This is a genomic window from Clostridium drakei (genome assembly GCF_000633595.2).
GTDB lineage: Bacteria > Bacillota > Clostridia > Clostridiales > Clostridiaceae > Clostridium_AM > Clostridium_AM drakei.
Window position 1 is genome coordinate 57,672 of the sequence record NZ_JIBU02000004.1, and the last position, 57,671, is coordinate 115,342.

Below are 57,671 nucleotides of genomic sequence, written 5' to 3' on the forward strand. Positions count from 1 at the left end.
ATTCTTCACCTTCACAATTATTTATGTTAACTTTATCTCCAACTTGAAGCCTTAAAACTTTATATATATGTTTTACATCATCACCACTGATAACAGCAGAATCACCATTTATGTCGTTTTTATTAACAAAGAACTTATGCATAATACACCACCTTTTAAAATTGCAACAAAAAATCTACTAAAGTTTTGCAGCTATACATACCCATTCCCCATCAACGTTTACTTCTTCTATATTAAATCCTGAACTTTCTAATTTATTTACAACATCATCTTTTCTATCTAGTATTATACCAGAACATATAAATCTTCCACCTGGAACTATAAAGTCCTTTACTCCATCTGTTAAAAATATTATTACGTCAGCAATAATGTTAGCTACAACTATATCTGCTTTTCCCTGAACTACTTCCATAAGATTTCCATGAAGTATTTTTATATTATCAACATCATTATATTTAACATTTTCTGATGCAGATTTTACTGCTACAGGGTCTAAGTCTACACCTATAACCTCTTTTGCTTTAAGTTTTGCAGCAGTTATAGCAAGTATACCTGAACCTGTTCCTATATCAAATATTTCAGATTCAGGTTTTACATATTTCTCTAGCGCCTTTATACACATTCTTGTAGTTTCATGTGTACCTGTTCCAAAAGCCATTCCTGGATCAAGTTCTACAACTAATTCATCATCCTTTTTCGAATAATCTTCCCATATAGGTTTTACTACTACTCTTTCACCTACTTTAGTTGGCTTATAATACTTCTTCCAATTATTTTCCCAATCTTCTTCATTTACTTTGCATACTGTAATCAAACCTTTACCCTTATCTATACCAAACTTCTCTAGATTATTAATGCTCTCTTTTATATATCTTAAATATCCATCAAGTTTTTCATTTTGTTTATAATAACCTTTAATTATTGCTCCTTCTTTAACATTTAATAATGATTCATCAAAGTAATCCCAATCCCCTGGATGTTTTTTCTTAAATTCTATATCTTCAGGGTCCTCTATTGAAACTCCTTTAACTTCAGTATTATATAATATACCTGTTACAGCCTCCACCGCTTCACTACTAGTAACTATTGATACTTCTATCCATTCCTTATCCATAAACAACCTCCACAGAATTAATTAATCTTTTTATCACATTTACTTTATAATTATAGACTTAATATGTCAATAAAAAACTTTGTTTCCCAAAATTTTGAGAAACAAAGTTTTTTTATTTTAAATTATCTTTTAGCTTGTCAATAAAAGATTTTTTATTGTGTTTTCCTTCTGCCATTTCGCCACTTGCTTCAGCATACATATAAAGAGCTTCTTTCTGTTTCTGGTTTAAATTTTTAGGAATATCTACTACTACATTAACATATTGATCTCCTCTACCATGTGAGTTAACTCTAGGTACTCCTTTACCTTTTAATCTAAACACAGTTCCAGGCTGAGTTCCTGCTGGAACATCATATTTAACATCTCCATCTATAGTTGGTACTGTTAATTCTACTCCCAAAACAGCTTTCACAAAACTTATATGAGTATCTATATAAATATCAAAGCCTTTTCTCTTAAATTTATCGCTAGGCATTACTCTTATATTTACATACAAATCTCCTGCTGGGCCACCATTATTTCCGTGCTCGCCCTGACCCCTTATAGGCATTACATTACCAGTATCTACACCTGCTGGTACATTTATTTTTATTTTTCTTTGTTTTCTTACTTTTCCTTTTCCCTTACATTCTGGACAAGGATCTGTTATTATCTTTCCTTTACCACCACATTTATCACAAGTACTCATACTTACAAAGCTTCCTAATGGAGTATTCCTTTGAACTCTCATTTGACCAGTTCCACCACATTTATCACAAGTATGTGCACTTGTTCCTGCCTTAGCTCCTGTTCCATTACATTTTTCACAATTTTCGCTTCTTGTTATGTTTACCTGCTTTTCAGCTCCAAAAACAGCTTCTTCAAAAGTCAAATTCAAGTTATATTCAAGATCAGCTCCCTTTTCAGGACCATTTCTCCTTTTCCCGTTTCCACCAAATCCTCCGCCAAAGAAGGAATCAAATATATCTCCAAAGCCTCCCATATCTGAGAAATCAAATCCTCCAAAACCGCCCTCAAATCCACCAGCTCCATTAAAATCAGTAGTTCCATACTGATCATATTGAGCTTTTTTCTGTGGATCTGAAAGTACCTGATAAGCTTCATTTAACTCTTTAAACTTTTCTTCTGCTTCCTTATCACCAGGATTTCTATCTGGATGGTATTTTAATGCTGATTTTCTAAACGACTTTTTTATTTCATCTTCACTTGCACCTTTTTCAAGTCCAAGTACTTCATAATAATCCTTTTTCGCCATCCCTGTTTTCACCACCTAATATAAATATTAAAATTCTATAATTATTTTTCTTACTCAAATTAAGGGAAGAGTATAACCCCTCCCTTAATTATCACAATTATATATTATACACTATATATGTCTAATTAGTGAATATTTTTATTTGTCATTTTCAACTTTATAATCTGCATCTACTACATTATCATCATTCTTTGGTCCTGCATTATTTTGTCCTGCACCAGCTGCTCCACCCATGTTGTTTGGATCAAATCCTGCACCTTGTGCTCCTGCTGCTCCTTCTGGATTTGCTGCTTGATATATTTTTGATGATACTGCATAGAAAGCTTGAGTTAAGTCTTCAGTAGCTTTCTTTATAGCTTCTAAGTCATCTCCATCTTTTACTGCATTAACAGCTTTAACTTTTTCTTCTATATTAGCTTTATCTTCTGCTGATACTTTATCTCCAAGATCTTTTAATGTTTTTTCTGTCTGGTAAACAGCCTGATCAGCATTATTCTTTACTTCTATAGATTCTTTTCTCTTTTTATCTTCTTCAGCAAATTTTTCTGCATCTTTAACAGCTTTATCTATTTCATCATCATTTAAGTTAGTAGAAGCAGTAATTGTAATATTAGCTTCTTTTCCTGTTCCTTTATCCTTAGCAGAAACATTAACTATACCATTAGCATCTATATCAAAAGTAACTTCTATTTGAGGAATTCCCCTTTGTGCTGGAGCTATTCCCGAAAGTGTAAATCTTCCAAGAGTTTTGTTATCAGCAGCCATTTGTCTTTCACCTTGAACTACATGTATTTCGACAGAAGTCTGTCCGTCTGCAGCTGTTGAGAATACCTGACTCTTTTTAGTTGGTATTGTAGTATTTCTCTCAATTAATGGAGTAGCAACTCCTCCTAAAGTTTCTATACCAAGTGTCAATGGAGTAACATCAAGAAGTAATACATCTTTAACATCTCCTGTTAAAACTCCTGCTTGAATAGAGGCTCCTACAGCAACACATTCATCTGGATTAACTCCCTTTGAAGGTTCTTTCCCAGTAAATTGTTTAACTGCTTCTTGAACTGCTGGTATTCTTGTAGATCCACCAACAAGTATAACTTTATTTACATCATTAATTGTAAGTCCAGCATCTTGAAGTGCTTTCTTCATTGGCTCTATTGTTCTTTGAACTAAATCATGAGTTAATTCATTAAATTTAGCTCTAGTTAAAGTCATATCTATGTGCTTTGGACCAGTTGCATCTGCTGTTATAAATGGAAGATTTATGTTAGTTTGCATTGATGATGATAATTCAATTTTAGCTTTTTCAGCAGCTTCTTTTAATCTTTGTACAGCCATTTTATCATTTCTTAAATCTATTCCATTTTCAGCTTTAAATGTGTCTGCTATATAATTCATTACTTTTTCATCAAAGTCATCTCCACCAAGTTTTGTATCACCATTTGTTGATTTAACTTCAAATACGCCATCGCCAAGTTCTAGTATAGATACATCAAAAGTACCGCCACCTAAGTCATATACAAATATTTTTTGATTTGTATCCATTTTATCCATACCATACGCAAGTGATGCTGCTGTTGGTTCATTTATTATTCTTAATACTTCAAGTCCTGCTATTTTTCCAGCATCTTTTGTTGCTTGTCTTTGACTATCATTAAAGTAAGCTGGAACTGTTATAACAGCTTGAGTAACTGTTTCACCAAGGTAAGCTTCAGCATCAGCCTTTATTTTTTGAAGTACCATTGCTGATATTTCCTGTGGAGTATAATCTTTTCCATCTATATTTGTTTTATGGTTTGTTCCCATATGTCTCTTTATTGATATTATTGTTTTATCAGGATTTGTTATTGCCTGTCTTTTTGCTACCTGTCCTACTAATCTTTCACCATTTGCTTGGAATGAAACTACTGATGGAGTTGTTCTTGCTCCTTCTGAGTTTGTTATAACTACTGGTTCTCCACCCTCCATAACTGCTACACATGAATTTGTTGTTCCTAAATCAATTCCTATAACTTTTGACATATTAATTTACCTCCTAAAATATCAAATGAATTAACATTTTTCTATATCCTTATTATTTATAATAAAATTTAATTTGCAACTTTAACCATACTATGTCTTAAAACTTTATCGCCTCTTTTATATCCCTTTTGGAATACTTCTACTACTTGATTTTTTCCATACTGTTCATCATCAACATGCATTACTGCATTATGAACATTAGGATCAAATTCTTCATCTGCTCCAATTTCTTCTACTTCTAATTTTTCTAAAGCATCACTAAATTGCTTTATAGTCATTTCTATTCCCTTTTTTAAATCTTCTACACTGCCATCTACAGTTATAGCTCTTTCAAGATTATCTAGTACTGGTAAAAACTCCTTTAGGATATCTTCGCAAGCATTTGTATATATGCCTTCTTTTTCCTTTGCAGTTCTTTTTCTAAAGTTATCATATTCTGCCACTGTTCTTGCCAATCTATCCTTAAAAGTTTGATTTTCATTATCTAACCTAGTATTTTCTTTAGCTAATTTTTCATTTTCATTTTTTATTTCATCAACTAAAGATTCTTGTGATTTTGAATCATCCTCTTGTGAATTTTCATCTTTCTCTTCTTCATTTACATCTTGGTCTTTATCAACCTTTTCTTCTACATTTTCCTCAATTAATTCACTCTGCTCTTCCACCTTAACTTGTTCTTCCTTCGACATTTAAATAACTCCTCCAATCTAGCATTTTCTAAATTGCTATCATATATTTTAAAGCCTATTTTGTTATCCATCTTGAGGATACATATGAGTTAGGATATAATTTAACTCTTTAACTACATTAGCCATTAAAGATATTATCTTTGAATAAGGCATTCTAGTTGGTCCAATTACTCCTATTTCTCCTACAGGCTTATCATTTATACTATATATTGCTGAAATTACACTGCATTGTTCTGCACCTTCTATAAAATTTTCAGTTCCTATTTTTACAGACATATTAGCACCGCTGTTTAAAAGCCCACTTATTTTATCCTTGTTATCTAACAATGACAAAAACTCACGTGCTCTTTCTATGTCCTTATATTCTGGATAATTAAATATATTAGTTGAACCTTCAGTATAAATTTCAGATTTATCAACTGTATTTAAACTTTCATATAATACAGGAATTATAGCATTGAATATATCATCATATCCTTTTAAATCACTTCTTAAGTTATTTATAACTTCTAAATTTATTTGATCACAATTTAAATTTTTCAATCTAGTATTTAACACATTGCTTAATTTTGTAAGCACATCTGAAGCAACAGCTTTCCCTACTCTAATCACATTATTCTTTATCAATCCACTATCTGTAATTATTAACAATAATATATTATTACAATCAATATCTAAAAGCTGAACATGCTTTATGGAGCTTTTCCCTACAGATGGAGCTTTTACAATACAGGCCATTCTAGTTAATTCAGATAAAATAGAAGTAGCTTGTTTTAATATCCTATCAACCTCAAACAACGCTGTATTTAAAATATGTGTTTTTATCATATATTCTTCTTCAGGTGTTAAATTAGGTAAATGCATAAGCTTATCTACATAAAGTCTATATCCCTTATCAGAAGGCTTTCTCCCAGAAGAAGTATGAAGTTGTTCAAGATATCCCATTTCTTCAAGGTCTGCCATTTCATTTCTTATAGTAGCAGAACTTATACCCAAATTATACTTTTTTGCTATGGTCCTGGATCCTACAGGTTCAGCAGTATTTATAAAATCATTTATTATTGCCTGAAGTATTTTTATTTTCCTTTCATCCATTTCCATAATCTCACCTCTTTATTAGCACTCGTTGTTGTTGAGTGCTAATTGCTATGATTAAAAAATAGCACTCATAATTTTATTTGTCAATACTACTTAATTAACTTTATTTGTACAGATAAACTTATATACAAGTTTAAAATAGCTAAATATTAAAATTTCTCTGTTTTTCTAACGAAATCTATCAAAGTCTTTAAATTAAGTTAATATAAAGTCACACATGACACTATTAGACACTTCTATACCTCTTTTACTTAAAAATAATTTATCATCTTCACATATAATCATGCCATTATCTACATATTTTTTTATAACATTGGGATATATATTATAAATATCTACACCAAATCTCCTATTAAATTCTGTTATAGATATGCCAGATATTTTTCTAAGTCCCATAAAAACGAATTCTTCTATATTATCTTCTTTGGAGTTTTCATGCTTATCAAGTTCTAAATCCTTATTTTCTCTTATATTCTTGATGTACTCTTGTATGTTTTCATTTTTTCTATATCTTAAATTATCTATATAAGAATGAGCTCCTGACCCACATCCCACATATTCTTGTAAATTCCAGTATACTAAATTATGCTTACACTCTTTACCTGGTTTTGAAAAATTAGATATTTCATATTGTCTATAACCTTTGCTTTTTAAAAATTTTATGCCATATCTATACATTTTTCTTTCTATTTCTTCTTCTGGCAAAATTAACTTTCCTTTTTGATCCATGGAATAAAAAGGAGTACCTTCTTCAATTATAAGACTATAGCAAGATATATGCTCCGGATTTAACTCTACTACTTTATCTAGAGTTTCTTCCCATTGCTCAATGTTTTGATCTGGTAATCCAAACATTAAATCTACATTTATATTTTCAAACCCTATATTTCTTGCCATTTCGTAACTTTTAATAAAATCCTTAACATCATGAATTCTTCCTAACTTTTTCAATATTTTGTTTTGCCAGCATTGAAGTCCTATACTAAGCCTATTAACTCCCATTTCTTTTAAAAGTTTTAATTTTTCTTTTGTAAAAGTTCCTGGATTTCCTTCTACAGTAAATTCTAAGTCTTCACTTTTTTTTAATCTATCTATAGCCTTTTTAATATTATCCCATGCTTCTAAAGTCAAATAGGTGGGAGTTCCCCCACCTATGAATATAGTCTTTATACTTCTTCTAGAACAGATTTCTATGTCACTTGCTAAAGCCTTTGAATAATCTAACATAAGGTTTTCCTTATTGGCAAAAGAAGGGAAATCGCAGTATAAACACTTTTGTCTGCAAAATGGAATATGAATATACAAAGCTACTTCTTTATTGTCATGGATAGTTTCACTTTCTAACATAAAATCATCACACCTTTTATATTGAGAATCTATTTATTCTCCTGTCTTAAGTACTGCCATAAATGCTTCCTGTGGAACTTCTACACTTCCCACCTGTCTCATTCTCTTCTTTCCTTCTTTTTGCTTCTCAAGTAACTTTTTCTTTCTAGATATATCTCCACCATAACACTTTGCTAAAACATCTTTTCTCATGGCTTTAATTGTTTCTCTAGCTATAACTTTGCTGCCTACTGCAGCTTGAATTGGTATTTCAAACATCTGTCTTGGTATTATCTCTTTTAATTTTTCTGCTATAGCTCTACCTCTAGCATACGCTCTTTCTTCTGGAACTATCATGGATAATGCATCTACTACTTCTGCATTTAAAAGAATATCTAATTTAACTAATTTAGCATCCTTATATCCCATTAGTTCATAATCTAAAGATGCATACCCTTTAGTTCTTGATTTTAAAGCATCAAAAAAGTCATATATTATTTCATTTAAGGGTATTTCATAATTTAAAGATACTCTTGTAGTTTCTATATACTGCATATCCTTAAATGTTCCACGCCTGTTTTGAGCAAGTTCCATAACAGCTCCAACAAAATCTGATGGTGTTATTATAGATGCTTTTACTATAGGTTCTTCCATATACTTTATTTCCGAAATATCTGGAAGATTTGTAGGATTAGTAAGCTCTATAACTTCTCCATCGGTTTTTCCTATTTTATATATAACAGATGGTGCTGTAGTTATAATATCTAAATTAAATTCTCTTTCTATTCTCTCCTGTATTACGTCCATATGAAGAAGTCCTAAAAATCCACATCTAAATCCAAATCCCAAGGCAATAGAAGTTTCTGGTTCAAAAGATAGTGCAGCATCATTTACTTGCAATTTTTCAAGTGCATCCTTTAACTCACCATATTTCGCTCCATCTACAGGATAAATACCACTATATACCATAGGTATTGCTGGTCTATATCCTGGCAATGCTTCTTTAGCTGGTCTATCAGCCTCTGTTACTGTATCTCCTACACGAGCATCCCTAACATTTTTAATAGATGCTGTGAAATATCCAACATCTCCTGCTTTTAATTCACTAACAGGCATATATCTAGGTGCAAATACTCCTGTTTCAACCACTTCATATACTTTCCCTGTAACCATTAGTTTTATTTTTATACCGGGTTTTATAATTCCTTCTTTTACTCTTAAGTGGCATACTACTCCTCTATAACTGTCATAAGATGAATCAAATATAAGTGCTCTTAAAGAAGCATCTTCATCACCTTGTGGTGCTGGTACCTTTTTTACTATAGCTTCCAATACGTCTTCTATATTGAGGCCTGTTTTTGCTGATACTAAAGGTGCATCTGATGACTCAATTCCTATTACATCTTCTATTTCCTGTTTAACTTCATCTGCTCTAGAACTAGGCAAATCTATTTTATTTATTACAGGAACAATTTCTAAATCATGATCTAGTGCTAAATAGCAGTTTGCCAAAGTTTGTGCTTGTATACCCTGTGTAGCATCAACTACAAGTATAGCACCTTCACAAGCAGCCAAACTTCTAGATACCTCGTAGTTAAAATCTACATGACCAGGAGTATCTATAAGATTTAAAATATATTCATGTCCATCATCTCTTTTATAAACAAGTCTTACTGCTTGTGATTTTATTGTTATTCCTCTTTCTTTTTCAAGTTCCATGTTGTCAAGAACCTGTTCATCCATTTCTCTTTCCGTAAGGGTTCCCGTCTTTTCTATTAATCTATCAGCAAGTGTAGACTTTCCATGATCTATATGAGCAACTATAGAAAAATTTCTTATATATTTTTGCCTTTCGCTCTGCATATCCTTTACCCTCCATTACTAATTGCAATTTAAAAGATTTGCATATTATTGCAAATCTTATACTATACTTTTAATATAAATAATCATAGTAAATTATAACACAACAGCAATACAGTTAAAAGTAGATTATGTGTACCTTTATTTAACTTTATGCTGTACAGTATTATTTATTTTTTCTTCAACATACTTAAACACATCAGAAGTTTTATTCAACATATAGGATGTATTATCCTGAACTTTTCTACTAATACTATTGATAACTTTACCAGAACTGTTTTTTATATTTGTAACAGCCTTTGAATTTATGTATAAAGAATACTCACCAACTTCAAATCTAAAATCAAAAGGCTTCCTTGAATAATCTATTCTAAAATCTGTTTTATCCTTTATAAATTTAGGCAAATTATTACTGATAATAGCAATTCCATATAAAGATATGAAAAAACATATTATTATTATAACTGTAATATGCTTACTATTCTTTTTCATATTAAGAAAAAACACCCCCAAATAATAATTAATAGTTAAAAAATGAACTTATCCAAGCTTCAACTATCCTATTATTTAAGGATGTACTCTTTTTTTATTTTTATTCAATGTTAATATATACTTATTCTAATTTTTATCTAATAACTTTACCTTAATATTTTCATCAAGAAACCTATTTATTAAGACATTCTGCTATTATTCTAGCAAGATATTTAGCTGATGCTTTCGACTCATCAGTAGTATTTATATCTGCACCTACTTCTATTAATATTGCATTATTGCTTTTATCTTGATTAAAATATCTTGTTCCATAGTTATAGTAACATACACCTTTACAAAAACCTGGAAACAATTTATCTGAAGTTTGTATTATTTTATTTGCTAATTCCATATTTTTATCAAAGTGTGGATTTTTTCTGGCCATAACAATCATAAATTTAGCCACATTTTCCCCATTTAATTTAGTAGTAACTGCTTTTTTATCATCTACAGAGTCTCTATGCAAATCTATTACTAATTTAAAGTCTTTATACTGTTTTAAATATTTGTCTACCGTTACAGCTGATCTCTCATAACTTTGAGTATAGGCTTCTGCATCATGCACTGTTTTATCATTTATTCCAGAAATTCCGTAATTTTTTTGCAATTTATCTATTAATACATCACCTACTGCACAAACATTTTGAGATGTATCAAAACTTATGGCATTACCTGGTTTATAGCTTTCTGTAGTATGAGTGTGATATATAAATACTTCTGGTTTACTAGTGTTTAAATTTTTTTTCAATTTTGGATCATAAAGATTTACCGTTTTATTTTCCAAATTTAAATTTCCATTAGAACCATCATTGGATTTTGAATTGTCCTTTGAAACTTGTTTTTCATCTAACTTAAACTGATTAAAATTCACATTCGCATCATTTTTTGAACTATTATTATTTAAATTCATGTAAGATATTTCTCTTGATAAAACTGACATAGGATTGTTCATTTTCAATCCTAATACCTTTAATACCGATTCACTTAATGAAAATCTACTTTCTGCCATGTCATCTTCATTAAAAGAAGTTGCCTTTACTGCTGGCATGGTAAAATTCAAAACCTGTACATAGAATAGATTTCTTTTTACATTACTACTATAGGAATTAGCTTTAGCTACAAAAGGCACTATGATGATAATAAATAAACTCATCATTATAATGTATAATCTCAATGCAAAGTTATTTTTTGTATTATTTCTTCTGTATCCCACCAATTACACCACTATGAAAATATTCAAAGCAGCTTTCCCCCCTCTCAGATAAACTATCAAGTTTTTCTAATGTTTAAATAAATTCTATATTAAATTTATATTATAAATCTTTAAATTTATAACTAATTTAAGAACTTATTTATATCTTCTAGATCTAAAGCTGGCTGAAGAGCTATATTTATTCCATTAGCTATTACTTTAGAAATTGAATCTATAACCAAATCTACTTCTTTAGGAGTTACCATTAAGTTTCCTACATAAGGATCTAAAAGTTGTTCAATCATATTCTGCTTTTCATCTTTATCTAAGGATTTTAACATATTATAAAATTTACTATCCTTTTTAGATTGTTTTATCATTTCATCTAATACCATATCAATAGTATCATTAGCCATTGTAGCTGCATCTACAACAGTTGGCACACCTATGGCTATTACGGGTATTCCTAAAACATTTTCGCTTATTTCCATTCTCCTATTTCCAACTCCTGAACCCGGAGATATTCCAGTATTACCTATTTGAATTGTTGAATTTACTCTATCCATTTTTCTTGAAGCCAATGCATCTATACATACTATTAAATTAGGTTTTATTTTTTCTACTACTCCTTTTACAATTTCTCCTGTCTCTATTCCTGTAAGGCCTAAAACTCCTGGTGCTATAGCACATACAGGACGTATACCCTCATCTATTTTATCTGGAACTAATTGTTTTAAATGTCTTGTAATCATTAATTTAGATACTACCTTAGGTCCTAAAGCATCAGGAGTTACATTCCAATTTCCCAACCCTACTACTAGAGCTGTCATACTGTCATCTATGTTTACCATTTCAGATAAAGTTTTTCCAAGAACTTCACTGACCTGCTCCATAGTATCACCATCATAGTAAGTAAATTTTGGCATATCTATGGTTATATATGTTCCTTTAGGCTTACCCATCATTTTTTCTCCTACATCAGTCACTACTCTAACTGTAGTTGTCTTTATATCATCCACGCAATTTTCCTCTACCTCCACACCAGGTATATCCCCATTATTTTCTTTCTTATAAATCTCTGTAGCTTCAACAGCTAAATCAGTTCTTATACCAAACATAACTTCACTCCCTTAAATAAATTTTCTATTATGTTTTCCTTAAATCAACATGCATATTCAAATTTTAAACATAATATAGCACAAGTAAATGTAAGAGAAGTTAAAATTCAAACTTCTACTGCACCCTTGAATTACATTATTTTTTAATACCAATCCAAAATATTACATATTTAAGCCTGCATAGCAAAAAAATACTTGAAGTGCTTAAAATTTAATGATATAATATCATTTGTTGAATAAACGAAACTCACTAGCAAATTTCCCCAGAGCTGTTGAGACCCTATAAAAATATGAGGGGGTGAAAATATGGCAAATATAAAATCTGCAAAGAAAAGAATAAAAGTTATAGAAACTAAAACTCTTAGAAACAGAATGATTAAATCTGCATTAAAAACTGCTATAAAGAAGTTTGAAGTTGCTATAACTAGCGGAAATACTGAAGAAGCAAAAACTACTTTTGTTGGCGCTGTTAAAGCATTAGATATGGCTGCTTCAAAGGGAGTAGTACATAAGAACAAAGCAGCAAGAAGCAAATCAAGATTATCAGCAAAGTTAAAAAATTTAACTGCTTAATCGAGTAGGCGCTGAATATTTTTTGTTTAGCAATCTCTCACACTACGTTGTGTACCATTTGGTACACAACGGTTTAATGGGAGTTATTAATATGTAAATTATAGTTATTTTTCAATTCTTTTATATACTCTTTTCATTTAAAATTATCTAACGCATACTTTTTCAATGTTTTACTTCTTGCTTTATTTACAGTTCTTGTAATTACTTCACTGATATTATTCTAATCATAGAAATTTTAGTACTCAACCTTGTTCTTAAAATACTGAAATGTACTGATTTCCTAGTATATACTGTTACATCACTTTATTATATAATATAAGCTCATTTTAATCTTCTTTCATTCAAAATCTACCCTTCTATAATATATATCATAATCTTTCCCAAACAAAAATTTTCGTAAATTAACAACTTTCCTTTCAAAAAATAAAAACTTATAAAAAACCCTTCTTATAATATTCAATATGAAAATCTCAGTAGCTATTAAAAATTAATAATTTCTGTATATATAATCATTGGCTAATTTATTCTTAACTTACACGATTCATTTATATTGATCATATATTATTAATGTAGAATACAAAAATGTTATCAAGTAATTCTTAGATTCAGGTGGAACTTACCTTTAAGTAATACCTTTCTACATCTGAGTTTTAGAAGAGCTTATTCAGGCGCGTAGCAGTGCTTATCCCTCAGTTAAATAGAAAGCCAAAATCTATGATTTCTTATTTTATGCGACTTAACCAAATATTACAGTAAACAATTTAATTTTTTAAGATCAAAGGGGGGTATTCATTTGAGCAATATAGGAATTCAAGTACAAAAAACAACAGATGGCAGTTTATCACCCAATAGCCCAGTTATATTTGATAATATTTTAATCAATCTTAGCAGTAATATAACTTATAATACGTCCACAGGTGAATTTACAATCTTGCAACCTGGTAAGTATTATTTTACTTGGTGGGTTGCCACTCAAAGTGTAGTAGGGGCAAATCAGGCTAATTTCGTCATCAAGCCTTCAAACGGAGCTGCCATAATTGGTAATTCGCCTTTGAAGACAGGAGAAATATATGGAGATGCACTAATAGAAGTAGTAACTGCTCCTGTAATAGTAACATTAAATAATTCTAATTTAGGAGTAGTATCTTATGCTTCTGCTGCATCTATAAAAGCAAACCTAACTGTTCTAGATGTAAGCGGCATTCCTGGTCCCACAGGTCCTACAGGTCCAGCAGGAGGTCCAACTGGTCCAACTGGAGCAACAGGACCAGCGGGAGGTCCGGCAGGTCCTACAGGTCCCATAGGTCCTACAGGTTCAGTAGGCGCTATAGGCCCTACAGGTCCTGCAGGTGCTAAAGGTTCGCAGGGGGCCCAAGGATTGCAAGGTATTCAAGGGACAACAGGTCCAACAGGACCTCAAGGGCCTCAAGGCATAGCTGGAAGTCAAGGTATACAAGGACCTCAAGGTACTCAAGGAGTTACTGGTCCGCAAGGAATTCCAGGAGTTACTGGTCCTATTGGTCCAGCAGGTGGTCCTACTGGACCAACAGGTGCTACTGGAACTTCTGGTAGTCAAGGTGTAACCGGTGCTACTGGTGCTACTGGAACTTCTGGTAGTCAAGGTATCACCGGTCCTACTGGCGCTACTGGAACCTCTGGTAATCAAGGTGTAACAGGTCCTACTGGCGCTACTGGAACCTCTGGTAGTCAAGGTATCACCGGTCCTACTGGCGCTACTGGAACTTCTGGTAGTCAAGGTGTAACTGGCCCTACTGGTGCTACTGGAACCTCTGGTAGTCAAGGTGTAACAGGTCCTACTGGTGCTACTGGAACCTCTGGTAGTCAAGGTGTAACAGGTCCTACTGGTGCTACTGGAACTTCTGGTAGTCAAGGTGTAACTGGCCCTACTGGTGCTACTGGAACCTCTGGTAGTCAAGGTGTAACAGGTCCTACTGGTGCTACTGGAACTTCTGGCAGTCAAGGCGTTACTGGCCCTACTGGTGCTACTGGAACTTCTGGTAGTCAAGGCGTAACTGGCCCTACTGGTGCTACTGGAACCTCTGGTAGTCAAGGTGTTACCGGACCTACTGGCGCTACTGGTATTCAAGGCGTTACCGGTCCTACTGGTCCTTCAGATGGTCCTACTGGTCCTCAAGGTGTAACTGGCCCTACTGGTGCCTCTGGTATTCAAGGCGTTACCGGACCTACTGGCGCTACTGGTATTCAAGGCGTTACCGGTCCTACTGGTCCTTCAGATGGTCCTACTGGTGCTACTGGTCCTCAAGGTGTGACTGGCCCTACTGGTGCCACTGGAGTTACTGGTATTCAAGGTGTAACCGGTCCTACTGGTGCCACTGGAATCTCTGGTATTCAAGGTGTAACCGGTCCTACTGGTGCCACTGGAATCTCTGGTATTCAAGGTGTAACTGGCCCTACTGGCGATACTGGTATTCAAGGTGTTACCGGTCCTACTGGTGCTACTGGAACCTCTGGTATTCAAGGTGTAACTGGTCCTACTGGTTATGGAACTTCCTTACCTTCACCAGCACAACAGACTTCTTCGAATCCAATAAATCCAAATCCTTTTTTTACCCCTGAAGTTGTACTTCAGATTTCAGTGAATACTACTGTTGGTGCAAGAGTGAAATTAGATTCCATGATAGAAACTCAAATAGTCACAACAACTGATACCTCTTACCAATATACAATCCTTTATGAGCTAATTAAAGATATTAGTACTGATAATCAAACTACACTTGTTTCAACAACAATTGAAAGACAAGAAGATAATGTCAGTATACCAACAACAGCACGAACATTAAGCGAAATCTCTAGCTTGACTTGGATTGATACTACTACTTCTACTAGTCATACCTATAGCATTAGAGTTACAGTTATTGGTAGCAATATCGCAAATACAGGTGTTACCTACCTTGCTAGAGCATTAAATGCAATTATCTTCCCATAAACCATTACTATAAATGTGGCTGGCTATCTTCTGATAGGCAGCCCTTCGTTTAAATAAATAAAACTTGTATATCTCTACACAAATAAGTATGGAGATTTAAATTTTAATTTTAATGTCATTTCTTTAAGTTTTACATATATTAAATTGAGGCTAGCCCAAAATTTAATATACGTTTTACAATTAATTAAGGAAGTGAGATACAATGCCCAATAATATAGTATTTAATAATGTAGCTGAAAATCTTAAAACTCAAATATATGGCACAACCTCTAGTGGTACTGTAACAGCACTACTAGTTGATAATAATGGAAATGTACAAATTGGTGGTAGTATTACCTCTACTGTTACGGGTACTGTTAATGTATCTGGCGGAAGCATCACCTCTACTGTTACAGGTACTGTCAGTATCTCCGATGGTAGCATTACAGCTACTGTCACAGGTACCGTTAATGTTTCTGGCGGAAGTATAACCTCTACCGTTACAGGTACTGTTAATGTATCTGGCGGAAGCATCACCTCTACCGTTACAGGTACTGTTAATGTTTCAGGCGGAAGCATCACCTCTACCGTTACAGGTACTGTTAATGTATCTGGCGGAAGCATCACCTCTACTGTTACAGGTACTGTCAGTATCTCCGATGGTAGCATTACAGCTACTGTCACAGGTACCGTTAATGTTTCTGGCGGAAGCATCACCTCTACTGTTACGGGTACTGTTAATGTCTCTGGCGGAAGTATTACCTCTACTGTTACTGGTACTGTTAGTATCTCCGATGGTAGCATCACAGCTACTGTCACAGGTACCGTTAATGTTTCTGGCGGAAGTATTACCTCTACTGTTACTGGTACTGTTAATGTTTCTGGCGGAAGCATAACCTCTACTGTTACTGGTACTGTCAGTATCTCCGATGGTAGTATTACAGCTACTGTTACAGGTACCGTTAATGTTTCTGGCGGAAGCATTACTTCTACTGTTACGGGTACTGTTAATGTTTCTGGCGGAAGCATCACTTCTACCGTTACGGGTACTGTTAATGTTTCTGGTGGTAGTATTACGGCCACTGTTACAGGTACTGTTAATATTTCCAGTGGTAGTGTTTCTGCTACTATTGCAGGTCATGGGTTTACTTCAAGTTTTGCGACACTCACAGCTAATGCTTCTGCAGTTACAAATACTTCATTTAGTTTTGACTCTTCACAGTTCGGATACAATAACTATTCCTTCTATGTAAAAAATACTGGAACAGCTACAGTATCTGCTAGATTACAAGTTAGTCCAACAACTGCAGAAAGTTACTACGTCAATGATACTACTGCTGAAATAACTTTAACCCCGAATCAAGCAGTTGTACTTGCTCCTGGATTATTCTTAAACTACACGAGATTACGTGTACTTGGAACTTCAGATGCTACTGTAACTGTTGAAGGATACTTTAACGGTCAAAATTAATAGTTAAAATGGTAGGAGTATTTTTCTCCTACCTGCTATCTACCTTAATCAATAAAACAGGGGTGATTAATTTGAATTCTACTCTCAGCGTGTGTATGATAGTAAAAAATGAAGCTAAAAATATTGGAAGATGTCTTAGGAGTATATCTCATGTAGCAGACGAAATTATAGTTGTAGATACAGGTTCTATTGATAACACTAAAGAAATCGCAAAACAATATGGCGCTAAAATATATGATTTCAAATGGATAGATGATTTTAGCAAAGCCAGAAATTATTCCCTATCTAAGGCTACATGTAATTGGATTCTAGTCCTAGATGGTGACGATGAATTTGAAAAAGAAGATACAAATAAACTGTTAAATATAATAAATAATTCAACCGAAGGAGATATATTTGTTTTCAATACTATATGTTATGTAGGAGATACACCTGGTATTGAAAAGATAATGAATGTTAATGTTAGACTATTTAAAAATAGCCCAGATATCAAATATCAAGGCAGAATACATGAAGGAGTTATTCCTGGAAATAAAAATATTATAACAAAGTTTGTTGATATACGAGTATATCATTATGGATATCTAAATTCATGTGTCAAAGAACAAAATAAACGTGAAAGAAATATGAGAATATTAAAAAAAGAATTAAAAGATAATCCCAATAATCCATATTGGTTGTTTTGTATTGGAAATGAATACTTCGCTCTAAATCAACTAGAAAAATCACTTGAATGCTTTCTTTCATCTTATGAAAAAGGTAATATAAAAGATATATATATGCCTAAAGTTTTAATAAGGATTATAATGATCTATGATATTTTTGATCAATTAGATAAAGCCTTAAAGTATATAGATAAAGCCTTAGATCATTACCCTAAATACACTGATGTTGAATTCATAAGAGCTGGTATATATAAAAAATTAGGGTATGTTACAAAAGCAATAAGAAGTTTTGAACAATGCTCAAAATTAGGTGAACCTCCTTCTACACTTAGTTTTATCATAGGAGTAGGAAGCTATAAAGCATATTATGAATTGGGAAATATTTTCTATGAACTAAATGATTATGAAGAAGCCCTAAAGTTTTATAATCAAAGCCTTTTAGTAAAAAGTGATTTTCATCCTGCTATTATTAAAATAGGAGCAGTTTTCACTAAAATTTATACTGATCCTGAAGATATTAAAAATAATATAGAAAATTTCTTTAATCTAAATGATCCTTTAAACTATTCTAATTTAGAAGAGATATTATTTTCCGCACAACAATACCAACTTTCCTTATATTATGCTAATTGCGCAATAGCTAACAACGTTAGAGTTCCATATATGACTTTCAAGAAAGCTATGTGTATGTATAATCTAAAAATGTACGAAGATGCAATAAAAGAATTTGGAAAAATAAATTCCAATAATCCAAATTATTTAGATAGTCAAGTAACACTTTTTATGTGCTATTTATCTTTAAATAAATTTCAGGATACAGAAAAAGTTTTATCCATTATAGAAAAAATTGACGACCATAAAAATATTTATAAAACATTTCTATGTTTAAATAATATTTTCCAATCAAAAGATAAAGAAATTCTAAGCGAGGATGAGCAAAAATCTAACGAATATTTACCTATTATTATTAATGTACTTGATGCTTTTCTTAATACTAAGGAATTTGACAAATTTGAAAAATCTCTAGAATTATTAAATTGTATAGAAAGTAGTAGTGCTTTACTTGAACTAGCAAAGTTATATTCAAAACATGGATTAGTACAAATTGCTGTGAATGAAATAAAAAGATCTATTAATACTTTTAACAAATTAGACAAAGAATGTGCACGTATTCTCTATAAAAGTTTTCATTAAAAGAATCAAAGTTTCACTTAATTTACACAAGAAAAGCTAAATAAAGGATGTGAGGAAATGCCAAATGCAATTTTTTATTCAAATTATAGTGTAACATTAGATGAAGCAAATCCTTCTATAGTATGGGGTGGGAGTCCCTATTTAATTTCAGGCTTATATGCTAATACTACCCCACCTAATTTATATAGAAGTCTGCTTCATTTTGATATAAGCTCTCTTTCATCAGATATTCAAATACAAAGCTGTATTTTAAATATATATGTTACCACTGTAGCATCTTCTACCGTACAAGATTTATTTACTCCATACCTTGTAAGTTCTCCTTGGAGTCAGGCTACTACTTGGGCAACACAACCTTTAATAAATTATTCAATAAAAGGTACTTCTACACCAATAAGCAATGTAGGTCCTATAAATTTTGATGTAACACCTATAGTTAAATACTGGATTAACTCTGCATCAAATAATGGATTGATAATAAATTCCACAGAATCTATACCACTTAGTACAAAAACTTTCTTTAGTAGTAATTATACAAGTAATTTATCGCAGAGACCATTTTTAAATATACAATATATAGATTCATATCCAGTAACAGTATTTAGAAGAAGATTCGAAACTACTAGCAATAATTTGGCAACTTCTACTACACCACAAGCAAGTTCTCCAATAGATGTATCTCAAATCTTTGATTATACAATCTTCATTCAAAATACTGGTACAAATTTAATAAATTTAACTTTACAAATAAGTCCTGATGGAATTAATTTTGCTACAGAAGCTCAGAATTCTATATCTACAGGTGAATTAATACCAATAGTTTCTAGGTACCTTACCAATTATATAAGATTTGTTTATAATTCCGTTGGAGGTGTTGGCAGTTTCAAATATTGGATAATAAAACAATCATAAGAAATGGTACTGTTATATTAGCAATTTTTTAAATGGATATTAACAGTACCTTATTTAAGTTAAATAATCACTTTCTATACTTATCCTGTAATAGTATTTATCACTAATAATTCTATTTCCGTTTTTCCATTTACAGTTGAACTTTTTATTTTCTGCTCACAGTCTAAACATAGTTGTAGTGCATGTTCTAATTGTTTTAAGGTGAATTTTTTACTTTGTCCTATAATTATATCACATGCATAATCAGACCTTATATTAAGTTCTTTCATAACATCCTGTTTACTTTTTTTATTTTCTAGTAACATCTTTACCCTAAATAAACGATTAAATTGTCTTTCTATCATGTTCAATATATATGGTATCTTTTCTCCCCTATATATAAGCTCATTTAACACTTCTATAGCTTCTTTTACTTTTTTTTGGGATATAGGGTTTACTAAATCAAAAATATCATCATCATTACTCTTTAAAAACAACTCTTTTATATCTTCTTTTGTTATAGACTTTTCATAGGTATAACAACATAATTTTTCAACTTCATTCTCAATAATATTTAAATTGTTTTCATCCATAAGACTAGAAAAAACTTTAAGTTCAATTCTTCCAATTTGTTTGCCTCTTGCTTCAAAAAAACTTTTTATTTTTCCTTCAAGCTGCTGACCTTTAATTTTGTCAGCCTTTACCACACACGCTCTCTTATCTAATTTATATATTTTTTTCTCAGGCTTATCTCTTTTACTTTTGAAAACATCATAAAATATAAGTATACAATAACCAGGTAAATTAGATATATATTCATAAATCCTATTAAAAATACTATCATTTTTATCTTCTTGAAAAAAAGAGGCTCTATATACTAATACAACTTTTTTATCACTCATGAAAGGTAGTGTTTCACAAGCATTGATAACAGATTCAAAACTTTCTAATGTGCTGCCATCAAATTTAATATAATTTAAATCCATAAGATTTTTATCTAAAACTTTATTTACTATAGAATTTATTCCATCCTTCATAAGCTGTTCATCTATTCCACAAAATAAATAACAATTATTTAAAATACCCTTTTTAATATTCTCATTAAAGGTAAATACATCAATCAAAAAATTCCCCTCCATACCTTATTTTTAATTAAAAATTAATAGTGCAAAAAAATCCACATTAACTATTAATTTAATTTATATATTTCGTTAAATATTATAGCATATAAAATACACTTTTCCTCATTGCTATAATTGGAATATGTTTTATTATCCTTTTTCAAATATACAGGTAAAACTTCCACTTTGTTATAATTGTTAAAAATACTTCTATCTTTCTTTTCAAAATTGCTACTTAAAATAGCAAATTTATGATTTCCATTATAAATGCATACATTTATAGAATCATTTTTATAATAATGGATATTCTTCACATATAGGTTGTTATTTAATTTCACTATTCTGCTTTTTTCAGTATTATTAATAACTTTATTTACGTTCATTTCTTCTTTTAACTTTATAATATTTTTAGTAGAACTTTCATCATAATTACATATCATTGTACTATCTCTTTTATATTTTATAACAACTGCTTGTGAATTTTGAAAGTTAATGCAATACACTTTTGGAATAAAATCATAGTTTTCAAAAAACATAGGTATAAGCAGCAAAAAGGGAATATATTTATACTTACTGTATCCATGTTTATATAGTAAACAACTTATAAATATTAAAGTTAAAATTGTACCATCTAAATATGTTAAATTGCTCACTTCAGGACATATTTTTAAAATTAGATAATTTGCTCCATCTAAAGCAATCATTACAAAATTTAAAACCTTACATATAAATTCAAATAATATTTTAGATCCACATAAGAGAAGCGCCAAATTTCCTAAAATAACTATAATAGAATATATGGGTAGTAAAAACAAATTTCCAATTATAAATCCAGAACTAAAATTTTTTATTGTAAAAGCTATATAAGGAACTGAGAATATTTGAGAGCTCAATGTTACACTTAAAGTTTCATTTAACTTTTGTGGTATTTTATATAAGATTCTGCAAATCTTTTTATAATATATAAGTATACCTAAAGTAGATAAAAAAGATAACATAAACCCTATATCTGTTATATAACATGGTTTTACTAAAAGTATAACTAAAGCTGCCAAACTCAAAGATGATATGTTGTCGTAGTTTTTAAATAACACTTTTGACAATTTAAATACCAATATCATAATAAATGATCTTATAGTGGCTGGTTGCATTCCTGTAAATAGAACATATATAAGAGAAAATACTATTGCTAGCCTCAATCCTATAAACTTTTCAAGTACTTTATATATTATTGCAATATGAAATCCAGATACACTAATTGCATGAATAACACCTAATTTTTGAAATTGACTTTTAGAATCTTTAGAAAGATATTGAGTATCTCCATAACAAAGAGACATTATTACAGCGGCCTTATCTTCGCCTAAATTCTGTTTTAATTGTACATAAATATTCCTTTTTACTTGATACAAATAAAAAATAAAATCTTTTTTGCAATATTCACAACTATTTAGTGTATATACTCCTACTACTCCTCTTTCAAAATCTACTTCTTTTTTGAACTTACCATGAGCATTAATTTTTTCCCCTTCTTTAATCTTAGCAATGTTCCCTTTTAGTATTAGCTTTCTTCCTTTATAGTTCGCCATGTAATAATAATTCTTTTTTTCGGCTACTCTTATACTGACATTTTGAGGTATTTCAATATAAAAATATATCATAAAACTAAAAACGCCAACAAAAAAGAAAGAAACATTTATAAAGAGAAATTTTTTATCTAAGGTAAAAAAACATATAGCAAAAAAGGATGCAGCAATAACTGCACCCACTATACTACTCTTAAATAACATCAAAGTAGAGAGGCATCCCATAAACAATGAAATAGTGTAATATACTAATGGCTTTTTCATTATTTATCCCCTCCTGCCATTGATTCTATCCAAATAGCAGAATACTAATCATATATTTCTTCTTTATCAAATTTTTTAAATAGACATATTATAAACCAAATACCTATAATTATACCTATAATTCTTAAATACTCCATATTAAATATAGTATTTTTTCCTGAAATAAGATATAAAATGCCACATTGTATAATAAAGTTTATAAATACAATAAAATTTGAAAGTTTATTTTTGAAAAATAGTTTATTAGAAAAACTATAAGTAAATATAACTGCATTTAGGTTTAATATACCAAATGATAAAGCTTGAGCAAATATTATTCCTTTACTATATCCAAACTGAAAGGCTAAAAATGCTGCTGCCCCCATTAAAACACCATTAAATATTATAAAAGACATATTATCCTTTATAATTGTTTTGTCTATTATGTATCCATCACATTCATTCTTTTCGTTTTTATATTGATATGCAATAGCTATGCAAGATAAAGTCATTGCTATAAAGCTAAATATCAATCCCTCTCCTAAAATAAATGGAACTTCTTTTTTATACAAATGAATAATAGAGGTAAACGTAATCATAGCTGTACTATTAGTAATCACATATAAGATTATCTTCTTCATTAAACTTATTATCTTTCTGCTATCTTCAATGGAATTTAAAATTTGTAAAAAGTTGATATCATTAACAAATATATCTGCTAATTTTTTTACTATATTACTACTTGAGGTGGTAATTCCTACATCTGAAACTCTTAAAGCAGGTAAATCTGTTAGCTTTGACCCTGTAATAGCTGTAATATATCCATACTCTTTTAAATCTCTTATTATTTTAACTTTATGCTTTGAATCTATTCTGGAAAAAATATTTATTTTATCTCCAATTCTTTTAAATTCTTCATCAGGCATATTATCTATTTCAACACCAGATAATATTTGCTGTATATTAGATATAGTACCCAATTTTTTTCCTAAAGCAAGAGCTGTAAGTTTATTATCTTCAGTAATTATAATAGGTTTGATATTTAAAAAATCACTTTTTTCAATTGCTTCTATAGAATCTTCTCTTATAGTATTTTCAAAGCCAAACAATCCTGAAAAAACCAAATGACTTTCTATATTTTCATTTAAACTAGGCTCATAAATGAAGTTTCTATATGCTGTAGCAATAACTGATAAACATTCATTAGACATTTCTATATCTGCCTGTTTTATCTTTTCTATATCCTCATCTGTTATTTCTACTTCTAAACCATCTTTCATAATATAAGTACATCTAGCTAATATGGAATCTACTGCTCCCTTAACATTAGCTCTGCAATTCTCATCTACAATGTTTAAGGTTGTCATCATTCTTCTTTCAGTATCAAAGGATATTTGCTTAATCCTTTTATGTCTTCTTTCTAAATCTCTTTTATCTATTCCATTTTCCCTTGCAAACTTTACTAAAGCAATTTCCATTAAATCATCCTTAGGATTTTCTAATTTACCTGCAATACTCTTTGTATCATTACATAATAAACCTATATTAGTCATTCTATATATATTTACATCTTTGTCTTCAGATATTCCCTGTCTCAACTCTTCACCTAATGCATCAATCAAAACCTCATCAGAATATATTTTTGCTACTTTCATCTTATTAGTAGAAAAAGCACCTATTTTGTCTGTACATATAACCGAAACTTGAGATAACTTTTCTATAACAGATAAGTTTTTAAAAACTATAGATTGTTTTTTTGCTATTTTAAGTAAAATTGCAGATACAATGGACACAATTACTATCATTGTTTGTGGTATAGAATTTAATATCATAGTTGAAGAAAATTTAAGTAAGTATTTTATATTTTCTTTTTGCATAAAATCGATACACAGAATTACCGCTAAAGGTATTAATATAAATAAGGCAAATAAATTTAATATACCATTAAGTCGTTCATTAAAGGATTTACCATTTTCCTTTTCTCCTAAAAATAATTTTATTATATTAGATATTTGAGTATTCATCCCAGTAGCTATTACTATTCCTGTACCACTTCCATCTACCACATAAGATGATTTAAATAGTATATTTTTCATATCTGATAGTTTTAATTCTTTATCTATTATTTTTGTTTCATATTTTTCTGCTATAAAACTTTTTCCTGTAACAGCACTCTCATTTATCTTTAATTCATCACTTTCAATAACTCTCAAATCTGCTTGTACAACTTCACCTTTACCTACTATTACAATATCACCAACTACTAAATTCTCTGCAGGTACTTTTAAAGTTCTTCCTTCTCTAACTACTCTAGCATTTCCAATATTTAATCTTTGTAGTGTTTTTAAATTTTTTCCTTGATTATATTCACTTAATACAACAAATAAAAAATTAATTATAATTACAAAAAAAACTATAGAAGAAGAAATATATTGATGTAAATAAATAAACACTATAGAAATTAAAACTAATATTATCATCCAGAAGTTTTTAATTTGATTTTTAATTAACTTTCCTAGTCTAGGCGGTCTAGGAACTTTTATTTTATTATTACCATATTTATCTCTATGAGGCTTTACTTGTTCCTCATCTAATCCTGAATATATGTTGCTTCCAAAATTTTTAACAACTTCACTCCAAGGCTTGTCATACCATTCAATCATAAGTTTTCACCTTTCTATAAATTAAGTAAGTTTTATCCATATTATATCCTTATTTTAATAGTCGTTTCATAGATAAAAGACTTTAATACATAGTAACTATAAAAGCAATAGTACAACTAAACAACCATTGACATTAATTAATACTATCTTATCAAACACTATCAATTTTAAGAATTTCTAAAGCTTCTCTATCTATTACACCAAACAGTTTTATAGAATTTATTATCTCCTTTTTAGCCATATCTATATATCCATGTTTATTATACAACTTTCCAAGCTGCAATAATACTGACTTATCACTTATTAAGTTTAATAAATCCAATGATTTTTCAAATTTATCTAATTCCTTGTTTGTAAGAATAATTTCACAAATTTCAAATATAGTTGAGGTATAGCTTGTTTCATTTTCATCTTCAGATAAAGTAGATGTTGGTTTATCTGTAACAATATTAAAAAACTGCCTATATACTTGAAATGCCTTTTTATTATGATATAATAATTTATTTTCATTAAATCCACTTATTACCTTTAATGCTAGCTCATATTTATTCATAATAACATAACAAATAATCTTATACATCATAGCTTGAAAATAATATAGATTATCCTGAAATATATTTTTTGTATATTCAATGCATTCATCAAATTTTGATGATCTTATTAAGCATTTTATTTTAAAGAACTTAAGTTCCTCTGGAATACCTGTTTCTATTTCATATTTATTTATATATTCTAATGCTGTTTCATAATATCCTTCCATGTAAAATAAATCTGCAGCTATAAAATATTCCCTTGGAAAATCAGTGAAAAATTTTTCTATGCTTTTCTTAAATTCATCCATCGGTATTTGCTTTTCTTTTAATATATGAGCAATATTGTATAGTGGTACTAAATAATCAGGTTTCAGTCTTATTGTTTGAATACAATAATCATATGCTGTATCATAATCTTTAAGTTTCATATATATTTGTGCTAACTCATAAGTTGCTTTAAATCCATCTGTTCCATAAATAAATTTAAATATTAAAGGTGTTGCTCTCATTTCTATGCATTTTTCAAAAGCCTTTATTGCTAAAGTAGGTTTATCTTGTATACTTAGTATTAAACCTTTAAAATAATACAAGTCTGTACACTGTGAATAGTATTTAAGTCCAGTCTCTATAAATCCAAGAGCTTTATTATAATATTCCAAGTTATAGTTACTCATAACTATTCTTTCAATTAATCTTGGACCGAAACTTGTAGTTTCATCAAATTCCTCATATGCCTTATAATAACTTTCCAATGCCTTTTTTTCATTATTTATGGAAGAATATTCGTTACCCAAATTAAAATAATTAAATTTACTTTGAGGATTCTTTTTTATTTCTTCCTCTAAAATAGTAATATTTCTTTTACTTTTATTCTTACTTATTAAACCATCACCCAAGCATTCATAATGATATATTTTTATGAATTCTCCTTTTTCTTTAATAGAATGGTCATTATTTATTAATTGACTGTATATAACCCCTTCATAACTATATCCATAATTATTTTTAAAAAGTCTTGGATTTAAATTTATAGTTAAATTGTTACTTGATTGAATTCCAAAATAACACATTATCTCAAACAAATAAACTGTAGTCTCATCAAGATTGGTAATTAGCATTTTAAATTTTTCTTTATCTTCCTTACAAAATTCATCATCTGCATTCATAATTAAAATCCAATCTTTTGTTGCATATTTAAGTGACTCATTCATTGCAACACTGAAATTATTGCACCATTGAAGACAATAAGCCTTTGCCCCGTAACTTTTTGCTATTTCTACTGTGTTATCAGTAGAACCTATATCAACTATTATCATTTCATCTACTATATCTTTAACACTTTCAAGACACCTTGAAAGATTTTGCTTTTCATCTTTTACAATCATGCATAAACTAATTTCACATGCCATTTCATTCATCACCTCATTTTATTTTTCATTTAGTATTAATGATTGGATTTAGCTGCAGTACATTATTGACACATTATTAATTCAATGTATATTATGAATTAGAATTAAAAAGTGTGTACTAAAAAATATCCACTAATTTTTTGTATTAACTAATATATAAAAAATAACACAGTAAAAAATAATTTTTCACTGTGTTGTTCACTGAACATTTATCTATTAATTAAATTTTTAGATGCTTGTCTTATGTCATCCTTTCCAAGTATAGCTGATATCACAGAAATCCCATTAGTTCCTGTGGATAAAACTTCTTTAAAATTTGTCTCATTTATTCCTCCAATAGCTACCGAAGGTATTTTTACACTATTACATACTTCTTTAAGTCCTTTAATTCCAATAGGTGTTTCTATGTCTTTTTTTGTTCCTGTATAAAATACTGCTCCTATTCCTAAATAATCTGCTCCATCCCTTTCAGCATCTACAGCTTCTTTTACATTTCCAGCAGAAATACCTATAATCTTTTCTTCACCTAATATTTTTCTTGCAATTTTTATATGCATATCACTTTGTCCTAAATGTACTCCATCTGCATCTATAGCTTGAGCTATATCTATTCTATCATTTATTATTATAGGAACTTTATAATACTTTGTAACTTCTTTTACTTCTAAAGCTACATTATAAAATTCCCTAGTGGAAATATTTTTTTCTCTTACTTGTATTAAAGTAACTCCTCCTAAAATTGCCTCTTCAACAACATTTTTTAAACTTCTACCTTTTAAAAAGCTTCTATCTGTTATAAGATATAAACCATAATCTATTTCCATATGATTCTTCCTTCTTCCTTCAATTTTTCTTCTGATAAGCAGAAAATATGATCCATAAGTTTAACTTTAAAAGATCCAGGGAATTTAGCTTCTTCATAAGCTCCTTCTCCTGCTATATTCATTGAAAGTACAGCTGTCACAGCAGCTATAAATTTATCTTCATAACTTCCCACAGTGCCACCACAAAGTGCTCCCAGCATGCATCCTGATCCAGTCACTTTGGTAAACATCTCTGTACCATTTTGAATAATCGCACTTCTTTTTCCATCTGTGATAAAATCTTCTTTTCCTGTAGCTGCAATTACACAATTATATTTGCTTGCAAGACTAATGCATGCTTCTAATGCTCCTTCAGAGCCTTCCAAAGAATCTACACCCCTTACCTTTGATGCTTCACCAGCTAAGAATTTTATTTCTCCAATATTGCCTTTTATAATATCCACACGTCCTACTTCAAATATTCTATTTATTACAGAAAGTTTTCTTGGTATAGCTCCACAAGCCACAGGATCTAATACTACAGGTATATTATTTTGTTTTGCAGATATACTTGCAAGTACTGCAGCTTCTTCTTGTTCTTTGGTTAAAGTTCCAACATTTATATATAGTGCTGAGGATAACTTTACAAAATCAAAAACTTCATCATAAGCTTCACACATAGCTGGTGAAGCACCAAAAGATAAAAGTATATTTGCACAATCATTTATTGTTACATAATTTGTTATACAGTGCACCAATGGAACTGTTTTTCTAAGTTTTGCTAAATTTTCGACCACTTTATCCATCTTATTTAAATCATTCATTTTCAATTCCCCCCAATATTACTTAAAATCTATATCTGACTTCTTATAAAGTTCAATAAAATGTCCTACTGGCCCCACTCCATGTCCTATAGAAAAAGAATTTTCTATAGCTTTAGTTATATATTCTTTAGAAAGTGTTACCGCTTGTTTTATGCTATATCCTTTAGCTAAATAAGAAGCTATTGCTGAGGATAGTGTACATCCTGTTCCATGTGTATTTTTAGTGTTGATTCTATGTCCTTCTAAATTTACAAATCCATCATTGCACAGCAGTATATCATTGGCATCATTACATCTGTGACCACCTTTGATTAAAACATTCTTAACGCCCAACTCTTTTATTTTCACTGCTGCATTTTTCATATCATTTTCATTTTCTATTTTCATATTTGTTAATACTTCTGCTTCTGGAATATTAGGAGTTACTAAATCAGATATTGCCACAAGCTCCTTTATGGCTTCTTGTGCTTCTGGTTTTAGAAGAAAATATCCACTCTTAGAAACCATAACTGGATCTAATACTATATTTTTTGCTTTAAATTTCAACAATAATTTTTTTATTACTTCTATGGTTTTGTTATTGGAAACCATTCCAATTTTTACACTATCTACATCTATATCAGTAAATATAGATGTTATTTGTGCTTCTATCATTTCATCTGTAACATCCATTACATCTTGTACACCTACAGTATTTTGTGCTGTTATAGCTGCAATAACACTCATACCATAAACACCTAATGCACTCATTGTCTTTAAATCTGCTTGAATTCCGGCCCCTCCACAGCTATCTGATCCTGCAATAGTTAGGACTTTTTTCACTTTAATCACTCCTTACATGTCTGTGTGGATGATAAGTATGTTCTAATTTAAGTAAAACAAAAAGTGTATCGCAGAAAAGCAATACACTTAAAATATACTATTTTATATCATAAAATATCTGCTTCCCTACGCCAGTTTTACCTAGATCAGGTTCAAAGGGTTAGAGAACAATCTCTTCTCAGCCTTACAGCACCCCCACAACGAATTTATTAAATTTTTACTTAATTACAATTATATTGTACATATATTTATAAATATTTGCAAGCTTAAAAATTAATTTTTCTTCTCCTCATATAAACATTTAAAACTAATCCTAATGATATAAAATTAGTTAAAATAGAACTTCCCCCATAACTCATAAAAGGCAGTGTAATTCCAGCTATTGGCATAATCCCTATTGTCATTCCTATATTTTGAAATATAGAAAATATAAATGATGCTGTTGTTCCTACACATATAAGTCTTCCAAAGATATCTTTAGATTCCCTAGCTGCATTAATCATTCTATACAACAATATACCAAAAAAAATCAACAAAATAACAGCTCCAACCAATCCCCATTCTTCTCCTACTACTGCAAATATAAAATCAGTATGAACCTCAGGTATATAGCCTCCAGAAACTTGTACACCCTTTAAATATCCTCTACCAAACAGTCCTCCAGATCCTATACCTATAATTGATTGCATTAATTGAAATGCTGTATCCTGCTGATATAATTCTGGATTTAAAAATGAGATTATTCTGTCCTTCTGATAACTTTTCATCAAACCACTAAACCATATAATTAAGCTTAATGGTATCATTGATATAAATCCATATATTATAACTTTTAAATTTAAATTACTTATAAAAAATATGGCTAATGTTATAAAAAAACATATTAAGGTCATACCTAAATTAGGTTGTACTATAATTAAAATCATTGGTATAGCAGCATATGCACAAAGGATTAAAAAATTTTTTATATTATTAATATTGCCTTCCATATCATCTAATTTTTTAGCAAGCATTAATATTAAACCTATCTTCACAAATTCACCAGGTTCTATGGCTCTATTCCCTATTCTTATCCAAGAAGCAGCACCTTTAACAGCTCTACTTGTTACATCATTAAACAACAATAGGGCTATTCCACTCCAGTATATAATTCCGCAATATGAACCTATTGTTTTATAGTCAAAATTTAGTAGTATATATACAACTATAATTCCAAGAATTAACCACATGAATTGCAAATCAAAATAACTAAATCCATACTTATTGTGTGTTGCACTAAAAATATTAGCTATGCCAAAGCATACAATAATTATAGCTGCAAATAACATTATATAATCCAAATCCTTAAAAAACTTCTTGCTTAATAAAATTTTTCTCATCCTTTAATTTCCTCCAATACAAATTAAAAACTAATTTCCACATTCATTCATTATTATGTAATAATTTTGATCCTATATCAATGAATAATTTTCAATAAATTACATATATTGTGGCAAAAAATAAAAACATATTGAAAATAAAGGATTAACTTTTTCTGAACAGTTAATTAATAAAAATCGCATACATATATAGTCTTATTTTTCTATAATCAAATCTGCCATAATAACACCATTAATTTTCCCTAACTTATTTTTGAATGGTACTGCTATAGCAATACAATAATTAAAAGATACATTTGATATATACGGTTCAGTATAATATTCATTTCCTTTCATTGCCTCTTTAAAATAAGGTCTAAATGAATAGTTATTATTTTCAGATGATATAGGCTTACTAGCAGATTTCATAATACCTTTCTCATCCATCACACCTATATATTCAAATTCTTTATATAAATTTTCTTTTTCCTTCAATAACTGTGAACCTTTATCTATTGCCAGAGATTTAGAATCTATTTCCTCGGTTATATTTTTCAGTTTTAAAAATCCAGATTTAATAGATTTTTTTTCATTTTCTCCTATTTCTATATTATTTATAAAATCTTTAAGTCTTAAGTCTACACTATCTGCTGAATCATTCATATTTTTTATTAATTCAGAAAGATTTTCCATCGATGCTGACTGTTCTTGCGCTGATGCAGAAACTTCCTGTGTAAATGCCACTGATTCTTCATTAGCTGAAATAATGCCATTTATTAATTTATTTACCTCATCAGACATTAATGATGTTTTACTAGCTAACTTATGTATTTCATTAATAGCATCATAAGTTGAATTAGTTGACTCTTTGATTTTTGAAAATGAATTCTTAGATTCATCTGCAAAGCTTATATCTTTATTTGTACTTTCTACTTGCTCATTAGCTTCTTTAGTTATTTCTGCTATTTTTAAAGTTATATTATCTATAATTTTTCTTATTTCTTCTGCAGAACTTGAAGATTGTTCCGCTAATTTTTTAACCTCATCTGCTACCACGGCAAACCCTTTTCCATGCTCACCTGCCCTTGCTGCTTCAATAGCTGCATTTAAGGCTAAAAGGTTAGTTTGTTCACTTATCTCTGTTACTACTGTAGCAATATTTTTTATTTCATCAGCCTCATTTTGAAGTCTTTCAACATTATTAGCAAGCTTCACACTCACATCTCCAGTGTTTCTAATTTTCACAATTATTTCATCAAAAACTTTAACACTTTCCTTAATTACACTCATCATTTCCCTTGCAATATTTTCAGTATTTTCAGCATGTTCAGCTATAAGTTCAGCATTACTTACCATTTGCTTTGCACTTTCTCCTGTGCTTTCTGCATTTCCTGATTGTAATGAAGCTGATTCACTAATAGCAATTATGGATTTAGTTATTTCATTTGATGATGATACAGTTTGTTTGGTATTCTTATTTAAATTGCTAGACAAATCTCTAGTTTTTTGAGACATTTCCGCTATCTCACATAAAATTTTTCTAGTATTTCCTACCATAATATTCATACTATCTGCTAGAGTAGACATATATCCCTTTGACTTTAATTTTATGGCTAAGTCTCCTTGTGATATCTTGTTTAAATCATATTTTAATTTGTCAATCTTTATAAACATACTATTTAAAAACATTACAATTATAAATGACAATATCAATGTACATATTAACATAGAAACAAAAACCATAAATGTACCTTTAGAACTAAATTGAGATATTATAGAACTTACTTCTTCACTATTACTTAATTTAGATAAAAGTATATTTCTAAGCATATTTTGTGAAACATAAGATATTATAAAACCAGTTATTAATAATATAGCTAGGAATAACGTTATAGACAATGATATTATTCTATTTTTCATTACTATTTTCCCTCCTAATTTTATTAACTTAAATTTAAATTAAAGTTCCAATATCTTATCATTAAAAAATAAATATAAATATTTATTTTTTATACTTTTTCCTGTCAATCTTTCAAGCGCATTTTTATAGCACTCAATTTGAATCAAATATCTTTCTTTGATTTTATCCAAATCATCTACATAATCTGTTTTATAATCTAAAAGTACTAATTCATCATCTTCTTCAAAATAGCAATCTATTATTCCCTGCAAAAGTACTTTTTCCTCTTCATATACATCCTTCGGCAAATCTTTGTAAATCTCAGTGCTATCCAAACTTACAATAAAAGGAACTTCTCTTGAAACTTTTTTTGCTTTTATCATTCTTTTTCCTAAATTAGAACTAAAAAAACTTAATATTTTATTTATGTCAATTGAATTGGATTCTTCTCTAGTTATAAATTCCTTATTTACTAAGTCATTCACCTGTTCACATATCTTTTCATAGTTAGAAACTCTTTTCAAATCTATATGTTGCATAACAGTATGCAACAGTGTTCCCTTCTCTGCTGCTGATAACTTTGTTGTTTTTTGAAGAAATACAGGTTTATTTAAATTACTAGAATCAACTAAAAATGAACTTCCTTCATCTGCTGATAGAAAATCAAATCTTCTCTTTATCTCTGATACAGAAAATTTTGATGGTATATTGCATGACTCTTTATATTTATACTGCCAATTTAGCCTTCTATTAACTTCATCATAATATACACTATTTTTATCATTCAAAGCTTCATTTTTCACTATTTTAATTATATCTTCTTTCTCGTCTTCATTACGTAAGTCATTTTTTAAATCTTGCTTTTTCCAAAATTTAATATGCCATTTATGCTTATCATCTAATGAAGTTTTGAAATCATGTACACCTCCTATATCTCTTATAACCTTTCCAGATGAATGTTTAGCTACAGCTGGTACTATCCAATCCAAATAGTTTTTAGCATTTATCACCACATATTCAGGTATTTTTCCTTCTTCATATTTTATAGCTTCACACCATTTTTCTGAAGTTTTTTCTAAATTCTTAGCAGTACCTGTTATTATAAGTTTTTCTTTTGCTCTTGTAAGTGCTACATATAATATTCTCATCTCTTCAGATAAGGTTTCAACTTTTATTTTCTTTTTAAGGACCTGCTTAGCGATAGTTGGATAACTAATCCTTCTATCTATATTTACATATTCTGGTCCTAACCCTAATTCACTATGAAAGAGTACACTTCTGTTCATATCCATAAAATTAAAATTTTTACCTGTTCCCGAAAGTATAACTACAGGAAATTCTAACCCCTTACTTTTATGCACACTCATAATCCTTACAACATCTTCATTTTCTCCAATAATTTTAGCGCTTCCCATATCTCCACTGCTATTTCTTAGCTTATTTATGAAATTTATAAAGTTAAATAATCCTTTATAACTTGTGCTTTCATATTGTTTAGCTCTTTGGAATAAAATCCTTAAGTTAGCCTGCCTTTGTTTTCCTCCAGACATAGCCCCAACAAAACCATAGTATCCTGTATCAGTGTAAATATACCATATAAATTCATCAATAGGCATATATAAAGATTTTTTTCTCCATTTTCTAAGCTTGTTGAGAAAATTGCTTACCTTATCCTTAAGTTCCTCACTTATATGTTTAATCCTTTCATCTGTATCATCATTTTCTACTATTATTTTTAATATACTAAAGAAGCCTATGTTTCTGTCTACCATTCTTATATCTATAATTTCTTCTGATGAAAATCCCTCTATTGGTGACCTAAGTATGGATAGTAATGGTATATCTTGAATAGGATTATCAATTATCTGAAAGAGAGAAATCATAGTTCTTATTTCTATATTATCAAAATATCCAGTATTGGTATCCGCAAATACTGGTATAGCAAAATTCTTAAGTTCTTCTACAAAAGTAGGTGCCCAATTTGATGTAGTCCTCAATAAAATTACTATATCTTTATAAGTAACATTTCTATACTTTTTCTCGTCCTTATCATACACCTTAAATTTCTCATTATTTATTAAATCTATTATTCTTTTTCCTACTAATCTTGCTTCTATCTGTATATTATCTGGAGTTTCCTCATTAATATTTTCAACTGCAGTACCTTCTGGATCTTGGCTATTTTCTTCATATACATTATTATCTTTTTTATCTAATAAATGAAGTTCTATTTTACTTTCAGCATCCACTATATTTCCTTCTAATTCTGGGAAATCAGCTCCACTTTTTAGCATTTCTCCTTCATCATATTCAAGTTCACCTATATTCACTGACATTATCTGATTAAATACATAATTAACTGCAAAAATTATTTCAGGTCTGCTCCTAAAATTTTTAAAAAGCTTTATTTTTCTCTCATTTCCCTCTCTATTATCTGAATATCTATTATATTTATCTAAAAACAATTCTGGCTTAGCTTGCCTAAACCTGTATATGCTTTGTTTTACATCTCCAACCATAAATATGTTTGGTACTTCATTTTTTTTAGAAATAGCATTCATAATTACTTCTTGTACTTCATTACTATCTTGATACTCATCTATAAGTATTTCATCAAATTTTTGTTTATACTCCAATGCTATTTTTGAAGGTGTCGTATCTCCATTCTCCTTCGTATCTATAAGTATATTAAGACAAAAATGTTCAATGTCATTAAAATCAACTAATCCTCTTTCTCTTTTTTTGGCTCCATAACTTTCATTAAACTCCATTACTATTTTTCCTAAAGACTTCATTTTAGGATACATTTCTTTTAAGTCCTTACTCATACTACCCATTTTCAAAAAAATATCTTCTGATATTTCAGTAATTTTTTTCTTTACTTCATCCCTTATTTTCTTTGACTTTTCTTTTGCTTCTTTATCAGCATCCTTATTTCTTTTCACAGGGAGTTTTTCAAACTGTAAATTATCAAATTGACATTTTAACTCTTCTAAATTCCTACATTGCATTATATTATTTATATTCTCTAGATCCTTTTTCATAGGCTCTAAATAATAATCTATACCTTGAGCATTTTCTACTATTTCTATTGCTTTTTCTATTTTACTTTTGCATCCTTGTAGTTCGACTATCATATAGTCTAAAATTACAGGAAACCAAGGAGATTTTTCAAAATTAAAACTCTCTCCAACATTAAATTGTTCTACCATTGTTGAAATCCATTTTTCAGGCCATGGATTGCTTTTAGCAAATTCATATAAATCCAATATCATATTTTCAACTTTAAAGTCATTTTTTCCTCCATAGCATTTTACAAGCTGTATAAACCCTTCATCACTTTGCTCATATTTATCATCAAAAATTTCATCAATAGTTTCCTGTTTCAAAAGTATGGATTCAGTTTCATCACAAACTCTAAAATTAGGATCTAAATCTATGACATGAAAATTATTTTTAATGACTTGAAGACAAAAAGAATGTATGGTCATTATATTTGCTTTATTCAACAACATCAGCTGCTTTTGAAGATTTTTTGACTCAGGTGCAACCTCTAATTTTTTTGAGATGGCATCTCCAATTCTTTCCCTCATTTCAGAAGCAGCTGCATTAGTAAAAGTAACAACTAAAAGTTTATCTATATCAATATCATCTTCATCATCCGTTATTTTTTGTATTATTCTTTCTACAAGTACTGCTGTTTTTCCTGCTCCAGCTCCTGCAGCTACTAGAAGATTACAATTTTTTGTAAAAATTGCTTCTCTTTGTTCTTGTGTCCACTTTGTGTCCATACTTATCACCCAATCTTGATTTATTATGTAAGTAAAAACTTATTTTCTTATATTAACTATTCAATATAAAAAGTTATTCTCCTCTATTATTTCCTATAAAGATTACTTTAACCTTATTTATAATTAAATAGTATTTTACCAATAAAAAAATACTGTTTACAAAATTGAAACAGTATTTTTCATTAAAAAACCACTCTATTTTTCCCTAGCTCTTTAGCCTTATATAAATTTTGATCTGCTTTCTCTATAATTTTCTCTAAAGATGTATCTGTTTTGCTACTTATACCTATTCCCATAGAAACAGTAACATTAGACTGTATATTTTTATAACTTATTACAGTTTCCTCTATGACACTTCTTATATAATTCATTCTACGGTATATATCATTTACATTCTTCATGTCAAACATATACACTATTATTTCTTCTCCTCCATATCTAGCTATGATATCATCTTTTCTGAGGTTTTCTTTTATAATCTTAGAAATTTCTTTTAAAACATAATCTCCATATTGATGTCCAAATGTATCATTACATTTTTTAAAATCATCTATATCTATCATAATTACTGTAATTTTTTCTTTATAATCTCTTAGTTTATTTTCCACAATGGAAAAAAAGTAACTTCTATTATATAATCCAGTTAATCCATCTATTTGTGAATTTTGTTTTATTTTATTATAAAGACTATTATTTTCTAAACATATAGCTAAATGATTACTCAATGCAGTTAGAAGTTTTATATGCTCTTGTGTCAAATAATTATACCTATTGTGTTCTACTACAATAGCACCTAAAATATTGTTTTTCAAATAAATTGGCATAAATATAGAAGAATGTATTTCAACGCTTTTATCTTCAGATATATTTTCAATATCATTAAAAATGCTAATTTCTAATTTTAAAATTTTTTCATTAAATTCTTTAACTGGATAGTGATGATTAGTATCTTTTAAATTAGAAACTTTTAATCTTAATTTTCTATTTTGTACTAAATAAACACTAGAATATGTAACTCCTAAAATACCTATCATTATGTCATTTATCATAGAAACAATCTCACTGCTGCCTAATCCCTTATTTATATACTCACTGATTTCTACTATAAGAGACATCATATCTAATTTTTTATCTAGCTCCATTATTTTAGCATTTTGTTTTTGAATTATACCTTCCGCCATCTTTTGATAGCTTTCATAATCATTCTTTAATTGATTATAATTATCTTGTAATGATAACATATAAATCTCCTTTATTTAATTTATAGTATACTCTAATAAACAAGAGATTCTATAATTGTATTATATGTTTCTAATAGATCAATTTCATAGTTATCTATTTTTTCTTTTGTAATATCCACATTCTTCAAATAGAATAAAAATTAAAACTATATTAACATTTTAATTCATAAATAGTAAATATTCAACTTGATGAATAAATTATTTTTCAATTAAAATTTTTCTATTATTTACACTTATTAAAAATGCTATTAAAGAAACATATGATAAATTAAATAACACATATATAGGTATAATCTTACTAGCAAACGCACCTCTTATTATAGTGTTTTCATATTTATAAGATATATAAAAAATTATAGGGTAAACAATAATAATAAAATCTTTTCTTTGTATCTTTTTAATTATTTGATTTAATCCAAATGTAAAGGAATAATAGTAATTTGCTATTATCTTAATCATTATTAAAGTCCACATTACTATAAATATATATCTAAAACTATTTATAATTGGTAGTGTTAAGGCTTCTGTCGTAGTAACTACAGGCCATATAAACTTAGGTACAACATCAATACCCAAATAATATATAGCAATAAAAGTAAACCAAGTATATACTGTTCCAGTAATCAATAAGCTCTTTAAACCACACTTCTTTATACTTTTATTTTCTTCTAAAAACGGATAAATCAAAAATAAAATTTCCATGCCAGAATAAGCAAGAGCAGTTTCTTTTGTAGACTTTATCATATTAACTGGACCAGAACCAAATACAGGCATTATATTTATTATCATCCCATCCTTTAAGGCAACTATAGGAATAAAAAATGAGACAAGAGTCAAATAAAAAATAGTTTCATTAGCCTTTCCAAGAGGCTTAATTCCTTTATATGCAAGAAAACCTGCTGGCAAAAATATTGTCATTAAAATTTTATATTTATCTAAAAAAAATATCATATATATTTTAAGTATATTTGCTATTCCTGAAGCCGCTTCTGTTAATATTAATAAAAAAAATAATACAAATATAAAATTTAATATGGTTCCTATAATTTTACCAAAACACTTTTTACTTAAAACTAATATATTTTCTTTAGGAGCCTTTTTATGCAAATAGTTTGCAATAAAGAGCATATATATAGGATATATTAAACCAAATATACAAGATATCCATCCATCCTGCTGAGCATCTTTTACAACATCGACAGGTAATGTTAATACTGAACTTCCAATCATGCTTCCAACTAATATATAAGTCAATTGATTTTCAGTTAAAAAAATACCTTTATTATTCATTCACTTCTCTCCTAAACTTATACCCAAAATTTGCTTTTGTTTTATACAACGGAAAGTAATAATAGTTTTTTAATATTCTCCTCTACCTTCAGCATTTACTTTAACTTTTACATTTACGAATATGTCAGATTCGCTTACTACCTTATTCCAATCCACACCAGTATGCCTACCATACTTAGCAGCTGCATATTTACCTAAACTTAAAAAATCCACTTTATATTGAGATTTATAAGTATTTATAAAATCCTGACATGTTTTTTCAATTGAATTTTCCATATCTTTAATAAATTCTTTCTGAACCTTTGGGTCTTTATTAAAATTTGAATATGATTCATTTGATGCTATAATACCATCCATCTTCAAATCAATTATAAATTTATATTTTTCACCCTGCTTATAACATTTCACTTTTCGTTTAACTTTTGTTTCATAATCTATATATCTTTTAGATCCTTTTTTCATAGTGAAAATTCCACCTCCACTATCTTTTCTTAGCAAATTTAAAATTTTAGCTTGCTGCAGATCTATTTTGCCTACCATTATATCCCCTTTAAATATAGCAACACCTGTAATTTGAGGTAAATCTTCTTTTAATTCTATATAAGGAAGTACTAAATTTCTTCCTTCCGAACTAACTCTTGTTACTGAATTTATAAAATCATATTCACCAGTGAAAAAATTATAGTATTTAGAATTTACAATTAGTGATTCCATATATTCTGCAGCATTTGAATACCCTTCAATTTTATGCTTTAAAATATCTTCAGCTTTTCCTTTGCATACTACCATAATCGCATTATCATTTACTTGAGGACTATTTAACAATATATCTATAATATTATTAATACCATATTGAGCATAACTTTCACTTATTATAAGCATTTTTTCTAAGCCTAATAAAAATTTCTTTTCAGACTTTAATTGTCTCTTCTCCCTAGTATCACCTATATTTCTAGCCTTTCCAGTAATAACCTCACTTTTTATCTGTCCTGAAGTATCATTTATGTATGTTGCAATAGGAATGCTATAATATACTTCTCCTTTATTTCTTTTTTCCAAGTCATATCCTATACCTATAGGAATAGCTAAATCCTCTATTGCCTGACCTTCAGTACCTATAAAACTCCATAAAAAAATCAGTACAATAGATATTTTAATCATTATATTCTTAACACCTTTTTTCACATGTTTAACCATTTTTTCACCTTTTAACAATCATTAAAAATTTAATATTCTCCCCTACCTTCAGTATCAACTTTTACTTTTACATTTACTTCTATATCTGATTCACAAATAGCCTTGTTCCAATCTACTCCTGTTTCTCTTCCATATTTAGCTGCTGCTACTCTTCCTAAGTCTAAAAAATCTACTTTGTACTCACATTTAGCCACACTTAGAAAATTTTCACATTGTTTTTTTATTGAACTTTCCATTTCATTTGTAAACTCTTTTAATACCTTAGGATCTTTATTAAAATTTTTGTATAGTTCATTTGATGCTATAGTACCTTTTAAATTCAAATCTATTATAAACTTAAATTTTTCACCTTCTTTATAGCATTTAACTTTTCTTTTAGATTCTGCATAATAATTTATATATTCTTTTGGACTTTTCTGTATAGTTAACATACCTTGTACTTTGTTTTCTCTAAGCAAATTTAGTATTTTAGCTTCATTCATATCTAACTTTGCCACCATTTTTTCGTCATTAAATAAAGCAATTCCTGTAATTTTAAGACCATTTTCTTTTATTTCCAAATAGGGAAGTACAATATTTCTCCCCTCTGCATCTATTCTCACTACTAAATCCATCATAGTATATTGTGGTGCAAAAAAATTGAAGTAATTAGAGTTTTTGATCATTCCTTCTATAAACTCTGTTGAATTGGCATATCCTTCTACTTTATATTTTAAGATATCTTCAGATTTCCCCTTACATATTGTCATAAAGGCCTTATCATTTATTTGAGGATTATGAACTAATATATCTATTAATTCGCGAACTCCATCTCTAGCATACTCTTCACTTATTACATATACTTTTTCCAACCCTAATAAATACCTTTTATTATTTTTTACTTGTCTGTTTTCCCTAGTACCTCCAAGAGTATTGGCTTCTCCAACAATAACAGTACTTGTTGTGGTATTACCAGAAGGATCAGAAACATATAATGCAATGGGAAGCCTGTATAATTCATCTTGTTTTGTATTTTTTACTATATCTATTCCTATCCCTATAGGTACAGATAAATTTTCTACTAATTCACCCTTTGACCCTATAAAACTCCATAAGAAAATTGCACTTAATATCATGGAAATAATAAACTTAGCGTGTAACTTTTTTTTCATATTGATCTCCTTTTTTTATAGTCAATAAAAGAGCTACAGCAGAAACATATACTAAATTAAAAAGCACATATAAAGGAACTGTCTTGCTTAGGAAATTTCTTCTTATAGTTGGATTCCCATATTTTATAGATAAATAAAAAATTATTGGGTACATCAAAAAAACAAATTGTTTTCTACTTATATGTTTAGTAAATTGGCTTAATCCACAAACCATTGCAAAATAAAAATTAGACATAGTTCTAAACATTATAAGAGACCATAACATCATAAATATATATCTAAAGCTATTTATCACAGGTATTATTACTGATTCAGATAAGGTTACAACAGACCATAAAAATTTTGGAATAACTTCAATTCCCAAATAAAATATAGTTACAAAGGTTATCCAAGTATAAACAATTGAAGTAAGCACTGCAGCTCCTATGCTGTATTGTTTAATTTTTTTTCTATTTTCCAAAAAAGGATATATCAAAAAAATTACTTCTATTCCGGAATAAGCAAATGCAGTTTCTTTAGATGATTTTATTATATTTATTATTCCAGAACCAAATACAGGCATAACATTTAAAAAACTACCTTGTTTTAAAGCTGCTATAGGAATAAAAATTATAGGAAAAGTACAGCAAAAAATAACTTCTCCTAACCTACCTAGAGTACTGATACCTTTATATGCAATAAATGCTGGCACCAAAAATATAATTGCTATTATCTTTTTTCTGTTTAAAAAGTTAACTACATATATTAAAAAAACATTACATGTTCCTGCTGCTACCTCTGTCAATAAAAATAGAAAAAACATTACAAATATAAAATTAAAAATTCCACCTAAAATCTTTCCAAAACACCTTTTGCTTAATGTTAGTATATTATCTTTGGGAAACTTATTAGACATATACAGTGCTATACTAATCATATATAAAGGATATATTATACCTAGTATGCATGAAATCCATCCATCCTGCTTTGCAACCTTCACTACATCATTAGGTAAAGTCAATATTCCAATTCCAATCATACTGCCCAAGGATATAACTGCAAATTGGGTAATAGTTATGGTATTTACTTTCTCACTACCCATTTTTGCCCCTCCTAAATTTCCATCTAAAATTCTTTTGCCTTATAGGATTGTTGTTAGGTACAGCTTCAGGTCTTTTGTTCATCTTCCATATAGGTGCTCTTATGAAAATATCTTTTAAATCACTCTTATGAAAAGATAAATAAGGAACTCCATAGCTATCCAAGGCACAAAGATAAGCTATTAAAAAAAACCACCCTATAGCTATTCCTAATGCTCCTAACCAGTTAGCTAGTATTATCATAGGATAATTTATCATCCTTATAGAAAGAGACATTTCATAGCTAGGTATTAAAAAAGATGCAGTAGTTGTAACACCAACTATAAGTAAAGTAAGTGAGCTTACAATTTTAGCTTTAAGTGCTGCATCTCCTATAATAATTCCACCTACCACACTTACAGTCTGACCTATTTTACTTGGTAATCTAAGTCCTCCTTCTCTTAAAAATTCTATAACTAAATTCATAGACAATATAGACATAAATGGTGTTAAAGCTATACCTTTTCTTGATTCAATAATAGATTGTATAAAAGTTAATGGTATTAGTTCCGAATTAAATTTTATTAAGGTTATATACACACTTGAAAGTGTGATTACTATGAAAACTGCTATAGATTTTATTATTCTAGTAAAAGATGCTACTATTGTTCTATGGTAATAATCTTCTACTGTTTGAAAAAAATCTACAAATAAACTTGGTAAAGTCACAACAAAAGGAGCTCCTTCTACAACTAAAGCTATCCTTCCTTCTAATAAATTCGCTTCAACTATATCTGGTCTTTCTGTAGCAAAGGATTGTGGAAAAATACTATAAGGATGTTCTTCTATTAGTTGTTCAATGGTAGAGCTTGCTAAAACACTATCCACATCTATAGCCTGTATTCTATCTTTCACTCTTTTTAATAAATTTTTATCTACTATATCATCTATATATGTAATTACTACATCTGTTTGTGATCTCACCCCCAAAGTTAATGTCTCCATTTTTAAATTTCTATCTTTCAATCTTCTTCTTATAATACTTAAATTAGTTTCCAAATTTTCTATAAAGGAATCTCTTGGACCTCTTACTGAAGTTTCATTCATAGGATCAGATATAGCTCTAAAGTTTCCACCTGTTGTGTCTATTATAATAAAACTGCTGCTTTCTTGGATCAACATCAAAGTTTTTCCTCTCTTTACAGCATCTACAGCTTTATTTATATCTTTTTCTAATTGCGTATTGCTAATAGTTATATATCTTTTACATACATAATCTTCAATTTGTGGTATACCACTTAAATTTTCCTCTATGTGAAGCATTAATGGATTCAAAATATCCCTATCAATCATATCTTTATTTATCAGACCATTTACATAAATAATACATGCTTCAATAGGTTCTTTACTTCCCATAACAAAATTCTTAGTTACTAGTTGTATTCCATTTCCCATTAAATTCTTAATTTCATCCAAATTCTGTTGTAAGATAAGCTTTTTATTATCCATGCATATCACCTCACTTTACAAAACAGTATAGTCTTTGTTTTTAGTATGGATTTAATTTTAAAAAATATTAGACAGATTATGCCTTTAGTGTAGGTATTCTATTGTCATAAGTGGATATTTGTTACAAAATCCTAATTTAGATATCAAAAAAAGGAATAACAAAAACACTAAACTTTACATAAGTAAAATTTAGTGTTTTTATTATAAATTTAACCTTCATAATTTAAAAATATTGCAACATAACTTTTTCAAGAGGACAATTGACACAGGACAGAGGACAGTGAAGGTGAGTTTTTCTCCTTACGTCGAAAAACTCACCTTCACTGTCCTCTGTCAATTGTCCTATGTCCCCTCAAAAAAGTTGTGGCACATTGTGCTTATTTTAAGTCAAATTTTTTACATTATCCACTTATTTTATTATTACTAAAATCCTCTTGAATAATCATTGAAGCAATCTAAACAAACCTTTTTATCATCCATAAGTCTTATCTTATGTTCTGCAGTACTTTCTCCACAGTTTTCACAGATAATGCTATTAAAAAGCCTAGCCTTTTCAGGCACTTTAAATTTTGGTGTCTTAAATAAAAATAAGTCTTCGATATCAGCATTCAATATATGCTCCATACGCTTTTCTCTATCTTCAGACTTGTCTAATGGTTTTAAAACTATTCTCAAGGCTTCATTATTCTTTCTATTGAAAAATGTAAATGCCATTTTACCAGAATCCTTATAAACTAAATTACCTTTGCCTATAGAACAACCTGTTAATACTTGTACTGCATCTACACAGCAAGCATCATTTTCTGTTACGCAAACGATTTCTTCATCTTTAGAATAGTTTAATCCCATCTTTTTTTTAGCAGCTTCACTAACTTTATAACCTATAGCTAAGCCTGGACATGAATGTCCATGAAATTCTACACATTTTTCCCACAATTCTTTATTCATATAACACTCTCTCCTCCATAGTATATTTAATATAAGTATACTATACTATCAATTTTAATGTAAATTTAAATGACTGCAGCTTATAATACATTTGTATAAGCCACAGCCTTTAAAGTTTGTGTTTTAGTACTTCTTCTATGATGCTTTATCTTGTAAATCTTTTTCTTTTTTAACTGAAGCAATTACTTTAAATATAATTAATAAAATTGCCACTCCCGCTATGGCTGAAACAATATAACCTAGTTTTTCAGGCATTCCTCCTGGAGCATAATCTGGTGCTATTGCGTTAAAATTAAATCCATTTTCAAAAGCCTTAGGTACGTATCCAACTAATGATTTCATTTCTTCTGCATCCCATTCTCCCCAAGCAGTTCCACTAGCTAAAAGTCCTAATGGACATAATACTATTAAAGCACCAAGTAATCCATATAAAGATTTTTTGTTTGTTTTCTTTCCTTCATATATAATACCAGGTGACATCTTTTTTACATAAGCATAAACTCCTGCTGTTATAGCTCCTTCTAATATTCCTACAAGTAAATGAGGTAAAATCATAGCTGGCACTGAAACACTTAATGTATAAGGACAGTAAATTGCTGCACCTGCTGCATCTTTAAATAATAGTGGTTGTATTCCAAATTCAATTGATGCACAAAAAGCAGCTGTTAATATTCCAATATAGCCACCAATAAATGCTGCTATGTATTCCCCTTTTTCACTATTTACTCTGTTTTTTATAAATCTATAAATAGAATATCCAACAAATGGCATTACAAAAGCCATATTAAACGTATTTGCTCCATAAGCAAGTATTCCACCATCTCCAAAAAATAGTGCTTGAATTAATAATGATATACTGACAGATATAGTTGCCGCATACGGCCCTACTAATATTGCTATCAAAGTTGCTCCTACTGCATGAGCTGTAGTACCTCCTGGAACCGGCACATTAAACATCATTACAAGAAATGATACAGCTGCACATACACCAAGTATAGGCATTTTTCTCTTGCTTACTTCTTCTTTCACTTTTTTCACCGATTTTGTCCACACTGGCAGCATAATAACCCCCATTACTGCACAAGTTGATGGACTTAAATAATTGTCTGGAATATGCATAATTTTACCCCCCCAAAACTTATAATAAAAAACATTTATTTTTTATTTAAATAGATTATCTTTACCATAAAATAAAAGCAATTTTTATGCCATATGTTTTAAAGGGTAAAAACAGCAAAAAATTCTCAAAACGATACTTTTTAGTACCATTTTGAGAATTTTTTCATTATGATAATTTCTTGTTATTGAATAAACAATTAAGAACTAAATACCTGTTCTGCATAATAAGAACTTCTAACTAAAGGGGCAGAAAAAACATGTTTAAATCCCATTTCTAAAGCTATTTTCTCATATTTTTTAAATATGCTTGGATGCACATACTCTACTACTGGATGATGCTTTGAAGAAGGTGCCAAATATTGACCTATAGTTACAATTTCACAATTAATGTTTTTCAAATCCTTAAGTATTCCTATTACATCTTCTTCACTTTCTCCAAGTCCCAACATAAAGCCAGACTTAGTCATTATTGAATCATCCATTTCTTTCACTCGCTGTAAAAGTTCCAACGATCTATCATACACTGCCATAGGCCTTACTTCACTATAAAGTCTTGGTGTTGTTTCCACATTATGATTTATTATATCAGGTTTAGCACTTACTACCTTTTGCAAAGCCTCTTCATTTCCTTTAAAATCAGGTATTAATACCTCTATAGTGATATTTTTATTTAATTCTTTTATTTCATCTATTACTTTTACAAAATGTGATGCCCCACCATCTTCAATATCATCTCTTGTTACAGAAGTTATGACAGTATGCTTAAGATTCAACTTATCAACTGCTTGTGCTACATTATGTGGCTCCTCATAATCAACCACTTCTGGTTTTTCTTTTGTTACATTACAAAAAGTACAATTACGAGTACAATTCTTTCCAAGTATCATAAATGTGGCTGTCCTCTTGTTAAAGCATTCCATTCTATTGGGACAATTTGCTTCTCTGCAAACTGTATTTAACGAATATTTCTTTAGTATTTCTTGAACATTACCAGAAATCTCTCCCCCTCTTATTTTTACTCTTAGCCATTCTGGTTTTCTTTGATGCATGATTTTATCCCCCTTTGAAAAAATCTATATATTAATTAAACATCACTTGTATTAAATTATCTTCATTAATATTACTCATATATTTTTCAATTGATATATTCTTTAAAAGAGCTCTTACATTCTTTTCATCATATCTTATTCCAGTCAAAACGCTTTCCAATTCAATAATGTCGCTTTCACTAAAAAAATCCCCATATAATTTAATGCTACTTATTAATCCTTTTTCCACATTTATATTAGCTTGTACTATTCCTCCTAAAAACTTTTTTTCATTAAAATAATTGAACTTAGGAGATTTTCCGTAATTCCATTGCCATGTAGAATATTTTTCATCAGAAATCTTTTTTACATTAATCCAATCCTCTTCTGTTAATTCATAAATTTTTACTTCTTTATGTTCACTCATAATAGAATCAGCTAAAAATTCCTTAAATTTCTCTAAACTCATTAGAGTTTTTAGATGTTCATTTATATTAGTAACCCTGCTTTCTACAGATTTAACCGATTTATCTTGAAACTTTATATTCTTTACTTTTAATGCTGATGTTAGATCTCTTATACCAGCTGAGAATAAAATACTACCGTGGTGAAGAATTTTATTTTTATAATTGTATTGAGCATTCCCTGAAAACTTCTTTCCATCTATAGTTAAATCATTTCTTCCTGATAAATCAGCATTTATACCAATTTTCTTTAAGGCATTTATAATAGGATATGTAAATTTAGAAAAATCTGCAAAACGATTTTCACTATTATTAGCTATAAAAGTAAAATGTAAATTTCCAAGATCATTAAAAATTGCTCCTCCACCTGACATCCTTCGTACAACAGGTAAATTGTGCTCTTTTACATAATTCATATTTATTTCCGAAAGAGTATTCTGATTTTTTCCTATTAATATACAACGTTCGTTCCTCCATAACATAAAACAATCTTCTTCAAAATTTTTTAGCATATATTCTTCAATAGCATGATTAATATATGGATTAGTATTATCATTCTTAACAAAAATCATAAAAAACCTCCAACTAAATATTTGAATTATTTAGTTTTATAAGTAAATATAATATCCTCTCCTGCTAATACATTTACTCCAACATTTTTATCAATATTTTTAACTCTATCACCATTAACAATTAAAACTGGAGTAATTAAAGAAAATCCTTTTTCTTTTATAACTTCCCTATCAATTTTTATTATAGGATCTCCAGCTTTAACTCTGCTTCCCTCTTGAGCTATTCTTTGAAATCCTTCCCCATCTACTTGTATTGTATCTATTCCTATATGAACTAAAATTTCTATTCCATTATCAAGGGTAATAGCAAAAGCATGATTTGTTCTAAATATTATAGTTAATACACCATCTGCTGGTGAAACTATTGTATCTCCTGAGCAATCAATAGCAACGCCATCTCCAGCAAGTTTATTAGCAAAAACTTCATCTGGTACCTCTGATAACTCCAATACTTTACCAGATGTAGGCGATATTACAGAATAATCTTTTTTTAATAAATCAAACATATTATACCCTCCTAAAGCTTATATTTATTTTTGTACATAATTTTCAATTTCTATTCCAGCCATTTTCATTAAATAAAGAGCATTTCTAGTTTTTGATATACCTCTTTGAAGCTTATAATCGAAATAAATTTTATTATCTTTATAATATTCTCTAAAATGATAATTTCTTATTTTATTATTACTTTCTTTTTCCAAATCGCCCAATTCTAAATCATGAGTAGATACTAAGCCTAATGTTTTTTCTTTACTTAAACTATTTATTAAGACTTTAGCTCCTGTATGTCTATCTAAAGAATTAGTTCCTTTAAAAATTTCATCTAATAAGAAAAATATTTTTCTTTTTTCTTTAGAAGCTTTAACAATATTCTTTATTTTTAAAAGTTCTGCATAAAAAGAAGATATATTTTTTTCTAGATTGTCACTAACCCTCATACAAGTGTATATTTCCATTATAGAACAACAAAAACTATCAGCAAATACTGCAGCCCCCGAATAGGCTAATACTAAATTAATTCCTGAAGTTCTAAGCAGTGTGCTTTTACCAGACATATTAGAACCTGTTATAAGTGCTACATTATATGGCTTCTTTATTATTAAATTATTACATATACCTTTCTCGCCTAATAGTGGATGTCCCATATTCCTAGCTTCAAATACTAAATCATTTTCAACAATTCTAGGAATATACCATTTAGGATGATCATAATTTATAATTGATAAACTGCTCAATTCCTCAAACTGTCCAATAGTATTAATCCAGTTTTGTAAACTTCCTCCACATTTTTCCTTCCATTTTTCTAATGCAAACATATATTGATAATCCAATAACAATAATGTATTTATGATTATATACATAGAATTTCTACGATCAGAAATTACATCACATAGCTTTACTAATTTCTTTATTTGTTCAGATGCTTTATATTTATCATTTATAAGCTTACTTTTTAGCTCTATTAAATATGCAGAATGAAATTTTTCTTTCTCAATTAATTTTATCATTTTATCATAGATCTTTATACTATTTTTAAATTCATAAACTACTCCCAAACTCTTAAATCTTTGACTCGCCTTTGGAATAAGCAAAAAAAACTGAAAAACTATTAATAATAGTGGTATAGATCTAGATACACTATTAGTAACAAAATATAATATAATCATACTAATTGTAATAGCTGGCAACACCTTAAATATTAGAACCAAATATTTATTAGTATAGATAGAATTTCTATTCTTTGCTAATTTAATCATAGGTGATGGATCATTTATTTCTTCATTTATAATTTTTCCTTCTGCTTCAAACCTTTGTCTCCACTTAAGTTTTTTTGATAACTCTTTTATAGCCTCTTGTCTTTTTTCAATTTCTTCTACATTTTTTAAGCATGAAGAAAGCGAATCTCTTAACTTTCTTCTACCTACATAAGTATTAGCAGTATTAATCCATTGAAAAAGAGAACCCCTACCAAAAATATCTAAATCAAAGGAATAATTGTGATCTATATCTATAAATTCCTCCCCATCATCAATGAAATTCTTCCATTTACTATTAAAGCGTTTTATACAATTATCATTTATTTTGCTAAGCACTAAAGAATAATTTCTGTTTCTTTTAATTTTTCCATGTATAACAACTACAAAAACAAATAATATTAAAAAACATAAAAATGAACTTATACTTAAATAAATATATTTTTTTGTATATAAAAATCCTGTTAATATAATTCCAACAAAAAAAATAATAAGCCTTACAGTACTCATAATACTTATAGCTCTATTTTGTCTTTTTACTAAATTTAAATAATTATTTTTTCTCTTCTCATAAAATTTTTCTCCAATTACCACTAAACATTTTCCTCCTCCTATGGAAGCCAATATATTTTTGTTTTTTAATCATATAAGGCTATCACACCTTTATATTCTATTTATATAACTAAATTCCCTTTATTTTTGTGTTAATTTAACTTTATTATGTCTCATGCATACCTATTTATTTTACAGCAAACCATATAAATATTATTATTGACAATTTCACACATACATTTCATTGTATTATAACTTTAGTAACATTTGTTACTGATTTATAATATATATTTACATATAATAAAAGATATCAAATTAAAGTTTAAAATAATAATTCAGGAGGTTAGTTATGAGTTTGTTTTTAGGAAAAATTCACTATTGGTTATTTGATAAAATAAAATGGTTTGAAGGTTTAGAAAGTGAAATAGTAAACTTTGCTGAAGCTAAAAATTTACCTGTAGACAATTGGAAAGAGGAGATATATAAAAATTTTGGTTATCCTATTGAAGATAAACCTCTAGAAGATATGATAGATACATCAAATATACATGGATGGCTTCAAGATAAAATTTCAAAATCAGAAGGAAGGCATGCAGCATGGATTACCAAAATACTAAGTTCCTCACAAGAATATAAAGAGGATCTAATAAATATATTTGAAAACCAAGGTAATGAATTAGGAACTAAATATAGAGAAAATATGATTCCTAATACACCAGAAGAAATTTATAATATTATAAATGATTTTATTCTAGAAGGTATGCCTTGTGATAGAGTTTCAGAAGAATTAGAAAATAATTCTGAGCTCTATATGTGGAAAACAAATCTTTGTCTTCATAGTAAATACTGGGACAGTGTTCATGGAGATGTAAATAACTTTTATATCCTTAGAGATGTATGGATAGAATCCTTTGTAAAAGCTTTAAATAGCAACTTTTTATATAGTGTAATTATAGTTAACAATAAAAGAGTTCAACAAATCAAAAAAATTTCTTAATAAGGAAGTGATTTTATGAATGCTCTAGAAATAATGGTTGCAGAACATTCAAATATTAAAAGAATGCTTAAAATAGTAAGAAAATATTGCTATAAAGTATTAAAAAATGAAGCTTTAGATTACAATGATTTCTATAAAATAATAGATTTTGTTAGAAATTATGCAGATAAGCATCATCATAGTAAAGAAGAAAATATATTATTTGATATTTTAAGTAATCAGTTTGGAGAAAAAATTAAAAATGGTCCTATAATGGGAATGTTGGTAGAACATGACTTAGGTAGACTATATATGACAAACTTGGAAAATGCACTAAAGCGATTAGAAACTGGAAAAGAAGATGCAAAACTAGACATAATTGCAAACTCAATTTCCTATACAGATTTGCTAACTCGACATATAGAACGTGAAGATACAGCCTTATACAAATTTGCAGAACGTTCTCTATCAGAAGAAAACACAAAAATACTAAATGAAAAATCTGAAGAAGTTGAAAAAAATGCTGCTTTAAATAGTATACAAGATAAATATCAAAAACTTATTGATGAACTAGAAAGAAAGCTTGATGTTATCTAAAATAATACGACACAACTTTTCAAAAGTTGTGTCGCAATATTTTTATTTAGTTTCCTATACCTGCTGGTAATTTAGTTTGTCCTCCAAGTAGTATTACAATACTATTAGGATTGGTATTACTGTTAATATAATCCGTAGTTGCTTTTGGAACATTATTATATACTAACATTATTGGAGAAGAACTTTGTGCTGCTAATGCAGAACCTGACAATCCATCTGCAAATTCAGTACCAGTTGTACCATCTCCTAATGCTACAAACATTTTATCCAATTTTAAATCATTTTGGAACTCTTTCATTACTGCCACATTTGTTTCAAACCTATTACTGCCTCCAAGTCTTACTGCATTCTTAGATAAAACTTTATCTAAAGAATTCTCTACCGATTTATTAACTGCACCATCTAATCCAATTATATAAAAATCCTTTGCCTTATTTTCATTAATGTATGCAGCTACACTATCTGGAAGTCTATTGCCTTCTGTTAAGAGTATTGGCATTCCTTTTGATGCAGCCACTGATGATACTGATAGAGCATCAGGATAATTGTATCCATTAACAAAAATAGCTTTATCCTTAATTCCTACTTCTTTTGCAATATTGACAGAAGTTTCAAATCTATCTTTTCCATATATTCTCTTAACTTCTGGTTTAGCCTTTAAATTATTTTGTATATTGCCTTCTATTTCTTTAGATACAGAACCTTCACCACCAACAATTATTACATGTTTCACATTTAATCTTTCTAATTCAGCTTTTGAAGATTCAGGAAGTTTATTCTGTTGTGTCAATAATATTGGTGCATTAAATTTTTTAGCCATTGGTGCTGCACAAAGAGCATCCGCAAAAGCTTCACCACTGGCAATTATTGCATATTCAGAACCTTTATCCCATCCATTTTTAGAAATATTAGCTGCAGTTTCATATCTATCAGCGCCCTTTATTGTTTGTACTGTAAATGGATATATTGGAGTAGTACTTAATTTCCAATTCTTATCTACAGTTGGTGTAATAGTTTTATTTTCTTGAATATAGTTAGTCATCATATTTCTAACTTGACCATCATCTCCTAAAGCCTTAGCTGAATCATACATTACTATAGATGTATCTCCAGGTTTTAAGCCAGCTGCAGCCATAAAACCTCCGCCACCGTTAAACCTATAGTTATTTATAGCTACTGTAAATTCATCTGTGTCCTTTACTGGTACCCCATTAAACTTTAAGTTCTTAATTCTGTTTACTGATTTAACTTCTCCTGTTTTAGAATCTACTGTACATGCCGGTTGTGTTAAATCAACATCATAAGTTGCTCCATATAATTGATCTAGATTGTAGTCTGGAACATTTAAAGCTTTATCCTTACTTACAGCATCATTAGGATTGTTTACCTGCTGATAGTATCTTGCAGAAAACTCCATCCACTTTTTAAGCTGTGCTCCATTCATTTTTATTCCATATAGGAAATTTTCAAATACATATACTCCCATTATATTTTGAATTGTTATATCTCCTTTTGGGATATATGCACTTTCACTTAAAGGTGCTGCTATAGACAATTGAGTTCCTGCTCCCTTTTGTTGTACCTTGTTTATTAAGTCCATAATAGCTGTTGGCTCCATTGTTTGCCCCTTGCCTGGAAACTCTCCTGATGATTGTCCAATTACTGTTGCCATATATTTTAAAGTTGTATCCTCATAAGGCTGTGCTAATTTAGTTATAGCTTCATCTGCTGCAATTTTGTCATCCATAGGTACTGTTTTAGCATTGATTGTTCCAATAGTTCCATTTGCATTTACATTTATATCCAATTGTGAAACATATTGTCCTGATTTTGCTGGTTCAGTAACAGGAACAACTTTCCCAGAAGGATTCTTCAATGTAAGATCACTGGATATATTTTTGTGAGCATGTCCGCATATTATAGCATCTATACCATTTACACTTGTTGCCAAGGCTTTTACTTGATTTTCAGGTATTGTATCCGTAGCTGTTTCTTCTCCACTATGGATAGTAACTATTACTAAATCTGCCTTCTCATCATTTCTTAATATTGGAACCCACTTTTTAGCTTCATCCACTGGATCATTAAATTTTAATCCATTGTAGTTAGATGCATTTTCCCAATTAGGAATACACTTAGTTGTTAATCCTAATATACCAACTTTAACATTTTTTCCATTTACATTAAGAGTTTTTGTAATATAAGGTTTTACAAAGTCTGAATTATCAGAAGTTTTATAAGTATTTGCTGATAATACATTTATATTTTCTTTTTGAGCATCTTTAATTACCCTATTTAAAACCTCTAACCCATAATTGAATTCATGATTACCAAGTGTCCATGAATCATATTTCATAGCCCCCATCACCTTCATCATTGGATATTCTGACTTTGTATCTACTTTATCATAATAATAAGATAATGGTGTTCCTTGAATAGTATCACCAGAATCCACAAGCATTACATTTGGATTTGCATTTCTTAAGTTATTTACATAAGTTGAAACTTTAGCTAGTCCTAAATTTGCAGCTTTTCCTGTGCTGTAATCTATAGGATATATACTTCCATGAATGTCTGAAGTTCCTACTATTGATATTTGTGAAGCTCCATTAGTAGTTATTCTCTTATCCATTGAAGCTATTATGCCCTTATTTGCTTTTATATTTTCAATTAATGAATCTCTTACAAGTATATGCGTATCATTATAAGTTTCTTTAACTGATGGCTCATTAAATACAACAAAGCCGTCTCCTCCTGTTGCCATAAAATCATTAGTAGCAACCTTCAAGGTTTCTTTATCAGAAATAGCTGTTCCATCTGCCTTTTTTATATCTATTACTCTATTTCCAGATGGTTTTTTTGAATCATAAGTAACCTTAAGTCCAGACATTTGAACTCCAACTCCATTATCTGCAAAGGCTTCTTCAAATACCTTTGTTAACTGAGCTTTATTCATCTTTACTGTAGTTACTACATTATCAAAAGGCATTAAGTAAAATATTGTTCCAACTGTTATGTCACCTTTTGGTATATCAACTCTTATGCCTCCATTATTTTGTAGTCCAACATCTGCATTTCCTTTATTTTTTATAATATCCGCTGTCCAATTTCCCAAATAAGATTCTCCAAAAGGAGCTGTATCTTGTTTTCTAGTTAAATCTTTATCTGTCTTGCCTACAACTTCATTAAATGTTGAGCCAACTTGCTTTTTAGCATCAGCTACTATAGACAATGCATTAGCATCAGTGATTGGATTTTTTGCTTTGTATCCATTATCTTTATTATTATCTAATGCTATATAACTTGTAGTTGGATTTATAAATGATACTTTTCCTGAAGATTCTACAGACATTTTCAAATCTATAAAACCTTTTGCTTGTGCTTTACCTATCACAACTGGTATGCCTGTTTTACTAATAGCTTGTACAGCAGTATGTGAATGTCCCCCTAACACTGCATCTACATTGGAAAGCTTGTCTGCTATGTCAAAAACTTTACCTGTTTTACAATCTTGATTGCTTCCTTCATGCATAAGTGCTAAAACTACATCTGCCTTTTTATTATCTTTAATGTCCTTAGCTAAACTATTTATCTCATTTAAAGGATCTGTAAACTTATAATTTGCTACATTACTTGGAAGAACTATTCCTGGTGTTTCTGTAGTTATTGCACCTATAACCGCAATTTTTACTCCATCTTTATTTATAATTTTATATGGCTCAAAAACTCTTTCTCCAGTATTTTTATTATAAAGATTTGAACATACAATTGAATACTTGGAATCTTTCATTGTAGTGTTTATAATTTTGTCTAATCCCCAATCAAATTCATGATTTCCAAGAGCTGTTACTTCCATTCCAATACTGCTCATTAATTTTTGCACAGGAACTCCAAATAAAACATTTGACATTGGTGAACCTTGATACAAGTCTCCTCCTCCAAGGATCAGCGTTCTATTTGGATTTGCATTTTTAATATTGTTAATATTTTTAGCAAGTACTGCTCCTGCAGGTAATGGAGGTGTGCTTGCATCCTCTAATGCACCATGAAAATCTGTAATTTCAATTAAATCAAATAATTTACCAGATTCACTTGCTTTAGCATTTGTAAAAGCAGTTGGTGTTAAAAGTGATACTACCATTAGTACTGTCATCACCAAGGATGTAAACTTCTTGTTTTTAAAAGCTCTTAACAAAATTATCATCTACCTTCCTTTAAAATTTAAAACCTATTGGAAATATATTCATATATAAAAATTATATAACAATGTGAATTTTTTGTAAATTGGTAACCGAATGTTTATAAAAATAAAATTTAACTTAAAATTACTTTAATTCTCATGTTGATACATGTATGTAAGTGTAATATACTTTAAAGAAAACGTCATAATTTTAGGAAAGAGGTGAACATTAAAGTAGATTTAACATCTATTTTTTATCAATTATGAGACATATATTTGAAAACGAAGAAGATTTTAGACAACACTTTAAATTTTTATCTTATATTTCTGTACCATTTTTTTTAATACACAGCAATGATACTATAAAAGAATATAATTCTCCCGCTGTTGAAATGCTTCATACTATTTACATGGATGAGAACATAAAAACTTTTAATTCTAAATTTACTAATATTTTATGGTTTATCGAAGATGATTTTATTAAGTTTAAAGCAAGTATTAAACAAAATAAAATTTTTGTTAAAGAAGTAAAACTAAATAACATTACCTGGAAATTTAATGGTCAATTTATAAAACATAATGATTCAATATTTTTAATTATAAACTATCGCTTACAAAAAGATGAATACACAAAAAAAGCTTTGCAGCTAGCTGCCATAGCTAATGCATCTGAAGATGCTATAATAGGAAAAACTTTAGATGGTAAAATAATAAGCTGGAATAAAGCAGCTGAAAGAATTTTTGGATATAGTGAACAAGAACTTTTAGGCAAAAAATTTTCTATATTAGATAATAATGAAAATAATAAAATTTTATACAGTACAATAAGCAAAAATGGATTTAAAAACTATGAAATAGAAACGATAAATAAAAATAATGAAGTGATATACTTATCCATAAGCATATCACCTGTTAAGAATTACAGCGGAGATACTGTATGTGACTCTGTTATTGCTCGAGATATAACTGAAAATAAAAAGCTTCATAAAGAATTATATAATAGTGAAAAAAAATTCAGAAGTATATATGAACAATCTCC

42 protein-coding genes and 1 riboswitch (2 of these 43 cut by a window edge) are annotated in these 57,671 nt (G+C 29.2%); of the genes, 8 read left to right on the forward strand and 34 right to left on the reverse strand.

Annotation, left to right across the window (positions count from 1 at the left end; genetic code table 11):
- The 11 genes from EG57_RS0202210 to gpr all read right to left on the reverse strand — a co-directional run.
- Positions 1-142, reverse strand: partial view of a 16S rRNA (uracil(1498)-N(3))-methyltransferase gene (locus EG57_RS0202210; protein ID WP_032075679.1) — the 5' end (the start) only. It extends 605 nt beyond the left edge of the window; only the first 142 of its 747 coding nucleotides appear in the window; its start codon is at positions 140-142; the stop codon falls past the left edge of the window.
- Between the two features lie 36 nt (positions 143-178).
- Positions 179-1,114, reverse strand: coding sequence for a 50S ribosomal protein L11 methyltransferase (prmA, locus tag EG57_RS0202215; RefSeq protein ID WP_032075680.1), 936 nt, complete (start codon positions 1,112-1,114; stop codon positions 179-181).
- Positions 1,115-1,226: 112 nt separating this feature from the next.
- On the reverse strand, positions 1,227-2,369 hold the full coding sequence (dnaJ, locus tag EG57_RS0202220; protein ID WP_032075681.1) for a molecular chaperone DnaJ: 1,143 nt from the start codon (positions 2,367-2,369) through the stop codon (positions 1,227-1,229).
- A 138-nt stretch (positions 2,370-2,507) separates the two neighbouring features.
- A complete protein-coding gene (gene dnaK / locus EG57_RS0202225) occupies positions 2,508-4,388 on the reverse strand; it encodes a molecular chaperone DnaK (protein ID WP_032075682.1) in 1,881 nt (626 codons plus the stop codon).
- 68 nt (positions 4,389-4,456) lie between these two features.
- Positions 4,457-5,077, reverse strand: coding sequence for a nucleotide exchange factor GrpE (grpE, locus tag EG57_RS0202230; protein ID WP_032075683.1), 621 nt, complete (start codon positions 5,075-5,077; stop codon positions 4,457-4,459).
- Positions 5,078-5,140: 63 nt separating this feature from the next.
- The gene (gene hrcA, locus EG57_RS0202235) at positions 5,141-6,178 is read right to left on the reverse strand and encodes a heat-inducible transcriptional repressor HrcA (protein WP_032075684.1); all 1,038 of its coding nucleotides are present in this window, start codon (positions 6,176-6,178) and stop codon (positions 5,141-5,143) included.
- A gap of 192 nt (positions 6,179-6,370) precedes the next feature.
- Positions 6,371-7,522 (reverse strand): radical SAM family heme chaperone HemW, encoded by a 1,152-nt coding sequence (gene hemW, locus EG57_RS0202240; protein ID WP_032075685.1) that lies wholly within the window; start codon positions 7,520-7,522, stop codon positions 6,371-6,373.
- 33 nt (positions 7,523-7,555) lie between these two features.
- Positions 7,556-9,364 (reverse strand): translation elongation factor 4, encoded by a 1,809-nt coding sequence (lepA, locus tag EG57_RS0202245; RefSeq protein ID WP_032075686.1) that lies wholly within the window; start codon positions 9,362-9,364, stop codon positions 7,556-7,558.
- Between the two features lie 138 nt (positions 9,365-9,502).
- Positions 9,503-9,853: a hypothetical protein gene (locus tag EG57_RS0202250; RefSeq protein ID WP_242859792.1), complete on the reverse strand. Its 351-nt coding sequence runs from the start codon at positions 9,851-9,853 to the stop codon at positions 9,503-9,505.
- Positions 9,854-10,025: 172 nt separating this feature from the next.
- The gene (locus EG57_RS0202255) at positions 10,026-11,105 is read right to left on the reverse strand and encodes a stage II sporulation protein P (RefSeq protein WP_032075783.1); all 1,080 of its coding nucleotides are present in this window, start codon (positions 11,103-11,105) and stop codon (positions 10,026-10,028) included.
- A 122-nt stretch (positions 11,106-11,227) separates the two neighbouring features.
- Positions 11,228-12,202 carry a GPR endopeptidase gene (gene gpr / locus EG57_RS0202260; protein WP_032075687.1) on the reverse strand — a complete coding sequence of 325 codons (975 nt, stop codon included), beginning with the start codon at positions 12,200-12,202 and terminating at the stop codon, positions 11,228-11,230.
- A gap of 306 nt (positions 12,203-12,508) precedes the next feature.
- Between gpr and rpsT the strand changes: the two genes are divergently transcribed.
- The 5 genes from rpsT (at position 12,509) to EG57_RS0202285 (ending at position 19,964) form a co-directional block, all read left to right on the forward strand.
- Positions 12,509-12,775 carry a 30S ribosomal protein S20 gene (gene rpsT / locus EG57_RS0202265; RefSeq protein WP_029160783.1) on the forward strand — a complete coding sequence of 89 codons (267 nt, stop codon included), beginning with the start codon at positions 12,509-12,511 and terminating at the stop codon, positions 12,773-12,775.
- A gap of 793 nt (positions 12,776-13,568) precedes the next feature.
- Entirely contained in the window at positions 13,569-15,743 is a 2,175-nt protein-coding gene (locus EG57_RS27220) for a C1q-like domain-containing protein (protein ID WP_052037718.1), read from the forward strand.
- Between the two features lie 202 nt (positions 15,744-15,945).
- Positions 15,946-17,193 carry a beta strand repeat-containing protein gene (locus EG57_RS0202275; protein WP_032075688.1) on the forward strand — a complete coding sequence of 416 codons (1,248 nt, stop codon included), beginning with the start codon at positions 15,946-15,948 and terminating at the stop codon, positions 17,191-17,193.
- 71 nt (positions 17,194-17,264) lie between these two features.
- Complete coding sequence (locus EG57_RS0202280; protein ID WP_161782695.1) at positions 17,265-19,052, forward strand: tetratricopeptide repeat-containing glycosyltransferase family 2 protein; 1,788 nt, start codon at positions 17,265-17,267, stop codon at positions 19,050-19,052.
- Between the two features lie 57 nt (positions 19,053-19,109).
- Positions 19,110-19,964: a DNRLRE domain-containing protein gene (locus EG57_RS0202285; protein WP_032075690.1), complete on the forward strand. Its 855-nt coding sequence runs from the start codon at positions 19,110-19,112 to the stop codon at positions 19,962-19,964.
- Between the two features lie 80 nt (positions 19,965-20,044).
- On the opposite strand, the gene holA is transcribed toward EG57_RS0202285, so the two are convergent.
- The 22 genes from holA to EG57_RS0202395 form a co-directional block, all read right to left on the reverse strand.
- Complete coding sequence (holA, locus tag EG57_RS0202290; protein ID WP_032075691.1) at positions 20,045-21,067, reverse strand: DNA polymerase III subunit delta; 1,023 nt, start codon at positions 21,065-21,067, stop codon at positions 20,045-20,047.
- Between the two features lie 65 nt (positions 21,068-21,132).
- Positions 21,133-22,914 carry a ComEC/Rec2 family competence protein gene (locus EG57_RS0202295; RefSeq protein ID WP_032075692.1) on the reverse strand — a complete coding sequence of 594 codons (1,782 nt, stop codon included), beginning with the start codon at positions 22,912-22,914 and terminating at the stop codon, positions 21,133-21,135.
- A gap of 44 nt (positions 22,915-22,958) precedes the next feature.
- Positions 22,959-25,556 carry a cation-translocating P-type ATPase gene (locus tag EG57_RS0202300; RefSeq protein WP_032075693.1) on the reverse strand — a complete coding sequence of 866 codons (2,598 nt, stop codon included), beginning with the start codon at positions 25,554-25,556 and terminating at the stop codon, positions 22,959-22,961.
- Between the two features lie 151 nt (positions 25,557-25,707).
- Positions 25,708-27,498 (reverse strand): tetratricopeptide repeat-containing glycosyltransferase family 2 protein, encoded by a 1,791-nt coding sequence (locus EG57_RS0202305; RefSeq protein WP_032075694.1) that lies wholly within the window; start codon positions 27,496-27,498, stop codon positions 25,708-25,710.
- A gap of 209 nt (positions 27,499-27,707) precedes the next feature.
- Positions 27,708-28,322 carry a thiamine phosphate synthase gene (thiE, locus tag EG57_RS0202310; RefSeq protein WP_032075695.1) on the reverse strand — a complete coding sequence of 205 codons (615 nt, stop codon included), beginning with the start codon at positions 28,320-28,322 and terminating at the stop codon, positions 27,708-27,710.
- Positions 28,313-29,125 (reverse strand): hydroxyethylthiazole kinase, encoded by an 813-nt coding sequence (gene thiM, locus EG57_RS0202315; RefSeq protein WP_032075696.1) that lies wholly within the window; start codon positions 29,123-29,125, stop codon positions 28,313-28,315. The genes thiE and thiM overlap by 10 nt, the downstream gene beginning before the upstream one ends.
- An 18-nt stretch (positions 29,126-29,143) precedes the next feature.
- On the reverse strand, positions 29,144-29,947 hold the full coding sequence (thiD, locus tag EG57_RS0202320; protein WP_032075697.1) for a bifunctional hydroxymethylpyrimidine kinase/phosphomethylpyrimidine kinase: 804 nt from the start codon (positions 29,945-29,947) through the stop codon (positions 29,144-29,146).
- A gap of 105 nt (positions 29,948-30,052) precedes the next feature.
- Positions 30,053-30,154: riboswitch (TPP riboswitch) on the reverse strand.
- Positions 30,155-30,213: 59 nt separating this feature from the next.
- Positions 30,214-31,326: a rod shape-determining protein RodA gene (gene rodA / locus EG57_RS0202325; protein WP_032075698.1), complete on the reverse strand. Its 1,113-nt coding sequence runs from the start codon at positions 31,324-31,326 to the stop codon at positions 30,214-30,216.
- Positions 31,327-31,521: 195 nt separating this feature from the next.
- Entirely contained in the window at positions 31,522-33,225 is a 1,704-nt protein-coding gene (locus tag EG57_RS0202330) for a methyl-accepting chemotaxis protein (protein ID WP_032075699.1), read from the reverse strand.
- A 39-nt stretch (positions 33,226-33,264) separates the two neighbouring features.
- Complete coding sequence (gene addA, locus EG57_RS0202335; RefSeq protein WP_032075700.1) at positions 33,265-36,996, reverse strand: helicase-exonuclease AddAB subunit AddA; 3,732 nt, start codon at positions 36,994-36,996, stop codon at positions 33,265-33,267.
- A gap of 182 nt (positions 36,997-37,178) precedes the next feature.
- The gene (locus tag EG57_RS0202340; protein ID WP_032075701.1) at positions 37,179-38,237 is read right to left on the reverse strand and encodes a sensor domain-containing diguanylate cyclase; all 1,059 of its coding nucleotides are present in this window, start codon (positions 38,235-38,237) and stop codon (positions 37,179-37,181) included.
- Between the two features lie 198 nt (positions 38,238-38,435).
- Positions 38,436-39,527, reverse strand: a complete 1,092-nt coding sequence (locus tag EG57_RS0202345) for a GerAB/ArcD/ProY family transporter (protein WP_032075702.1) — start codon at positions 39,525-39,527, stop codon at positions 38,436-38,438.
- 69 nt (positions 39,528-39,596) lie between these two features.
- On the reverse strand, positions 39,597-40,724 hold the full coding sequence (locus tag EG57_RS0202350) for a Ger(x)C family spore germination protein (protein ID WP_032075785.1): 1,128 nt from the start codon (positions 40,722-40,724) through the stop codon (positions 39,597-39,599).
- A gap of 29 nt (positions 40,725-40,753) precedes the next feature.
- Positions 40,754-41,875 carry a Ger(x)C family spore germination protein gene (locus EG57_RS0202355; RefSeq protein WP_032075703.1) on the reverse strand — a complete coding sequence of 374 codons (1,122 nt, stop codon included), beginning with the start codon at positions 41,873-41,875 and terminating at the stop codon, positions 40,754-40,756.
- Complete coding sequence (locus EG57_RS0202360; protein WP_032075704.1) at positions 41,853-42,956, reverse strand: GerAB/ArcD/ProY family transporter; 1,104 nt, start codon at positions 42,954-42,956, stop codon at positions 41,853-41,855. The genes EG57_RS0202355 and EG57_RS0202360 overlap by 23 nt, the downstream gene beginning before the upstream one ends.
- The gene (locus EG57_RS0202365) at positions 42,949-44,442 is read right to left on the reverse strand and encodes a spore germination protein (protein WP_032075705.1); all 1,494 of its coding nucleotides are present in this window, start codon (positions 44,440-44,442) and stop codon (positions 42,949-42,951) included. Before EG57_RS0202365 ends, EG57_RS0202360 begins: the two co-directional genes overlap by 8 nt.
- A 423-nt stretch (positions 44,443-44,865) precedes the next feature.
- On the reverse strand, positions 44,866-45,390 hold the full coding sequence (locus EG57_RS0202370; protein ID WP_032075706.1) for an FmdE family protein: 525 nt from the start codon (positions 45,388-45,390) through the stop codon (positions 44,866-44,868).
- Between the two features lie 135 nt (positions 45,391-45,525).
- Positions 45,526-46,509 (reverse strand): cobalt transporter CbiM, encoded by a 984-nt coding sequence (cbiM, locus tag EG57_RS0202375; RefSeq protein ID WP_032075707.1) that lies wholly within the window; start codon positions 46,507-46,509, stop codon positions 45,526-45,528.
- A gap of 197 nt (positions 46,510-46,706) precedes the next feature.
- Positions 46,707-47,558, reverse strand: coding sequence for a lipoyl synthase (lipA, locus tag EG57_RS0202380; RefSeq protein WP_032075708.1), 852 nt, complete (start codon positions 47,556-47,558; stop codon positions 46,707-46,709).
- Between the two features lie 31 nt (positions 47,559-47,589).
- On the reverse strand, positions 47,590-48,573 hold the full coding sequence (locus EG57_RS0202385) for a lipoate--protein ligase (protein ID WP_032075709.1): 984 nt from the start codon (positions 48,571-48,573) through the stop codon (positions 47,590-47,592).
- 26 nt (positions 48,574-48,599) lie between these two features.
- Complete coding sequence (locus EG57_RS0202390; RefSeq protein WP_032075710.1) at positions 48,600-49,079, reverse strand: PTS sugar transporter subunit IIA; 480 nt, start codon at positions 49,077-49,079, stop codon at positions 48,600-48,602.
- Positions 49,080-49,103: 24 nt separating this feature from the next.
- Positions 49,104-50,921 (reverse strand): MutS family DNA mismatch repair protein, encoded by a 1,818-nt coding sequence (locus tag EG57_RS0202395; RefSeq protein ID WP_032075711.1) that lies wholly within the window; start codon positions 50,919-50,921, stop codon positions 49,104-49,106.
- Between the two features lie 307 nt (positions 50,922-51,228).
- Here EG57_RS0202395 and EG57_RS0202400 point away from each other — a divergent pair, with 307 nt between their 5' ends.
- Entirely contained in the window at positions 51,229-51,876 is a 648-nt protein-coding gene (locus EG57_RS0202400) for a hypothetical protein (protein WP_032075712.1), read from the forward strand.
- A gap of 15 nt (positions 51,877-51,891) precedes the next feature.
- Positions 51,892-52,452, forward strand: coding sequence for a hemerythrin domain-containing protein (locus EG57_RS0202405; RefSeq protein ID WP_032075713.1), 561 nt, complete (start codon positions 51,892-51,894; stop codon positions 52,450-52,452).
- Between the two features lie 46 nt (positions 52,453-52,498).
- On the opposite strand, the gene EG57_RS0202410 is transcribed toward EG57_RS0202405, so the two are convergent.
- The gene (locus EG57_RS0202410) at positions 52,499-56,656 is read right to left on the reverse strand and encodes a 5'-nucleotidase C-terminal domain-containing protein (RefSeq protein WP_032075714.1); all 4,158 of its coding nucleotides are present in this window, start codon (positions 56,654-56,656) and stop codon (positions 52,499-52,501) included.
- Positions 56,657-56,895: 239 nt separating this feature from the next.
- Here EG57_RS0202410 and EG57_RS0202415 point away from each other — a divergent pair, with 239 nt between their 5' ends.
- A protein-coding gene (locus tag EG57_RS0202415; protein WP_032075715.1) for a PAS domain S-box protein crosses the window boundary here: on the forward strand, positions 56,896-57,671 show its 5' end (the start). Its footprint extends 1,897 nt past the window's final position; the window shows 776 of its 2,673 coding nt (coding positions 1-776); the start codon lies at positions 56,896-56,898; its stop codon lies beyond the right edge, outside the window.

Excerpts from the sequence above, each read along its gene's own strand:
- prmA (WP_032075680.1), bottom strand. The coding sequence starts at position 1,114 with ATGGATAAGGAATGGATAGAAGTATCAATAGTTACTAGTAGTGAAGCG.
- dnaJ (WP_032075681.1), bottom strand. The coding sequence starts at position 2,369 with ATGGCGAAAAAGGATTATTATGAAGTACTTGGACTTGAAAAAGGTGCA.
- dnaK (WP_032075682.1), bottom strand. The coding sequence starts at position 4,388 with ATGTCAAAAGTTATAGGAATTGATTTAGGAACAACAAATTCATGTGTA.
- grpE (WP_032075683.1), bottom strand. The coding sequence starts at position 5,077 with ATGTCGAAGGAAGAACAAGTTAAGGTGGAAGAGCAGAGTGAATTAATT.
- hrcA (WP_032075684.1), bottom strand. The coding sequence starts at position 6,178 with ATGGAAATGGATGAAAGGAAAATAAAAATACTTCAGGCAATAATAAAT.
- hemW (WP_032075685.1), bottom strand. The coding sequence starts at position 7,522 with ATGTTAGAAAGTGAAACTATCCATGACAATAAAGAAGTAGCTTTGTAT.
- lepA (WP_032075686.1), bottom strand. The coding sequence starts at position 9,364 with ATGCAGAGCGAAAGGCAAAAATATATAAGAAATTTTTCTATAGTTGCT.
- EG57_RS0202250 (WP_242859792.1), bottom strand. The coding sequence starts at position 9,853 with ATGAAAAAGAATAGTAAGCATATTACAGTTATAATAATAATATGTTTT.
- gpr (WP_032075687.1), bottom strand. The coding sequence starts at position 12,202 with ATGTTTGGTATAAGAACTGATTTAGCTGTTGAAGCTACAGAGATTTAT.
- rpsT (WP_029160783.1), top strand. The coding sequence starts at position 12,509 with ATGGCAAATATAAAATCTGCAAAGAAAAGAATAAAAGTTATAGAAACT.
- EG57_RS0202275 (WP_032075688.1), top strand. The coding sequence starts at position 15,946 with ATGCCCAATAATATAGTATTTAATAATGTAGCTGAAAATCTTAAAACT.
- EG57_RS0202285 (WP_032075690.1), top strand. The coding sequence starts at position 19,110 with ATGCCAAATGCAATTTTTTATTCAAATTATAGTGTAACATTAGATGAA.
- EG57_RS0202295 (WP_032075692.1), bottom strand. The coding sequence starts at position 22,914 with ATGAAAAAGCCATTAGTATATTACACTATTTCATTGTTTATGGGATGC.
- EG57_RS0202300 (WP_032075693.1), bottom strand. The coding sequence starts at position 25,556 with ATGATTGAATGGTATGACAAGCCTTGGAGTGAAGTTGTTAAAAATTTT.
- EG57_RS0202305 (WP_032075694.1), bottom strand. The coding sequence starts at position 27,498 with ATGGCATGTGAAATTAGTTTATGCATGATTGTAAAAGATGAAAAGCAA.
- thiE (WP_032075695.1), bottom strand. The coding sequence starts at position 28,322 with ATGGAAATAGATTATGGTTTATATCTTATAACAGATAGAAGCTTTTTA.
- thiM (WP_032075696.1), bottom strand. The coding sequence starts at position 29,125 with ATGAATGATTTAAATAAGATGGATAAAGTGGTCGAAAATTTAGCAAAA.
- rodA (WP_032075698.1), bottom strand. The coding sequence starts at position 31,326 with ATGAGAAAAATTTTATTAAGCAAGAAGTTTTTTAAGGATTTGGATTAT.
- EG57_RS0202330 (WP_032075699.1), bottom strand. The coding sequence starts at position 33,225 with ATGAAAAATAGAATAATATCATTGTCTATAACGTTATTCCTAGCTATA.
- addA (WP_032075700.1), bottom strand. The coding sequence starts at position 36,996 with ATGGACACAAAGTGGACACAAGAACAAAGAGAAGCAATTTTTACAAAA.
- EG57_RS0202340 (WP_032075701.1), bottom strand. The coding sequence starts at position 38,237 with ATGTTATCATTACAAGATAATTATAATCAATTAAAGAATGATTATGAA.
- EG57_RS0202345 (WP_032075702.1), bottom strand. The coding sequence starts at position 39,527 with ATGAATAATAAAGGTATTTTTTTAACTGAAAATCAATTGACTTATATA.
- EG57_RS0202350 (WP_032075785.1), bottom strand. The coding sequence starts at position 40,724 with ATGGTTAAACATGTGAAAAAAGGTGTTAAGAATATAATGATTAAAATA.
- EG57_RS0202355 (WP_032075703.1), bottom strand. The coding sequence starts at position 41,875 with ATGAAAAAAAAGTTACACGCTAAGTTTATTATTTCCATGATATTAAGT.
- EG57_RS0202360 (WP_032075704.1), bottom strand. The coding sequence starts at position 42,956 with ATGGGTAGTGAGAAAGTAAATACCATAACTATTACCCAATTTGCAGTT.
- EG57_RS0202365 (WP_032075705.1), bottom strand. The coding sequence starts at position 44,442 with ATGGATAATAAAAAGCTTATCTTACAACAGAATTTGGATGAAATTAAG.
- EG57_RS0202370 (WP_032075706.1), bottom strand. The coding sequence starts at position 45,390 with ATGAATAAAGAATTGTGGGAAAAATGTGTAGAATTTCATGGACATTCA.
- cbiM (WP_032075707.1), bottom strand. The coding sequence starts at position 46,509 with ATGCATATTCCAGACAATTATTTAAGTCCATCAACTTGTGCAGTAATG.
- lipA (WP_032075708.1), bottom strand. The coding sequence starts at position 47,558 with ATGCATCAAAGAAAACCAGAATGGCTAAGAGTAAAAATAAGAGGGGGA.
- EG57_RS0202385 (WP_032075709.1), bottom strand. The coding sequence starts at position 48,573 with ATGATTTTTGTTAAGAATGATAATACTAATCCATATATTAATCATGCT.
- EG57_RS0202390 (WP_032075710.1), bottom strand. The coding sequence starts at position 49,079 with ATGTTTGATTTATTAAAAAAAGATTATTCTGTAATATCGCCTACATCT.
- EG57_RS0202400 (WP_032075712.1), top strand. The coding sequence starts at position 51,229 with ATGAGTTTGTTTTTAGGAAAAATTCACTATTGGTTATTTGATAAAATA.
- EG57_RS0202405 (WP_032075713.1), top strand. The coding sequence starts at position 51,892 with ATGAATGCTCTAGAAATAATGGTTGCAGAACATTCAAATATTAAAAGA.
- EG57_RS0202410 (WP_032075714.1), bottom strand. The coding sequence starts at position 56,656 with ATGATAATTTTGTTAAGAGCTTTTAAAAACAAGAAGTTTACATCCTTG.